At 72.0% G+C, this 49,198-nt stretch carries 39 protein-coding genes; 28 read left to right on the forward strand and 11 right to left on the reverse strand.

Annotation, left to right across the window (positions count from 1 at the left end; genetic code table 11):
- The 7 genes from OTB20_RS34445 to OTB20_RS34475 form a co-directional block, all read left to right on the forward strand.
- Positions 1 to 424 (forward strand): hypothetical protein (locus OTB20_RS34445; RefSeq protein ID WP_267823648.1); only part of this gene is annotated, 424 nt, incomplete at its 5' end.
- A gap of 20 nt (positions 425 to 444) precedes the next feature.
- Positions 445 to 1,698, forward strand: a complete 1,254-nt coding sequence (gene dxr / locus OTB20_RS34450; protein ID WP_267823650.1) for a 1-deoxy-D-xylulose-5-phosphate reductoisomerase — start codon at positions 445 to 447, stop codon at positions 1,696 to 1,698.
- Complete coding sequence (locus OTB20_RS34455; protein WP_267823652.1) at positions 1,695 to 2,996, forward strand: M50 family metallopeptidase; 1,302 nt, start codon at positions 1,695 to 1,697, stop codon at positions 2,994 to 2,996. Before dxr ends, OTB20_RS34455 begins: the two co-directional genes overlap by 4 nt.
- A gap of 197 nt (positions 2,997 to 3,193) precedes the next feature.
- Positions 3,194 to 4,351, forward strand: a complete 1,158-nt coding sequence (gene ispG, locus OTB20_RS34460; RefSeq protein ID WP_267758463.1) for a flavodoxin-dependent (E)-4-hydroxy-3-methylbut-2-enyl-diphosphate synthase — start codon at positions 3,194 to 3,196, stop codon at positions 4,349 to 4,351.
- A gap of 258 nt (positions 4,352 to 4,609) precedes the next feature.
- Entirely contained in the window at positions 4,610 to 5,455 is an 846-nt protein-coding gene (locus OTB20_RS34465) for a GNAT family N-acetyltransferase (protein WP_267823654.1), read from the forward strand.
- Between the two features lie 28 nt (positions 5,456 to 5,483).
- Positions 5,484 to 6,056, forward strand: coding sequence for a GNAT family N-acetyltransferase (locus OTB20_RS34470; protein ID WP_267823655.1), 573 nt, complete (start codon positions 5,484 to 5,486; stop codon positions 6,054 to 6,056).
- 42 nt (positions 6,057 to 6,098) lie between these two features.
- Positions 6,099 to 7,793 carry a proline--tRNA ligase gene (locus OTB20_RS34475; RefSeq protein ID WP_267823657.1) on the forward strand — a complete coding sequence of 565 codons (1,695 nt, stop codon included), beginning with the start codon at positions 6,099 to 6,101 and terminating at the stop codon, positions 7,791 to 7,793.
- Positions 7,794 to 8,016: 223 nt separating this feature from the next.
- Here OTB20_RS34475 and OTB20_RS34480 read toward each other — a convergent pair whose 3' ends face one another.
- The 4 genes from OTB20_RS34480 to OTB20_RS34495 are packed head-to-tail and all read right to left on the reverse strand — an operon-like array spanning position 8,017 to position 10,878.
- Complete coding sequence (locus OTB20_RS34480) at positions 8,017 to 8,868, reverse strand: slipin family protein (protein WP_267823659.1); 852 nt, start codon at positions 8,866 to 8,868, stop codon at positions 8,017 to 8,019.
- A 42-nt stretch (positions 8,869 to 8,910) separates the two neighbouring features.
- The gene (locus OTB20_RS34485; protein ID WP_267823661.1) at positions 8,911 to 9,813 is read right to left on the reverse strand and encodes an aminoglycoside phosphotransferase family protein; all 903 of its coding nucleotides are present in this window, start codon (positions 9,811 to 9,813) and stop codon (positions 8,911 to 8,913) included.
- Positions 9,814 to 9,865: 52 nt separating this feature from the next.
- Positions 9,866 to 10,321: a ferritin-like domain-containing protein gene (locus tag OTB20_RS34490; RefSeq protein ID WP_267823663.1), complete on the reverse strand. Its 456-nt coding sequence runs from the start codon at positions 10,319 to 10,321 to the stop codon at positions 9,866 to 9,868.
- Positions 10,318 to 10,878: a hypothetical protein gene (locus OTB20_RS34495; RefSeq protein WP_267823664.1), complete on the reverse strand. Its 561-nt coding sequence runs from the start codon at positions 10,876 to 10,878 to the stop codon at positions 10,318 to 10,320. The genes OTB20_RS34490 and OTB20_RS34495 overlap by 4 nt, the downstream gene beginning before the upstream one ends.
- 153 nt (positions 10,879 to 11,031) lie before the next feature.
- Between OTB20_RS34495 and rimP the strand changes: the two genes are divergently transcribed.
- The 9 genes from rimP to OTB20_RS34540 all read left to right on the forward strand — a co-directional run bounded on the left by rimP (position 11,032) and on the right by OTB20_RS34540 (position 23,149).
- A complete protein-coding gene (gene rimP, locus OTB20_RS34500) occupies positions 11,032 to 11,529 on the forward strand; it encodes a ribosome maturation factor RimP (RefSeq protein ID WP_267758454.1) in 498 nt (165 codons plus the stop codon).
- Positions 11,530 to 11,531: 2 nt separating this feature from the next.
- Positions 11,532 to 12,590: a transcription termination factor NusA gene (gene nusA, locus OTB20_RS34505; RefSeq protein ID WP_267823666.1), complete on the forward strand. Its 1,059-nt coding sequence runs from the start codon at positions 11,532 to 11,534 to the stop codon at positions 12,588 to 12,590.
- A gap of 189 nt (positions 12,591 to 12,779) precedes the next feature.
- The gene (locus OTB20_RS34510; protein WP_267823667.1) at positions 12,780 to 13,064 is read left to right on the forward strand and encodes a YlxR family protein; all 285 of its coding nucleotides are present in this window, start codon (positions 12,780 to 12,782) and stop codon (positions 13,062 to 13,064) included.
- 152 nt (positions 13,065 to 13,216) lie between these two features.
- Positions 13,217 to 16,369: a translation initiation factor IF-2 gene (gene infB / locus OTB20_RS34515; RefSeq protein ID WP_267823669.1), complete on the forward strand. Its 3,153-nt coding sequence runs from the start codon at positions 13,217 to 13,219 to the stop codon at positions 16,367 to 16,369.
- A gap of 163 nt (positions 16,370 to 16,532) precedes the next feature.
- Positions 16,533 to 16,826: a DUF503 domain-containing protein gene (locus tag OTB20_RS34520; RefSeq protein WP_267823671.1), complete on the forward strand. Its 294-nt coding sequence runs from the start codon at positions 16,533 to 16,535 to the stop codon at positions 16,824 to 16,826.
- Between the two features lie 27 nt (positions 16,827 to 16,853).
- On the forward strand, positions 16,854 to 17,309 hold the full coding sequence (gene rbfA / locus OTB20_RS34525; protein ID WP_267823672.1) for a 30S ribosome-binding factor RbfA: 456 nt from the start codon (positions 16,854 to 16,856) through the stop codon (positions 17,307 to 17,309).
- Entirely contained in the window at positions 17,306 to 18,214 is a 909-nt protein-coding gene (gene truB, locus OTB20_RS34530) for a tRNA pseudouridine(55) synthase TruB (RefSeq protein ID WP_267823674.1), read from the forward strand. The genes rbfA and truB overlap by 4 nt, the downstream gene beginning before the upstream one ends.
- A 298-nt stretch (positions 18,215 to 18,512) precedes the next feature.
- The gene (locus tag OTB20_RS34535) at positions 18,513 to 22,124 is read left to right on the forward strand and encodes a trypsin-like peptidase domain-containing protein (RefSeq protein WP_267823676.1); all 3,612 of its coding nucleotides are present in this window, start codon (positions 18,513 to 18,515) and stop codon (positions 22,122 to 22,124) included.
- A gap of 56 nt (positions 22,125 to 22,180) precedes the next feature.
- On the forward strand, positions 22,181 to 23,149 hold the full coding sequence (locus OTB20_RS34540) for a bifunctional riboflavin kinase/FAD synthetase (RefSeq protein WP_267823678.1): 969 nt from the start codon (positions 22,181 to 22,183) through the stop codon (positions 23,147 to 23,149).
- An 83-nt stretch (positions 23,150 to 23,232) separates the two neighbouring features.
- Here OTB20_RS34540 and OTB20_RS34545 read toward each other — a convergent pair whose 3' ends face one another.
- The 3 genes from OTB20_RS34545 to eccE all read right to left on the reverse strand — a co-directional run bounded on the left by OTB20_RS34545 (position 23,233) and on the right by eccE (position 28,803).
- A complete protein-coding gene (locus tag OTB20_RS34545; RefSeq protein WP_267823680.1) occupies positions 23,233 to 25,962 on the reverse strand; it encodes an SCO5717 family growth-regulating ATPase in 2,730 nt (909 codons plus the stop codon).
- An 814-nt stretch (positions 25,963 to 26,776) separates the two neighbouring features.
- Positions 26,777 to 27,523, reverse strand: a complete 747-nt coding sequence (locus OTB20_RS34550) for a hypothetical protein (RefSeq protein ID WP_267823682.1) — start codon at positions 27,521 to 27,523, stop codon at positions 26,777 to 26,779.
- Positions 27,520 to 28,803, reverse strand: a complete 1,284-nt coding sequence (gene eccE, locus OTB20_RS34555; protein WP_267823684.1) for a type VII secretion protein EccE — start codon at positions 28,801 to 28,803, stop codon at positions 27,520 to 27,522. The genes OTB20_RS34550 and eccE overlap by 4 nt, the downstream gene beginning before the upstream one ends.
- Positions 28,804 to 29,064: 261 nt before the next feature.
- Between eccE and eccB the strand changes: the two genes are divergently transcribed.
- The 4 genes from eccB to OTB20_RS34575 all read left to right on the forward strand — a co-directional run bounded on the left by eccB (position 29,065) and on the right by OTB20_RS34575 (position 32,846).
- Complete coding sequence (eccB, locus tag OTB20_RS34560) at positions 29,065 to 30,648, forward strand: type VII secretion protein EccB (RefSeq protein WP_267823686.1); 1,584 nt, start codon at positions 29,065 to 29,067, stop codon at positions 30,646 to 30,648.
- On the forward strand, positions 30,648 to 31,934 hold the full coding sequence (gene mycP / locus OTB20_RS34565) for a type VII secretion-associated serine protease mycosin (protein ID WP_267823688.1): 1,287 nt from the start codon (positions 30,648 to 30,650) through the stop codon (positions 31,932 to 31,934). The genes eccB and mycP overlap by 1 nt, the downstream gene beginning before the upstream one ends.
- Positions 31,935 to 32,149: 215 nt before the next feature.
- Entirely contained in the window at positions 32,150 to 32,491 is a 342-nt protein-coding gene (locus OTB20_RS34570) for a WXG100 family type VII secretion target (RefSeq protein WP_267758439.1), read from the forward strand.
- A gap of 46 nt (positions 32,492 to 32,537) precedes the next feature.
- Positions 32,538 to 32,846, forward strand: a complete 309-nt coding sequence (locus OTB20_RS34575) for a WXG100 family type VII secretion target (RefSeq protein WP_267758438.1) — start codon at positions 32,538 to 32,540, stop codon at positions 32,844 to 32,846.
- Between the two features lie 78 nt (positions 32,847 to 32,924).
- Here the strand turns inward: OTB20_RS34575 and OTB20_RS34580 are convergent, their stop codons facing one another.
- Complete coding sequence (locus tag OTB20_RS34580; protein WP_267758437.1) at positions 32,925 to 33,170, reverse strand: DUF397 domain-containing protein; 246 nt, start codon at positions 33,168 to 33,170, stop codon at positions 32,925 to 32,927.
- 110 nt (positions 33,171 to 33,280) lie between these two features.
- Complete coding sequence (gene eccCa, locus OTB20_RS34585; protein ID WP_267823690.1) at positions 33,281 to 37,264, reverse strand: type VII secretion protein EccCa; 3,984 nt, start codon at positions 37,262 to 37,264, stop codon at positions 33,281 to 33,283.
- A 226-nt stretch (positions 37,265 to 37,490) separates the two neighbouring features.
- On the opposite strand from eccCa, the gene eccD reads away from it, so the two are divergent.
- From eccD to OTB20_RS34615, 6 genes are all read left to right on the forward strand, one after another.
- Positions 37,491 to 38,996 (forward strand): type VII secretion integral membrane protein EccD, encoded by a 1,506-nt coding sequence (eccD, locus tag OTB20_RS34590; RefSeq protein WP_267823692.1) that lies wholly within the window; start codon positions 37,491 to 37,493, stop codon positions 38,994 to 38,996.
- Positions 38,997 to 39,168: 172 nt separating this feature from the next.
- Positions 39,169 to 39,456, forward strand: coding sequence for a 30S ribosomal protein S15 (gene rpsO, locus OTB20_RS34595; protein ID WP_267758433.1), 288 nt, complete (start codon positions 39,169 to 39,171; stop codon positions 39,454 to 39,456).
- A 284-nt stretch (positions 39,457 to 39,740) separates the two neighbouring features.
- A complete protein-coding gene (locus OTB20_RS34600) occupies positions 39,741 to 41,972 on the forward strand; it encodes a polyribonucleotide nucleotidyltransferase (RefSeq protein ID WP_267758468.1) in 2,232 nt (743 codons plus the stop codon).
- Positions 41,969 to 43,348 carry a M16 family metallopeptidase gene (locus OTB20_RS34605; protein ID WP_267823694.1) on the forward strand — a complete coding sequence of 460 codons (1,380 nt, stop codon included), beginning with the start codon at positions 41,969 to 41,971 and terminating at the stop codon, positions 43,346 to 43,348. The genes OTB20_RS34600 and OTB20_RS34605 overlap by 4 nt, the downstream gene beginning before the upstream one ends.
- Before the next feature lie 74 nt (positions 43,349 to 43,422).
- The gene (gene dapB / locus OTB20_RS34610; protein WP_267823696.1) at positions 43,423 to 44,175 is read left to right on the forward strand and encodes a 4-hydroxy-tetrahydrodipicolinate reductase; all 753 of its coding nucleotides are present in this window, start codon (positions 43,423 to 43,425) and stop codon (positions 44,173 to 44,175) included.
- A gap of 19 nt (positions 44,176 to 44,194) precedes the next feature.
- A complete protein-coding gene (locus tag OTB20_RS34615; RefSeq protein WP_267823697.1) occupies positions 44,195 to 44,668 on the forward strand; it encodes a tetratricopeptide repeat protein in 474 nt (157 codons plus the stop codon).
- Positions 44,669 to 44,722: 54 nt separating this feature from the next.
- Here the strand turns inward: OTB20_RS34615 and OTB20_RS34620 are convergent, their stop codons facing one another.
- On the reverse strand, positions 44,723 to 45,283 hold the full coding sequence (locus OTB20_RS34620; RefSeq protein WP_267823699.1) for a PH domain-containing protein: 561 nt from the start codon (positions 45,281 to 45,283) through the stop codon (positions 44,723 to 44,725).
- A 48-nt stretch (positions 45,284 to 45,331) separates the two neighbouring features.
- A complete protein-coding gene (locus OTB20_RS34625) occupies positions 45,332 to 45,571 on the reverse strand; it encodes a hypothetical protein (RefSeq protein WP_267758428.1) in 240 nt (79 codons plus the stop codon).
- Positions 45,572 to 46,030: 459 nt separating this feature from the next.
- Between OTB20_RS34625 and dapA the strand changes: the two genes are divergently transcribed.
- Positions 46,031 to 46,930: a 4-hydroxy-tetrahydrodipicolinate synthase gene (dapA, locus tag OTB20_RS34630; RefSeq protein WP_267758427.1), complete on the forward strand. Its 900-nt coding sequence runs from the start codon at positions 46,031 to 46,033 to the stop codon at positions 46,928 to 46,930.
- 116 nt (positions 46,931 to 47,046) lie between these two features.
- Positions 47,047 to 48,732 (forward strand): ribonuclease J, encoded by a 1,686-nt coding sequence (locus OTB20_RS34635; RefSeq protein WP_267758426.1) that lies wholly within the window; start codon positions 47,047 to 47,049, stop codon positions 48,730 to 48,732.
- The last annotated feature ends 466 nt before the right edge of the window (positions 48,733 to 49,198 follow it).

Raw genomic sequence — 49,198 nt, forward strand, 5'->3', positions numbered from 1 at the left:
CTCCGAGGCCGTGGACTCGCTCTCGGCCGGCGCAGGTGAACCCCCGGGCAGTGTCGACCGCGAGCTGGCCCTGGCCGGGCTCTCGCTCCCGCTGCCCGACCTCGCCGACGACGTCCGCGCGGTCCGCCGCGCCTTGGCCGAGGGGCTGCTCACCGGCACCGACGTGCTCCGTCACAAGGTCCCGGCCGCCTGGGCCCTGGACCCGGACCAGTGGCTGGGCCGTGTCGACCACCCCGACCGCAACGACCTCCACACCCCGGTACTGGCGGCCGCGGCCGAGGCGGACCGGCTGTTCGCGGCGGCCCTCGGCGCCGACGCGGAGGCCTGGTGGCGGGCCGCCCGGGCACTGCCCGATTTCACCGGCACGCTCCCGGAGCTGCTCGCCGTCGTGATTCAGGGGGACTCCGTGTCCAATCGGCCCTGAGTTGCGGCAACAATGGTTCCATGAGCGACCGCCCATCCCCCCTTGCCGATCCGCACCTCCTCTTCGACCCCGCGGCCGGCCGGCGGGACATCGTCATCCTCGGCTCCACCGGGTCCATCGGGACCCAGGCCATCGATCTGGCCCTGCGCAACCCGGACCGGTTCCGGGTCACGGCCCTGTCCGCCGCCGGCGGCCGGGTCGCACTGCTGGCCGAGCAGGCCCGGCTGCTCCGCGTGAACACGGTGGCCGTCGCGCGCGAAGACGTCGTACCGGCCCTCAAGGAGGCGCTGGACTCCGAGTACGGCGCCGGTGAGCCGCTGCCCGAGATCCTCGCCGGACCGGACGCCGCGACCGAGCTCGCCGCCTCCGAGTGCCACACCGTCCTCAACGGCATCACCGGTTCCATCGGCCTCGCGCCGACCCTCGCCGCGCTGCGGGCCGGCCGGACCCTGGCCCTCGCCAACAAGGAGTCGCTGATCGTCGGCGGCCCGCTGGTCAAGGCCCTGGCGAAGCCCGGCCAGATCATCCCGGTCGACTCCGAGCACGCGGCGCTGTTCCAGGCCCTGGCCGCCGGCACCCGCGCCGATGTGCGCAAGCTCGTGGTCACTGCCTCCGGCGGGCCCTTCCGCGGCCGCACCCGCGCCGAGCTCGCCTCGGTCACGGTGCAGGACGCGCTCGCGCACCCGACCTGGGCGATGGGCCCGGTGATCACCGTCAATTCGGCGACCCTGGTCAACAAGGGCCTGGAGGTCATCGAGGCGCACCTGCTCTACGACATCCCGTTCGAGCGGATCGAGGTCGTGGTCCATCCGCAGTCGTACGTGCACTCGATGGTGGAGTTCACGGACGGCTCCACGCTGGCCCAGGCCACCCCGCCGGACATGCGCGGCCCGATCGCGATCGGCCTCGGCTGGCCCGAGCGGGTCCCGGACGCGTCCACCGCCTTCGACTGGACCAAGGCGTCCACCTGGGAGTTCTTCCCGCTGGACACCGAAGCCTTCCCGGCAGTGGGCCTGGCCCGGCACGTGGGCGCCCTGGGCGGTACCGCGCCCGCCGTCTTCAATGCGGCGAACGAGGAGTGCGTGGAGGCGTTCCTGGCCGGTCGACTGCCGTTCACAGCAATCATGGATACGGTCTCTGCCGTGGTCGATGAGCACGGGACCCCCACCGGGGGAACCTCCCTCACGGTCGCGGACGTCCTTGAAGCGGAGACCTGGGCCAGGGCCCGGGCACAGGAGATGGCGGCACGGGCCGCAGTGGAGGCGCGCGCATGACCGTACTGCTGACCTTGACCGGTGTGCTCGTGTTCGTGGTCGGGCTGCTCTTCTCCATCGCCTGGCACGAGCTCGGCCACCTCTCGACGGCCAAGCTCTTCGGCATCCGCGTGCCCCAGTACATGGTCGGCTTCGGCCGGACCATCTGGTCGCGCAGGAAGGGCGACACCGAGTACGGGCTCAAGGCCATCCCGATGGGCGGCTACATCCGCATGATCGGGATGTTCCCGCCCGGCGAGGACGGCAAGATCACCGCCCGTTCCACGTCGCCGTTCCGCTCGATGATCGAGGACGCGCGCTCGGCGGCGTACGAGGAACTGCAGCCGGGTGACGAATCGCGGCTCTTCTACACGCGCAAGCCGTGGAAGCGCGTGATCGTGATGTTCGCCGGACCCTTCATGAACCTGGTCCTGGCCATGGCGATCTTCTTCGGTGTGTGGATGACCTTCGGGGTCCAGCAGACGACCACCCAGGTCCAGACGGTCTCCGAGTGCGTCCTCAAGCAGAGCGAGAACCGCGAGGTCTGCAAGGACGGCGACCCGGTGGCCCCGGGCAAGGCCGCGGGACTGCAGGTCGGCGACAAGATCGTGGCCTTCGGCGGCAAGCGGATCGAGGACTGGAGCACGCTCCAGACGAGCATCCGCAACACCATCGGACCAGCCGCCCTCACCGTGCTGCGCGACGGCCGGGAGGTCGAGCTCCACGCGAACCTCGTGGAGAACCGCGTCGGCAAGACCGACGGCCACGGCGGCTACGTCAAGGGCGAGTACGTGTCGGCCGGCTACCTCGGCGTCGGCCCCAAGTCCGTGATCGCCCCGCTCACCTTCACCCAGTCCGCGGACCGGGTCGGGGAGGTCGTGCAGAGCAGCGTGCAGGGGCTGGCCCAGCTTCCGGGCAAGATCCCGGCCCTGTGGAACTCGGTGTTCAACGGCGCCGAGCGGGAGGCCGACTCCCCGATGGGCATCGTCGGCGCGGCCCGGATCAACGGCGAGATCGCGGCCCTGGACATTCCCGGCGAGCAGCGGATGTCGATCATGCTGAACGTCCTGGGCATGTTCAACCTCTCCCTCTTCCTGTTCAACATGCTGCCCCTGCTGCCCCTGGACGGCGGGCACATCGCGGGCGCCCTGTGGGAGTCGGTGCGACGCGGCTTCGCCCGGGTCTTCCGGCGGGCCGACCCGGGTCCGTTCGACGTGGCGAAGCTGATGCCCGCCGCGTACGTGGTGGCCGGAGTTTTCCTCTGCTTCACCTTGCTGGTTCTGGCCGCGGACGTGGTCAACCCCATTAAAATCACCTGATTGAACGATCGACGGAGCGTCGTACGCGTCATCCGTACCGCATCCGAACCGGAGCCGGGCACTCCTCGTGCCCGGCTCCCTACGTTCGGGTGGCACACCCCCTGCGATGCGCGGGAGACGTGCCGGTTGGCGTAATCTCGGACGCTGGAGCCCGCCGATCTCGGCACCTATTTCCACACCTTGGGGTTGCACAGAAGATGACTGCCATCTCTCTCGGAATTCCGGCCGTGCCGACGAAGCTCGCCGACCGCAGGGTCAGCCGCAAGATCCAGGTCGGCTCGGTCGCCGTCGGTGGCGACTCACAAATCTCCGTGCAGTCGATGACCACCACCAGGACCTCCGACATCGGGGCCACGCTCCAGCAGATCGCGGAGCTGACCGCTTCCGGCTGCGACATCGTCCGCGTGGCCTGCCCGACGCAGGACGACGCCGACGCGCTCGCCGTGATCGCGAAGAAGTCGAACATCCCGGTCATCGCCGACATCCACTTCCAGCCGAAGTACGTGTTCGCCGCGATCGAAGCCGGCTGCGCCGCCGTCCGCGTGAACCCGGGCAACATCAAGCAGTTCGACGACCAGGTCAAGGAGATCGCGAGGGCCGCCAAGGACCACGGCACCCCGATCCGGATCGGCGTGAACGCGGGCTCGCTCGACGCGCGACTGCTGAAGAAGTACGGCAAGGCCACCCCCGAGGCGCTGGTCGAGTCCGCGCTGTGGGAGGCCTCCCTCTTCGAGGAGCACGGCTTCAGCGACATCAAGATCTCGGTCAAGCACAACGACCCGGTCGTCATGATCAACGCCTACCGCCAGCTGGCCGCCCAGTGCGAGTACCCGCTGCACCTCGGCGTCACCGAAGCGGGCCCGGCCTTCCAGGGCACCATCAAGTCCGCCGTCGCCTTCGGCGCGCTGCTCTCCGAGGGCATCGGCGACACCATCCGCGTCTCGCTGTCGGCCCCGCCGGTGGAGGAGATCAAGGTCGGCCGCCAGATCCTGGAGTCGCTGAACCTCAAGCAGCGCCGCCTGGAGATCGTCTCCTGCCCGTCCTGCGGGCGCGCGCAGGTGGACGTCTACAAGCTGGCCGAGGAGGTCACGGCGGGCCTGGAGGGCATGGAGGTCCCGCTGCGCGTCGCGGTCATGGGCTGCGTCGTCAACGGCCCCGGTGAGGCCCGTGAGGCCGACCTGGGCGTCGCCTCCGGCAACGGCAAGGGCCAGATCTTCGTCAAGGGCGAGGTCATCAAGACCGTCCCCGAGTCGAAGATCGTCGAGACCCTCATCGAAGAGGCGTTCAAGATCGCCGAGCAGATGGAGAAGGACGGCGTGATGTCGGGCGAGCCGACGGTGGCGATCGGCGTCTAGTGCTGTGGCCGCGAGGTGCCGTGCCGGGCGCCGCGACACGGTGAACCTTCCCGGCCACAGCCCTAGCCCCAGGACCGAGCGCTTGGCTCCACAAGCGGGACACCGACGGGCCCGGGGCCGCGATGCGGCCCCGGGCCCGTCGGCCTGTGCCCCTGCGGGCGGGGCCCCGTTCCAGGCGTCGCCGAGGGGGCTCGAGGGCATCTCGAAGCGGCTCCGGGTACAGTGCGGAGATCAGCAGACTTGCATGGTGAGGCCCCAGTGTTGACGCAGACCACCACCCGGGTCCTTGAGCCCAGTGATCTTGACGCCGCGCTCGACATCCTCGGCCGCGAGCCGGTCGAGAACGCCTTCATCACCTCGCGGGTCCAGATCGCCGGGCTCGACCCGTGGCGCCTGGGCGGCGAGATGTGGGGCTGGTACGCCGACGGCGAGCTCCGCTCGCTCTGCTACGCCGGCGCCAACCTGGTCCCCGCCTGCGCCGGCCCCGAGGCCGTACGGGCCTTCGCGGACCGCGCCCGGCGTACCGGCCGCCGCTGCTCCTCCATCGTCGGCCCCGCCGCGGCCACCCGCCTGCTCTGGCAGATCCTGGAGCCCAGCTGGGGCCCGGCCCGGGACGTCCGCTCCCACCAGCCGCTCATGATCATCGAGCAGCCGTCCACCACGGTGACCACCGACCCCGGGGTCCGCCGGATCCGCAAGGACGAGATCGACCTGATCATGCCCGCCTGCGTGGCCATGTTCACGGAGGAGGTCGGCATCTCCCCGATGACCGGCGACGGCGGCCTGCTCTACCAGGCCCGGGTCGCCGAGCTGGTCGCCGCCGGGCGTTCCTTCGCCCGGATCGAGGACGGCAAGGTCGTCTTCAAGGCCGAGATCGGCGCGGCGACCTCCCGCGCCTGCCAGATCCAGGGCGTCTGGGTGGCCCCCGAGTTCCGCGGCCGAGGACACTCCGAGTCCGGGATGGCCGCCGTCGTCGCCTACGCGCTCCGGGACGTGGCCCCTGTGGCCAGCCTGTACGTCAACGACTACAACACCGCCGCGCGCGCCTCCTACCACCGGGTCGGTTTCCGCGAGGTGGGCGCGTTCATGAGCGTCCTGTTCTGACCGCACGGTCCGCCAGTAAGGTCGCCGCATGCTGCCAACCCCCGCGGGAGAAGACCCCGACCGGCCCGCCGGACTGCACGTCGGCCACCTCGACCTCGCCGCCCGGGTCGACGAGGCCCTGCGCGTCCAGGCCATGGCCTTCGGGCTCAGCGAGGAGGAGATCGGCATCCGGCGCTACATCGTCCAGCGCCACATGACCTGCCGCGGCGCCCGCGCGCTGGGCGCGTTCACCGAGGACGGGGTGCTCGCCGGGTTCGTCTACGGCATGCCCAACGACCGCACGCACTGGTGGTCCGGAGTCGTCGAGCCCTACCTGCGGGCCGACGGCCTCGAGGGCTGGCTCGAGGGCTCCTTCGTGATCACCGAGCTCCACGTCCACCCCGGGTTCCAGGGCGGGGGCGTCGGCCGCGCCCTCATCACCCGGATCACCGACACCGCCGCCGAGGAGCGCTCGATCCTCTCCGCGATCGACACCGAAAGCCCCGCCCGCGGCCTCTACCGGTCCCTCGGGTACACCGACCTCGCCCGCCAGGTCCACTTCCCGAGCGCGAGCCTCCCGTACGCCGTCATGGGCGCCCCGCTGCCGCTGCGCAGGCCCTGAATCCGTTTTCGCGGCCCCGGGAGCCACCGGTAGCCTCCCTTCATGTCAACGCAACACGTGCAGCGCATGTCCCGCCTCATGGCCAAGACCCTCCGCGAGGACCCCGCCGACGCGGAGACCCTCAGCCACCGGCTGCTCGTGCGGGCCGGCTACGTCCGGCGCAGTTCCGCCGGGGTGTGGAGCTGGCTGCCGCTCGGCAAGCGCGTCCTGGACAACGTCTCGCGCATCGTCCGCGAGGAGATGGACGGGATCGGGGCGCAGGAAGTGCTGCTCCCGGCACTGCTGCCGAGGGAGCCGTACGAGGTCAGCGGGCGCTGGTCGGAGTACGGGGACCTGCTGTTCCGGCTCAAGGACCGCAAGGGCGCCGACTACCTGCTCGGCCCCACCCACGAGGAGATCTTCACCCTGGTGGTCAAGGACCAGTGCACGTCCTACAAGGACCTGCCGGTCATGCTGTACCAGATCCAGACCAAGTACCGGGACGAGGCCAGGCCCCGCTCGGGCGTCCTGCGCGGCCGCGAGTTCCAGATGAAGGACTCGTACTCCTTCGACGTGTCCGACGAGGGCCTCGCCGAGTCGTACGCCCTCCACCGCGCGGCCTACCAGCGCATCTTCGAGCGGCTCGGCCTCGACCACCGCATCGTGTCGGCGGTGTCGGGCGCGATGGGCGGCTCGGCGTCGGAGGAGTTCCTCGCGCCCGCCCGGGCCGGCGAGGACACCTTCGTCGACTGCCCGTCCTGCGACTACGCGGCGAACACCGAGGCGGTCACCTTCGCCCTGACGCCGGCCGAGGGGGAACACGGCGCGCTGGAGGAGGTCCCGACCCCCGACACCCCCACCATCGAGACCCTGGCGGCGCACCTGGGCGTCCCGGCGTCCGCGACGCTGAAGAACCTCCTGGTCAGGGTCGACGGCGAGATCACGGCCGTGGGCGTACCGGGTGACCGGGAGGTCGACCTCGGCAAGCTCGGGGAGCACCTGGCCCCGGCCGTCGTGGAGCTGGTGACGGCGGAGGACTTCGCCGGCCGGCCCGACCTCGTACGCGGCTACGTGGGCCCGCAGGGCCTGGAGAAGGTCCGCTACCTGGCCGACCCCCGCGTCGCGCCGGGCACCTCCTGGGTGACCGGGGCCAACAAGCCCGATACGCACGCCCGGAACGTGGTCTGCGGGCGGGACTTCGAGGTGGACCGCTACCTGGACGTCGTCGTCGTCCAGGAGGGCGACCCCTGCCCGTCCTGCGGCTCCGGGCTCCGCCTGGACCGGGCCATCGAGATCGGGCACATCTTCCAGCTCGGCCGGAAGTACGCGGACGCGTTCGGACTGGACGTCCTCGGCAAGGAGGGCAAGCCGGTCCGGGTCACCATGGGCTCCTACGGCATCGGCGTCTCCCGCGCGGTGGCCGCCCTGGCCGAGCAGACGGCCGACGAGCGGGGCCTGTGCTGGCCCGCCTCGGTGGCTCCGGCGGACGTGCACGTGGTGGCGGCGGGCAAGGCGGTGCCGCTCGCCCTCGCGGAGTCGGCGGCCCAGTCCCTGGCCGAGGCGGGCCTGCGGGTCATGCTGGACGACCGCCCGGGCCTTTCGCCCGGTGTGAAGCTCACGGACGCCGAACTCATGGGCGTCCCGTGGATCCTGGTCGCGGGCCGCCGCTCGGCGGACGGCGTGGTGGAACTCCAGAACCGCGCGACGGGCACCCGGGAAGAACTCCCCCTCCCGGAAGCCCTGACCCGCCTGACGTAGCCGCCCCCCGAACGCCGCAAGGCCTGGCCCCTAGGGGGGCCGGGCCTCTATCCAGCCTCGCCAGGGTGCCTCTCCCAGCGGTAGCTGGAGGAGTTTGAGGCGCGGGCGCGGGCGGGGGGTCTGGGGTGGAGCCCCAGGGTCTGTTCAGCCCGTCCGGCGTTTGAGGACCGCGGTCCGGGCAGCGCCCGGGGAACGGTGGAAGGGGCTCCGCCCGCGCGGCGGACTACCCGGGCGGCCCGTCCGGCTCCGCCGGGGGCGACGGCGGCGCCCCGGCCGGGGGCGACAGGGGCACGGGCCCAGGCACGGGCCCGGCCGCCGGCGTAGCCCGCTCCAGGAAGCGCAGCAACTCCACCGGAAACGGAAGAACCAGCGTGGAGTTCTTCTCCGCGGCAACGGCAACGACCGTCTGGAGCAGCCGCAGCTGAAGCGCCGCAGGCTGCTCCGACATGACCTCCGCCGCCTCGGCGAGCTTCCTCGAGGCCTGGAGCTCCGCATCCGCGTTGATGATCCGCGCCCGCCGCTCCCGGTCGGCCTCCGCCTGCCGGGCCATCGACCGTTTCATCGTCTCCGGGAGCGATACGTCCTTGATCTCCACCCGGTCGATCTGGACGCCCCACCCCACCGCCGGACTGTCGATCATCAGTTCCAGCCCCTGGTTGAGCTGCTCCCGGTTGGACAGCAGATCGTCCAGGTCGGACTTGCCGATGATCGACCGCAGCGAGGTCTGTGCCATCTGGGAGACGGCGAAGCGGTAGTCCTCGACCTCGATGATCGCGTTGGCCGCGTCCACCACCTTGAAGTACACGACCGCGTCCACCCGCACGGTGACGTTGTCCCGCGTGATCCCCTCCTGGGCGGGCACCGGCATCGTGACGATCTGCATGTTGACCTTGCGCAACCGGTCGAAGACCGGGACCACGAAGGTGAAACCGGGCCCGCGGATGCCGTCCCGCAGCCGGCCCAGGCGGAAGACCACGCCCCGCTCGTACTGCTTCACCACCCGGGCGGCGGCGCCCAGGTAGGCCACGATCCCGACGCCCGCGACGGCGCCGGCTGTCAGCAGTTCCTGGACCATGGCGGCCTCCTGCCGGGCGGCATCCCCCACAGGGGTTATGCCCTACAACCAGCCCGCGAACTCCAGCAGCAGCTCGGCGTCCTGCCGTCGACCGGCGGCCAGCGCCCGGTTGCCCGATTCGACCGCCCGGAACAGCGTCCAGCCCCGCAGCCGGTCCCGGTCCACTTCCAGTGCGTCGGCCAGCTTGTTCACCCGGCGCCGGGCGCCCGAGGCGCCCGCCGAGGAGGCCATCTGGTCCTCCAGCCGGTCCCGTACCAGTCGCGCCAGGTCGTACGCCCGCTCGCCGACCATCGGGTCGGGGCCCACCGCCAGCCACGGCGCCCGCTCGCCGGCGAGGACCTTGCCCTGCCGGAAGTTCCCGTGCAGCAGCAGATCCTCGGCCGGCGCCGCCGTCAGCTCCTCGCGGGCCGCGAGCGCCGCCGAAGCCAGCTCCGCCAGCTCCGGGGGAGCCTTGCGCAGGACCTCGGCCTGCGCGGCCGTCCGCTCGGTGACCGTCTCCCAGCCGTGCGCCGGCTCCGGGGCCACCCACAGCCTGCGCAGCGTCCCGCAGGCCTCCAGGAGCGCCTTGGCCTCCGGCAGCGACCGCAGCGAGACCTCGGGGTGCAGCCGCTCCAGCAGCAGCGCCCCGTCCTCCTCGTGATGGCGCGTGTCGAGGACCCGTACCGCCCCGAACCCGCCCCAGTGCGCCAGTGCGGCCAGTTCCCGGTCGGGCCGGAGCGCCGCCGGGGCCAGCTTCAGCGCGGCCGGGGTTCCGTCGGCGTACCGGACGAGGACGACCAGGCTGGTGCGGCCGCCGGGGGCCTGCACCCGCTGGGCCTGTACTCCACGCCGGGCCAGCGCGTCCTCGGCCAACCGGGGGAGCTGCCCCAGCCAGTCCGAGACGTGCGCCGATTCCGGCAGCTCGCCGAGCGCCCGTACGAGCCGCTGCGGCGGTTCGAAAGCCATGCGTGCGTGGTCCCTTTCAGCCGTACCCGGGCTCGTCGCGCATGATTGCGCGCTAGGTCCGCGGTGTGTCCGCGCGTTCCGTGAGCCCAGGGAAGGCTACGCCGACACCGCGCCAGCGTGCCGCGCGCACGGCCGCGGCGCTCAGCGCGTCAGCCGCCTCACGGCGCAACTGGCCCTCGGCGGCGCGCACCAGATCGGAGTACGCGCCCGCCACCCGGTCCTCGATCCCTGCGGCCAGCCGCTCGGCGTCGGCGGGCGTGCGCACGGTGAACGGCAGCGTGTAGGCGGCCTCCGAAGGGCGGGGGGAACCGCCCAGCCCGCGCACGGCGCGGGCGAGCGCGTCGCGGCGCGCGAGGTGCTCGCCGTGCGCCTCGCGGGCCTCCGCGGAGCGGCCGGCCGAGGCCCGGGCCCCGATCACGCCGTAGCCGTACGCGGCCGCGTGCTCGGCGGCGAGCGCGGCCTGCGCGGCCTCCAGGACCGGGCCGGCGGAAGAGGGCGAGGGGGTCACGAGGCGGCTCCCGGGGGCGAGGTCAGCAGGTACGCGTGCACGTGGCCGCAGGCCGCCACCGAGGCCAGCATCCGGGCCAGCTCCCCGGGGGCGCCGGCCAGGGAGATCGTCCGGGCCTCGGCCAGGCTCCGCTCGGCGTCCGCGAGGGCGGCCAGCGCTTCGGCGGGCGCGGCGGGCACCGGCTCGGCGGCGGGGGCCCCGGCGGTCACCGGGGCGGAGCCGGCCGGAGCCGGCCCGGCGGCCGCGGCGGATGGGGACGCGGACGGGGAGGGCGCGGGGGACCCCTCGCCGGCGAGGGCGGCGGTGTGCGCCGCGACCGAGGCGCGCAGCGGGGCGAGGCGCTGCGCCAGGGCCGGATGGGCGGCGGTCGTCGCGTCGTAACGTTCCAGCAGACGCCCGCTCTCACGAACGGCCGTCTCGCGCATCCGCCGTTCGAGTGGAACCTCAGGGTCCGCGACGGGCGGTCCCCCGTCGGAGCAACCGCTGAGCAGCGCGGCGCCGGCGATGCCCGCGGCACCGGCGAGCAGGCCTCTTCGCGACGGCAGGGTCGAGGGCACGGAGACGTCCTTGGGGTGATGGCGGGCAGGTGTGATCACGGTACCCGGGGCCCCGTCCACAGCGCGGACGGCAACACCCTCCGCGACCGGATACCCTTTGACCTGACGCACGACGGAAATCACAACAGCACACGCGGCCGAGGAGTCACCCGGATGAGCACCACCCAGAGCGACAGGCTGCGCGCATTGCTGGAGCCGCTCGTCGCCGCCAAGGGCCTGGACCTCGAGGAGATCGAGACGTCCAAGGCGGGCAAGCGCCGGATGCTGCGCATCATCGTGGACTCCGACGACGGCGTGGAGCTGGACGCGTGCGCCGAGCTGAGCCGTGAGGTCTCGGACCTGCTGGACGAGACCGACACGATGGGCGAGGACGAGTACGTCCTCGAAGTGAGCTCGCCGGGCGCGGACCGCCCGCTGACCGAGCACCGTCACTACATCCGGGCGATCGGCCGGCTCGTCAAGTTCCAGACGTCGGACGGCGGGGAAGTGATCGCCAGGATCCTCGACGTCGACGACGAGGGCGTGGACCTCGAAGTCCCGGGCGTGAAGGGCCGCAAGGCGACCGCCCGCCGCATCGCGTTCAACGACATCGCCAAGGCGCGTGTCGAGATCGAGTTCAACCGCAAGGACAAAATGGAAGAGGAGGCGTAATCGTGGACATCGACATGAGTGCCCTACGGGGTCTGGTCCGGGAGAAGGAGATTTCCTTCGACCTGCTCGTCGAGGCGATCGAGTCGGCCCTCCTCATCGCGTACCACCGCACCGAGGGAAGCTTCCGGCGCGCACGCGTCGTGCTCGACCGCTCCAACGGTCACGTGATCGTGTGGGCGACCGAGGACCCGAGGGACCTGGAAGAGGGCCAGGAGGCCAAGGAGTTCGACGACACCCCGTCGGACTTCGGCCGCATCGCCGCGACGACCGCCAAGCAGGTGATCCTCCAGCGTCTGCGCGACGCCGAGGACGACCTGACCTTCGGCGAGTTCCTGGGCCGCGAGGGTGATGTCATCACCGGCGTCGTGCAGCAGGGCAAGGACCCGAAGAACGCCCTCATCGACATCGGCAAGCTGGAAGCCATCCTGCCGGTGCAGGAGCAGGTGCCCGGCGAGGAGTACACGCACGGACTGCGCCTCAAGGCGTACGTCGTGCGGGTGGCGAAGGGTGTCCGCGGTCCGTCCGTGACCCTGTCGCGCACCCACCCGAACCTGGTGAAGAAGCTGTTCGCGCTGGAGGTCCCGGAGATCGCCGACGGCAGCGTCGAGATCTGCGCGATCGCCCGTGAGGCCGGTCACCGTTCCAAGATCGCCGTACGGTCCACCCGCTCCGGCCTCAACCCGAAGGGCGCCTGCATCGGCCCGATGGGCAGCCGTGTGCGCAACGTCATGGCCGAGCTGCACGGCGAGAAGATCGACATCGTCGACTGGTCGGACGACCCGGCGGAGATGGTCGCGAACGCCCTGTCACCCGCCCGGGTGAGCAAGGTCGAGGTCGTGGACTGGGACACCCGCTCCGCGCGGGTGACCGTCCCCGACTACCAGCTGTCGCTGGCCATCGGCAAGGAGGGCCAGAACGCCCGCCTCGCCGCCCGCCTCACGGGCTGGCGCATCGACATCCGTTCCGACACCGAGCAGCCCTCGGACGGGGACGACCGTGATCGCGGCGAGCGCCGGGACGACCGGCGGGACGACCGCCGCGACGACCAGCGCGGGGAATAAAACCGCTACCGCCCGGAGCTGTCCGGGCGGTACACAGGAAGCGGCAGGGACGACAAGAGCCCTGCCGGACGTGCACGGATGTCCGCCACCGAGGTTTCGGAGGCGGGACCCGGCACCGCAGACCACAACGACATCCGTTCGATTTTTCACCCGAAGGGGTGAGGTCGGTGCGGGGAGGTAGACTTAAGCGTGTCTGGCCGGACGCAAGCCCGCGCATGCCCCGAACGCACCTGTGTGGGGTGTCGGGAGCGAGCGGCCAAGAGCGATCTGCTGCGCATCGTGGCGGTCGGTGACAAATGTGTCTCCGATCCTCGCGGTACGCTGCCCGGCCGGGGTGCCTACGTGCACCCCGCCGTGGTCTGCCTCGACCAGGCGGTCCGCCGTAGAGCGTTCCCCCGGGCCTTCAGGTCCGCAGGACCGCTCGACACGGCGGATCTGCGAGCCGCGGCCGATCAGACCGAGGCGACACCGTAAGCAGTAGTACGGCACGGGTTTCACCGTGCGGTCAGGTACCTCGCGAGTTGGAAGTAGGTCGAGATTGCGATGAGCACCCCTCGATGAGTACGCGATGAGTACGAGCATGAAGTAGACACGGTCCGGCGTAACCCGGACCTAAAAGGAGCGAAGTGGCTAAGGTCCGGGTATACGAACTCGCTAAGGAGTTCGGAGTTGAGAGCAAGGTCGTCATGGCCAAGCTCCAGGAACTCGGTGAGTTCGTCCGTTCGGCGTCCTCGACGATCGAGGCGCCGGTCGTACGCAAGTTGACCGATGCTTTGCAGGGCCCCGGCGGCAACGCCGGCAAGCCCGCTGCGAAGCCGGGTGAGCCCCGCAAGGCCGCCCCCGCCAAGCCCGGGGTTCCCACCCCGGGTGCTGCACGTCCCGCTGCCCCGAAGCCCGGCGCCCCGGCCCCCAAGCCGGTCGTTGCCGAGGCCCCGGCCGTCAGCGCCCCCGCCCCGGTGACCCCGGCCGCCACCGGCGGCCCCCGTCCCGGCCCCAAGGCTCCGGCCGCCCCGAAGGCTGCTCCGGCGGCTCCCGTGGCGACCGAGTTCTCCGCGCCTCCGGCGGCTCCGGCCGCCGCGGCCCCGGCGCGGACCGACCGTCCCGCCGGTCCCGGCGCGACCCCCGGCCCGCGTCCGGCGCAGCAGCAGCGCCCCGCGGCCCAGGGTGGCCAGGCAGGCGCCCGTCCCGGCGCCCCGCGTCCGGCAGGTGCCGCTCCGGCGCGCGCCGAGCGTCCCGCCGGCCCCGGTGCTCAGGCACCGCGTCCGCAGGGCGCCCGTCCGGCCGGTCCCCGTCCGGGCAACAACCCGTTCACCTCTGGTGGCTCCACCGGCATGGCGCGCCCGCAGGCGCCCCGTCCGGCCGGCGCTCCCCGTCCCGGCGCCCCCGGCGCCGACCGCGGCCAGGGTGGCGCTCCGCGTCCACAGGGCGGCCCCGGCGGCGCTCCGCGTCCGCAGGGTGCCGGTGCCGGTCGTCCGACCCCGGGCGGCATGCCGCGTCCGCAGGGCGGCGCCCCGCGTCCCGGTGGTGCTCCCGGTGGTAACCGTCCGAACCCGGGCATGATGCCGCAGCGTCCCGCTGCCGGTGGTCCCGGTCCCCGTCCCGGCGGCGGCCCCGGTGGCCGTGGTCCCGGTGCGGGCGGTGCCCGTCCCGGCGGCGCCGGTGGCGCGGGTCGTCCCGCGGGCGGCGGCTTCGCCGGTCGTCCGGCCGGTCCGGGCTCGCGTCCCGGCGGCGGTGGCGGCTTCGGCGGTCCCCGTCCCGGTGGTGGCGGCTTCGGCGGCGGTCCGGCTGGTGCCGGTGGCGGCGGTCGTCCCGGCTTCGCAGGGCGTCCCGGTGGTCCCAATGCCCGTGGTGGCACGCAGGGTGCCTTCGGCCGTCCCGGCGGTCCGGCGCGTCGCGGTCGCAAGTCCAAGCGTCAGAGGCGCCAGGAGTACGAGGCCATGCAGGCCCCGTCCGTCGGCGGCGTGATGCTGCCCCGCGGCCACGGCGAGACCGTTCGCCTGTCGCGTGGTGCTTCGCTCACCGACTTCGCGGAGAAGATCAACGCCAACCCGGCGTCGCTCGTCGCCGTGATGATGAACCTCGGCGAGATGGTCACTGCCACGCAGTCCGTCTCCGACGAGACCCTCGAAATGCTGGCCGGCGAGATGAACTACACGGTTCAGATCGTCAGCCCGGAGGAAGAGGACCGCGAGCTCCTCGAGGGCTTCGACATCGAGTTCGGCGAGGACGAGGGCGGCGAGGAATTCCTCATGCCGCGTCCGCCGGTCGTGACCGTCATGGGTCACGTCGACCACGGTAAGACCCGACTGCTCGACGCCATCCGCAAGACGAACGTCATTGCGGGCGAGGCCGGTGGCATCACGCAGCAAATCGGTGCGTACCAGGTCGGTACCGAGGTCAACGGTGAAGCGCGCAAGATCACCTTCATCGACACCCCGGGCCACGAGGCGTTCACCGCCATGCGTGCCCGTGGTGCCAAGTCGACCGACATCGCGATCCTCGTGGTCGCGGCCAACGACGGCGTGATGCCGCAGACGATCGAGGCGCTCAACCACGCCAAGGCCGCCGGCGTTCCGATCGTCGTCGCGGTCAACAAGATCGACGTCGAGGGTGCAGACCCGGTCAAGGTGCGCGGTCAGCTCACCGAGTTCGGTCTGGTCGCCGAGGAGTACGGCGGCGACACGATGTTCGTCGACATCTCCGCCAAGCAGGGTCTGAACATCGACTCCCTGCTCGAGGCCGTCGTCCTCACCGCCGACGCCTCGCTCGACCTGCGTGCCAACCCGGAGCAGGACGCTCAGGGTATTGCGATCGAGTCCCACCTCGACCGCGGCCGCGGTGCCGTTGCCACCGTCCTCGTCCAGCGCGGTACCCTCCGCGTCGGCGACACGATGGTCGTGGGCGACGCCTACGGCCGAGTGCGCGCCATGCTCGACGGCCAGGGCAACAACGTCGAGGAAGCGGGTCCGTCGACCCCCGTCCTGGTCCTGGGTCTCACCAACGTCCCCGGCGCCGGCGACAACTTCCTCGTCGTCGACGAGGACCGCACGGCCCGTCAGATCGCCGAGAAGCGTGCTGCGCGAGAGCGCAACGCCAACTTCGCCAAGCGCGTCCGCCGGGTGTCCCTGGAAGACCTCGACTCGGTCCTCAAGGCCGGTCTCATCCAGGAACTCAACCTCATCATCAAGGGCGACGCGTCCGGTGCGGTCGAGGCTCTCGAGTCCTCGCTGCTCCAGCTCGACGTCGGCGAAGAGGTCGACATCCGCGTCCTGCACCGCGGTGTGGGTGCGGTCACCGAGTCCGACATCTCGCTGGCGATGGGCTCCGACGCCATCGTCATCGGTTACAACGTCCGTGCGGCCGGCCGTGCCGCGCAGATGGCGGACCGCGAGGGTGTCGACGTCCGCTACTACTCGGTGATCTACCAGGCCATCGAGGAGATCGAGGCGGCCCTGAAGGGTCTCCTCAAGCCGGAGTACGAAGAGGTCGAGCTCGGTACGGCGGAGGTCCGCGAGATCTTCCGCTCGTCCAAGCTGGGCAACATCGCGGGTGTTCTCATCCGCTCCGGCGAGGTCAAGCGCAACACCAAGGCGCGGCTCCTGCGCGATGGCAAGGTCATCGCCGAGAGCCTCACCATCTCCGGTCTGCGCCGCTTCAAGGACGACGTCACCGAGATCCGCGAGGGCTTCGAGGGTGGTATCAACCTCGGTTCCTTCAACGACATCAAGATCGACGACGTCATCGCGACGTACGAGATGCGCGAGAAGCCCCGCGCGTAAGCGCGAGGCGGTTCGCACCGTGTCGTAGGTAGCTGTAACACCGGGGCCGGTCGGCGGAATATCCGTCGATCGGCCCCGGCCGTTGCGTGTACGGTTCTGATGACCCTGCCGCGCGACGGCCGGCAGGCCACCGAACCCGCACCGGCGGGATATCCGGAACTGCATGTACGTGGGGACTCTGTCCTTCGATCTACTCCTCGGCGACGTTCACTCGCTGAAGGAGAAACGCTCCGTCCTCCGGCCCATCGTGGCCGAGCTCCAGCGCAAGTTCTCTGTGAGCGCGGCTGAAGTGGGCGACCAGGACCTGCACCGCAGGGCCCTCATCGGGGTCGCTCTGGTGAGTGGGGACACGGGGTTCCTCTCGGATGTACTGGACCGCTGCGAGCGGCTGGTCGCGGCACGTCCGGAAGTGGAGCTGCTGTCGGTACGACGGCGGCTCCACGGTGATGAAGACTGACCGCAAGACGAAGAAGGAGACGGACCAGTGGCCGACAATGCGCGGGCGAAGAAGCTGGCGGACCTCATCCGGGAGGTGGTGGCCGAGAAGCTGCAGCGCGGGGTCAAGGACCCCCGCCTCGGTACGCACGTGACCATCACGGACAGCAGGGTCACCGGCGACCTGCGGGAGGCCACGGTCTTCTACACGGTCTACGGGGACGACGAGGCCAGGGCCAATGCGGCAGCGGGCCTGGAGAGCGCGAAGGGCGTACTGCGCTCCGCGGTCGGCCAGGCGGCGCAGACCAAGTTCACGCCGACCCTGACTTTCGTGGCGGACGCCCTCCCGGAGACCGCCAAGGGCATCGAGGAGCTCCTCGACAAGGCGCGGGCCTCTGACGCCCAGGTGCGCGAGGTGTCCTCCGGCGCGAAGTACGCCGGCGACGCCGACCCGTACAAGAAGCCCGAAGAGGACGACGAAGACGGGGACGCAGTCGCCGAATGAGCACCGACGCAGGAAAGACTCCGGACGGCTTGGTCATCGTTGACAAGCCGTCCGGTTTCACTTCGCACGACGTGGTCGCCAAGATGCGCGGGATCGCCAAGACCCGTCGCGTGGGCCACGCCGGCACGCTCGACCCGATGGCGACGGGCGTGCTGGTCCTGGGCGTCGAGAAGGCCACCAAGCTCCTCGGCCACCTCGCGCTCACGGAGAAGGAGTACCTCGGCACCATCCGGCTGGGTCAGAACACCCTGACGGACGACGCCGAAGGCGAGCTCACCTCGTCGACCGACGCCACCGGGGTCACCCGGGAGGCCGTGGACGAGGGCATCGCCAAGCTGTCCGGCGCGATCATGCAGGTTCCGTCCAAGGTCAGCGCCATCAAGATCAAGGGCGTCCGCTCCTACAAGCGCGCCCGTGACGGCGAGGAATTCGAGATCCCGGCCCGGCCGGTGACCGTCTCCTCGTTCCAGCTGTACGACATGCGGGAGGCGGAGGCCGAGGACGGCACCAAGGTCGTCGACCTCGTCGTCTCCGTGGTCTGCTCCAGTGGTACGTACATCCGCGCGCTCGCTCGGGACCTGGGCGCCGACCTCGGCGTCGGCGGGCACCTCACGGCGCTGCGGCGCACGCGGGTGGGTCCGTACAAGATCGACCAGGCACGCACGCTCGACCAGCTCCAGGAGGAGCTGACCGTCATGCCGATCGGCGACGCGGCGGCTGCCGCCTTCCCGCGCTGGCAGCTGGACACCCGGCGGGCGGCGCTGCTGGCGAACGGCGTGCGGATCGAGATGCCGGAGGAGTACGAGCCCGGCAAGGCGGTCGCGGTCTACGGGCCGGACGGCCGGCTGCTCGGACTCGTGGAGAGCAAGGGCGGCAAGGCGAAGTCGCTCGCGGTCTTCGTCTGAGGCGGCCGGACTTCGGCTGGGACGGCCGGTCGCCCATCGGGGCGGCCGGCCTTCGTCGTACGCCCCCGGTCATCGATTGACGTGGAGCGATGAGCGCACATGGACTGCTGCTCACCGCTCCACGACCCCCCTCGGGTAGGTCTCTATCCACCCGGACCCCTTTATTCACCCGTCCGAGCAGGCGCTCGGAGTGAATGGAGGGAGCGTAAGGGGGCGCTTTCGCCACGCGTGCTTTTCCCGCTGATCTTCACCTGCCTACGGTCGTGGCTACGGGGCGCGTGCGGCGGGGAGTGGTGCGGTGACGGCGGAACTGATCAGGATCTGCGATCTCGCCGGGCGGCCGCGAGGGAGCGGCTTCGTCGCGGACGACCGCGGGACGGTGCTCACCAGCCACGAGGCCGTGGCCGGACTGGCCCGGGTGGTCCTGCACGGGCCGGCGCCGGGGGAGCGGACCTGGGTGGCGGGGGCCTCGGACGTGACCGCCCTGCCGGAGCTGGGGCTGGCGCTCGTACGCAGTGACGGGCTCGGGGCGCGGCCGCTGCCGGTCGCGCCGCGGGGGGTGGTCGATCCCGGGACGTACGTACGGCTGTCCGCGCGGGGCTGGCGCCAGGCGCGGGTGCTCGGCGCCGCCGAGGCCACGTACACGGCGACGACCGCGTGCCACCTGCTCCCGGCGGCGCTGGAGCTGGCCATCGGGACCGACGGGCGCGACGCGCTGCGCCTCGACGGCGAGGCGTGCGGTGGCCCCGTGCTGGACGCCGCAACCGGAGCGGTGCTCGCCGTACTGAGCGCCGCTCTGAAGGCGGAGCACCGCACCGGGGGACTCGCGGTGCCCCTCGCCGCGGCGAGCGCAGCCGATCCCGGCGGGCCGCTCGCCGAACTGCTGGAACGCAACGCCGCCACCGTGCCGGGCTACGGCGCCGACCTGAACCTCGCCGGAACCCTGCAGCTCACCGGGACCACACTGGGCCCGGCCTTCGCCGCGGGCGGACCCGAGCCGGTGGACCGCCCGGCCATCGCCGCCGCACTGGACGCCTTCACCGCCGGGAACCGCCCGGTCCTCGCCCTGGTCGGCCGCCCCGGCACCGGCCGCACCACGGCCCTCGCCGCCCTGGCGCTCCGCCGCACCCGCGGCCCCCGCCCGGCCCCGACCCTCTGGCTGCGCGGCGCCGACCTGCGGGCCGAGGACACCTCGCTGGCGGACGCGGTGACGCGGGCACTGACGGAAGCGGCGCGGATCCTGGAGGCACCGGCATACGGACCCGCGCCGGAGCCGGCGTCGGCGCTGGCCTCGCTCGCGGCTTCGGCCGGGCGGGCCCTCCTCGTCGTCCTCGACGGCCCCGAGGAGATGCCGCCGCGGCTCGCGCAGCGGGCCGGGCCGTGGACCGCCGCCACCGCGGCCTGGCTGGAGGCGACCGGGGCCCGGCTGGCCGTGGCCGCCCGTCCCGAACACTGGGAGTCGGCCGGCAGGCTCTACCCGCCGCGGATGCTCTGCACCCCGGCCCGGCCCGCCCGGCGGCTGCCGCCCGCGGTCCCGATCGGCGATCTCACCCCGCAGGAGGCGGCTCCGGCCGCAGCCCGGCTGGGGCTCCCGCCCGATGCCGCCGCGGGAGGCGACGCCCGGCACCCGCTCACGCTGCGGCTGCTCGCGGAGGTCCGCGCGGCCGGGGTCACCGCGGGCCGTCCGTCCCGTGACGAGGTGTTCGCCGCGTACCTGGACCTGCTGTGCCTGCGCGTGGCCGTCCGGGTGTCCGCCGCGCCCCCGCACCCCGGTGCACCCGAGGGGGCCGCGGATCCGCGCGGCGCCGGAGGGCAGGACACCGCCGGGGTGTACGGGCCCGGGGTGGGCAGGCTGGCCGCGCGTGTGGCCGGGCGGGTGCACGAGGCCGCGCGGCGGTGCCTGGGGCCGGGCCAGGGGCAGTTGGACCGGGCCTCCTTCGAGGAGCTCTTCCCCTGGCGGTCGGGCTGGGCTTCCGCGGCGCTCACCGAAGGGCTGCTGGTGCCCGCCGGCGAGGGCTACCGTTTCGCCCACGAGGAGCTCTCCGACTGGCTTCAGGCCGCTCACCTGGACCTCCCCGCCGCCCTGGACACCCTGGGCCGGGACGTTCCCCGGCACCGCATCGGGCCCGTGCTGGAGGCTCTGCGCCTACTGCCCCCCGGGGAACGGGGAGCGGTGCTGGAGCGGCTCGTGGCCGCCCTCGACGCCGCCGCCGACCCCGAGGCCCGCTGGTGGGCGGCCCGGCTCGTCGGCGAAACCCTCCTGCGCGCCCCCGACGCCACGCCGTACCTGCCGGTCCTGCACGCCCTGGCCGTCCACCTGACCAGGCCCGCGCCACAAGCAGGCGACCCGCCCGGGTCAGGGGCGGACGGCCCCGGCCCGGCGGCGGCCCCGGCAGCCCCTGCGGTCCCGACGCCGGCCGGCTCCGCGGCGTACGCGGGCACCCTGGGGATCCCGGGCCCGGGCACCACCACCGCGTGGGCGGTCCGGCCCGTCGAGGCCGGCGGGGCAGCGGGAGAGGAAGAAAGGGAGGAAGAAGAAGACGCCGAGGGAGAAGGCGCGCGGGCAGAGGCGGAGGGAGAGTTCGGGGGATGGTTCTGGACCCGGGTGCGGGTGGCCGAGGAGGAGCGGTTCGAGCTGCTGCGCCGGCTGGTGCCCCATGACCACCGCCATCTCGCCGCCGCCGCCCGACGGCTGGTCCGGGCGCCGCGGCTGGTGCAGCCGCTGCTCTGCGACTGGCTCCGCGACGAACGGCCGCTGCTCGGGCGGCCCGGGGCCACCGTCGCCACCGCCGCGCAGGCACTGCTGCACACCCACCGCAGCCTGGCCGTCGACGATCTCGCCGAGGCGCTCGTCACCGCCGCGCACCCCCGCGCCGACGAACTGCTCACCGTGCTCGCCGAGGACGAGCCCTCCGCGCTCTGCCGGGCCGTGGACCGCTGGGCCCACGACGAGCGGCCCGGCCGCCGGGTCGCGGCCGCCGCGTACGGGCCGCTCACCGCCCCGCACGTGCGCACCCCCGCCGACCGCGAGCTGCTGCGCTACGCCGCGCAGGCCCTCCTCGCCCGCCCCGCGGACTCCTCCCTGCACGGCAGCGCCCTCGGGATCCTGCTCCGCGACCCCCACGTACGGGCCCGCTACCTCCCCGAGGCCCTCGCCTGCTTCCGCGACCCCGCGCGCGGGCGGCGGCTGCCCGCCACCGCGCTGGTCGCCGCCCTGCCCGTGCTGCCCGACCCGGACACGGTGTTCGCCGCCCTGCGGGAGCGGGCCGACGGGGAGGTGGTGCGCGCACTGGCCGCGCTGACCACCCCGGGCCTGGCGCGGCGCGCGGCAGACCTCGTACGGGACCACCTCGCGCGGCACCCGCAGGACGCCGCGCACGCCGCCGAGTTCGTGGACCGGCGCCTCGAACAGGGGCTGGCCTCCGCTCCCGTGCTCCGCCCGCTCGTACTGGACCTGCTGGACTCCGGTCCGCCCTCGGTACGGGCAGCGCTGGCCGGGGTACTGGCCGCGCCGGGCACGGAGCCCTCGTACACGCTCCGGGGCGAGCTGGCCGGGGTGCTGCTCCGGGGCGAGCTCGACCCGGCGGTGCTCGACGCCTTCCTCGGCGCGCTGGCGGCGGGCGCGGCCACCGGGGCGCCGGACCGTACCCGGGAGCTGCTGCGGCGCACCGGCCGGCAGCTGCTGCGGGCACCGGGCGGGCCGGCGGTGTTCGAGCGGCGCACGGTCGAGCTGGCACGGGCCGAACCGGCCTTCGGCGCACTGGTGGCCGGCTGGCTGGAGCGGGCGCCGCAGGAGGCGGCGGCGCTGCTGGGGCCGAGTGCGCGCCGGACCGTCGAGACCCTCGGTCACAGCGTGTCCGCGTCGGACGACGCCGATGATGGGCACCGGCCACCGGCATGGCAGTCTTAGACCTGCAATCGGCAACCAGGACAGGGCCTACAGGGTTCGGGCGAGGAGCGGTCACAGTGCAGCGCTGGCGTGGCTTGGAGGACATCCCCCAGGACTGGGGGCGCGGCGTCGTCACCATCGGCTCCTACGACGGCGTCCACCGGGGTCATCAGCTGATCATCGGACGCGCCGTGGCCAAGGCGCGCGAGCTCGGCGTCCCCTCCGTCGTCGTCACCTTCAGCCCGCACCCGAGCGAGGTCGTCCGCCCCGGCAGCCACCCGCCGATCCTGGCCCCCTACGACCGGCGCGCCGAGCTGATGGCCGGGCTGGGCGTCGACGCGCTGCTGATCCTGCCGTTCACGGCGGAGTTCTCACAGTTGTCCCCGGCCGACTTCATCGTGAAGGTGCTCGTCGACAAGCTGCACGCGTGCGCGGTCATCGAGGGCCCGAACTTCCGCTTCGGCCACAAGGCCGCCGGCAACGTGGAGTTCCTGCGGCAGCTGGGCGCCACCTACGACTACGAGGTCGAGGTCGTGGACCTGGTGGAGCGCGGCGAGGCGGGCGGCGGCGTGCCGTTCTCCTCCACGCTCGCGCGCAAGCTGGTGTCGCAGGGCGACATGGACGGCGCGGCCGAGATCCTGGGACGCCCGCACCGGGTCGAGGGCGTCGTGGTGCGCGGTGCACAGCGCGGGCGCGAGCTCGGCTACCCGACGGCGAACGTGGAGACGCAGCCGCACACCGCGATCCCGGCCGACGGGGTGTACGCGGGCTGGCTGACGGCCGACGGCGAGCGGATGCCGGCGGCGATCTCGGTGGGGACGAACCTGCAGTTCGACGCCACCGAGCGGACCGTGGAGGCGTACGCGATCGACCGGGTCGGCCTGGACCTGTACGGCATGCACGTGACCGTCGACTTCCTCGCCTACGTGCGCGGGATGGCGAAGTTCGAGTCGCTGGACGGGCTGTTGGAGGCGATCGCGGACGACGTGAAGCGTGCGCGGGTGCTGACGGAGTCCTACGACGCGGAAGCCCGCCAGGGCTGCTGAACGCGGGAGGGCCCGTACCGGTCTGGTTTCCAGGTCGGTACGGGCCCTTCGTGCGTCTGCCGGCTGCGCGGCGCAGCGCGGTGTCAGCCGAGGCGCGGGTCGCGCGGGGGCCGGCCGGGCTGCGGGGGCTGCTGCTGCCAGGGCTGCCCGGGGGTGGGGTAGGGCTGCGGGGGCTGGTTGTACGGCTGGCCGGGCTGGCCCGGCTGGGGGTGCTGCTGCTGCGGCTGGCCCCAGTGGTTCTGCGGCGCCTGCTGCTGGACGCGGATGAAGTCCTCGGCGACCAGGGCGGAGAGGTTGAAGTACGCCTCGCGCGTTTTGGGCCGCAGCATGTCGAGGTCGACCTCGGCGCCGGCCGCGAGGTGGTCGTCGAACGGGACCACGACGACACCGCGGCAGCGGGTCTCGAAGTGCCGCACGATGTCCTCGACCTTGATCATCTTGGCGGTCTCGCGAACCCCGGAGATCACGGTGAGGGAGCGCGAGACGAGGTCGGCGTACCCGTGCGCGGAGAGCCAGTCGAGGGTGGTGCTGGCGCTGCTCGCCCCGTCCACGGACGGAGTCGAGATGATGATCAGCTGATCGGCCAGGTCCAGGACCCCGCGCATGGCGGAGTAGAGGAGGCCGGTGCCCGAGTCGGTGAGGATGATCGGGTACTGGCGGCCGAGCGTCTCGATGACCCGGCGGTAGTCCTCGTCGTTGAAGGCCGTCGAGACGGCGGGGTCCACGTCGTTGGCGATGATCTCCAGGCCGGAGGGGGCCTGGGAAGTGAACCGCCGGATGTCCATGTACGAGTTCAGGTACGGGATCGCCTGGACCAGGTCCCGGATCGTGGCCCCGGTCTCGCGGCGCACGCGGCGGCCGAGGGTGCCGGCGTCGGGGTTCGCGTCGATGGCCAGGATCTTGTCCTGGCGCTCGGTGGCGAGGGTGGCGCCGAGGGCGGTGGTGGTCGTGGTCTTGCCGACGCCGCCCTTGAGGCTGATGACGGCGATCCGGTAGCAGGACATGACCGGGGTACGGATCAGCTCCAGCTTGCGGCGCCGTTCCGCTTCGGCCGCCTTGCCGCCGAAGCGGAACAGGCCGCCGCCGGAGGCGTTGTTGCCGCTCTTCGCCTTCTGCTTGCCGCGGAGCAGGCGGTCGGAGGACAGCTCGACGGCCGCGGTGTACCCCAGGGGAGCGCCGCCGGAGGGCTGGGGAGCGCCGTAGCGGGGGTCGTGCCCGTGGGGACCCTGCGGCCCTTGAGGCCCCTGCGGCCCTTGGGGGCCTTGCTGCCACTGGCCGCCGCCGCGCGGGTCGCCGTACTGCTGCACGGGCGGGGAGGGCGGGGGGAATCCGTAACCGGGGTTCGGCTGCTGGGGCTGCTGCGGCTGCCCCGCGTGCTGGACCTCGTACCCGGAGTCCGGCTGCCGGCTCTGCCCCGCGTGCGGGAACCCGTAGCCGGGGTCCGGCTGCTGGGGCCGGTTCTGCGCGGGCGGGGGGATGTCGTAGCCGGCCTGGGGATCGGCCGGTGCGGGGAAGTCCGTTGGGCGCTGCGGCAGTTCGGCCCCGGCTGATCCCCCGAACGTGTTCGCCGTGCGCGGCGCCGGAATGACCGCCCCCTCGGGGGGAGCCGGCGTACGGACCGTGGCGGGCGGCGTGCCGTCGGCCTGCGCCGCGTTCGGGTACGGCGGGGTGCCGGCGTACGACGACGCCGATGCCTCCGGGTGCGCGGGCGGGGTGCCGTACTCCGTGCCGGTCGGCGCGGAGGTGTACGGGTCGCTCGGGGCGCCCCGCTCGACCGGGGGATCGATGGGCCGGGCAGCACCCGGATACGCCGCCGGGGCGGCCGGGTCAGTGCTCTGCGCACCGGCGGGCGCCGGGGCGTACGGCTCGCCCAAGGGGGCCGGCACGTCCGCGGGAGCGGCCGCGGCCTCGGTACCCGGACCGATCGGGGCCTGCGGGCCCGACGCGTACGGCGGGTCGGTGGGCGGGGCTGCCTGCGCGGAAACCGGGGGCGGCGCAGCGGCACTGTCGTCGCGGACCGGCGCCGGGGCCTGCGGCGCGGCGGTGCGTGCGGCGTCGGGGCCCGAGGAGGGCAGCGGCTGGGCGGCGCCCGGGCCGGAGGTACCCGCAGCCGGTGTGTGGGCCGCGGCGGGGGTGTCCGGCGCCGAGGGATAGGGCGGGGCGGCGGGGGCCGGAGCCGGTGAGTAGGAGGGGAGCGGGGCGTCCGGAGCCGGGGTGCGGGGCGGCGAGACGGTGTCCGCGGCAGCCGGGTACGACGGAACGGGCGCACCCGGGTACGCCGACGGGGCGGCATCCGGGGCCGGGGTGCGGTGCGGGGCGGCGCCGCCCGGGGCCGAGGGGGACTGGGCGGATGCGCCTGAGGCCGAGGCGTAGGACTGGGCGGATGCGTCCGGGGCCGGGGGGTAGGACCGGGCGGACGCCTCCGGGGCCGGGGAGTACGGCGGGACGGAGGGGCCCGCGGCCGGAACGTACGGGGCGGCCGGGGAGTCCGTGGTCAGCGCCGTGGGTGCGTCGGGGGTGCCCGGGTAGGGCAGGGCCGGGGCCGGCGCGTTCGACTCCGTGCGCGGAGCCGGCGGGGCGATGCGCATCGTCGGCGGGGTCTCCAGGTCCGACGGGGGCCGGTGGGGCTCGAAGCCGCTGCCCTCCGGCAGGCCCGGGATCGCGGCGGCCGCCGGTGCCGCGCCCTGCGTGTACCAGGCGGGCGGGGTGTAGTCGATGGTGAACTCGCCCGTCAGCTCGGGCTCCGCGTCGGACTGATCGTCCGTCGGGACGTCCCACGTCCCGCCGCGCCTCTCGTTCCGATCGCCGCTCACTGGTCCTCCTGGTCTGTCGAACATTGGTCCGGCGTCCCACCGCGCCACGCCGACGCCCAGCCTAATCGTGTCCCGCAGCCGGTCTCCGCCCCCGTCAGCCCGTACCCGGGGCGGACCACGGGGCAGGGGGCCGCGTCCATCCTGCCCATACGGCCGCGCCCCCGGCCAATCCCCGGCCCCCGGCCCGCCACCCCACAGGCCCGCCCGCCCCGCTCCGGGCCCGCCCGGCTCGCGCTACCGCTTCAGGACCGTGAGCACCGGCACGCGCGACCCCGATCCGCCGATCCGCCGATCCGCAGGCAGGCCCGGCCCGTTCCGGTGTGCCGGATCCCGTGCTGTCGTTGCCGGTCCGCTCGTTCCGGCCCGACGCTTCCCGGACTGCTGGTTCTCAGCGATCCGGATTCCCGGCCCGGGGGCGGCTGGTCTGCCTGTAAGAGCCTGTCCGTTCCCGGCCCGCGGGCAGGCCGGTTCCACGTCCGTACAAGCTCTACCCGTTCCCGGCCCGTCCATGACGCCCACCGGTGTCCCGGATCGCCTGACCCGGTCAGTCAGTCAGTCAGTCAGTCAGTCAGCCGGTCAGCCGGTCCACAGGCCCACCGGTCCGTCCGGGCTCCCGCCCGGTCCGCGGTCACCGGCCCGGCCGGTCCGCACATCCGGGCTCCGCCCGATCCGAGGCTCCGCCCCGCCCGACGACCCCGCGCACCGGGATCCCCCGACCACCGCCCCCGAGTGCCAACCACTCGCCCCAGGTTCCCCCGTGAGGCTGAACCTCACGGCGGGGCTGCCGGCGCCTGTCCGGGCCGCCGCCCCCGGTTCAGTCGATGCGCCGTGCCGGACCCAGCAGGCCTGTCTCCGCGTCCGTCGGCTGGGTCATCACGAACTGCCGGTCCCGCTCGGTGCACCACAGGGTGACCCCGTCGCCGAGCGTCGGCAGTGACTCCACCGCCGCCGCGGGCAGCCGCATCAGGCGGCCGATCTGCTCCGCCTCGTCGGGGGAGACCCGCTGGACGCCGACAAGGGAGGAGTTGCGCAGCAGCCGGGGGGCCGCCGGGCTCAGGTAGGGGAGCAGGGTCAGGACCGACTGCCAGGGTCCCGCGGCCACGCGGCCCCGGGGCGGGCGCATGCCGCAGTCGCGGATCACCAGGACCGGGCTGCCCGCCGACGCTCCCTGCGGCGGCACCCGGCCCACGTCGTGCAGGGTCACGCACTGCTGGCCACCGCCCGCGGCCTGCGCCAGGCCGGACCACACCTGGCCGCGCCCGGTCTCCACCGTCACCCGCGCCCCCGTGGCCGCCGACCGCAGCGCCAGGACCTGCGCTGTCCACAGGCCGCCGATCAGGGTGACCTCGTACGGCGTCGGCCGGTTGACGCCGAGGACCGCAGGGCGGCCCCCCGAGTCCACGCCGATGACGACCCCGTCGTCCCCGACCGGGAGCGCCAGCTCGTCCAGCTCCGCCGCCTGGAGCACGTGCCGCTCCCGGCGCGGGCCGACCAGCCCGAAGCCGCCTCGCGCCGAGCCCGAACCCGAACCTGCGCGCCTTCCCGTGCCCGTACCCCTCATCGCGTTCCTCCCAGCGGCAGCGAGGCCAGCAGCCCCGGCACCTGCTCGCGGTCCAGCCGCACCAGCCCGGCCTTGACCCCCCGCGCGGTCTGTTCCAGTCCGCGCCGCGCGGAGACCAGTTCCTCGTCGCTGCGCCCGGTGACCCGGACGTGCCCGGTCAGGGTGACCTCGTGCCGCGCGGCCGGGGTCATCGTCAGGCTGAAGTTCGTCGCCAGCGCCGGCAGCGAGGTCAACAGGGCGACGAACTGCGGCAGTCCCGCCCCGATCCCGCCGAGCTGGGGCCAGCGGCTGATCCAGTACGTGGTGTGCCGCCGGTCGTCGCAGCGCCAGATCCGCGAGGTCTCCTCGGTACGCCGTCCCGTGGCCGCCGATCTACCCGCCTGGGTGATCGCCATCGGGTTCGCGCACGAGGAGGTGGCCAGAGCGCCCGTCAGTTCCTGCTCCGTGAGCACGGTCGCGCGGAACCCGGCCCCCGTGAGCCTGCTCGCCAGCTGGTCCGCGACCCGCACCAGACACCGCTGCGCACCCGGCAGCCCGCCGCCGCGCGCGATGACCGCGTCGGGGCACAGTTCCGGATCCAGCTTGAGCGCGATCCAGGTGAGGCGCACCGCCGGGCTCCCGGTCAGGGCCTGGAGCGGGGCGTAGTTGCGCGTGGCCATCGACTGGGCCGGCAGGTGGGGGGCCGGAGCCGGCTGGGTGTGCTGCACCACCTGGGCGGACTCCAGCCGGATGCCGTCCACTTCGAGGACGTCCCGTACGAGGGCCAGCGGCAGCGGCCGCGCCGCCCGGTCGGGGCGCAGCGCGGTGGCGTCCATGTCGACCTGGACCACCGCGGTCAGGAAGGTGCCGTCGCCGACCATCCCGACGGGCCGCCGGTCACGGTGCCGCTCCCGTTCGCTGAACGTGAGCGTTCGCAACGCCGGATCGGCCTCGACGAGCGGGGCCAGCCCCGGTTCCGTGCCGGCCGGCACCGCCGTGGCGGCGGCCCGGCGCCGGCGTGCGCGCAGCGCCAGTGCGCCGCCGATCCACTCGGGCAGCGAGCGCCGGTGCCGGCGTACGACCGCGAGCAGGACGAGGACCAGGGCGAGCACACCGGCCGGGGCCAGCAGCAGCGGTTCCACGACCCAGGCCGCCAACAGCGCTGCCGCCGCGACCTGGAGGAGTACGAGTTGTTGCAATCGGAACGGTCCGAACCGTCCCGGGCCGGACTTCGGATGCGGCGTCACTCCGGCGCGTGCGGGTGCGGGCGCCCCGGTCCGCGGCCTCGCGGCAGTGGCCATCACTCGCGCACCTCACTTTTCCGGGGTTCGCACCCCTGAGCTCCGGGAGCGCGCGCGACAGCCGGCCCGCTCACCCCCGGAATCTCCCCAATCCGCCCCAACACCCCTGTTTCCCCCGGCCCGGAAGGCGTGGAGCGGCTGCCTCACCCTACCCGGCCCCCACCGACCCTCCGTCAAGAGGCATAGTAGGTGGCCGGTCGGACAATCGAGGCCCGGCGACCGAACCCACCGCCCGGGCCGTGCGGGGAGAATCAGGCGCCCATGGCCTCACGACGTGACGAGCTCAACGCGTACACCTTTGCGAAGCGACGCACGGTGGCCGCGTTCCTTCAGCCTTCGGCGAGCGGGTCCGAGGAGGGTGCTCCACGACCGCTGCGCGCGGTTCTGCCCGGTGTGGTGACCGCGGCGCTCGTCCTCGCGGCCTTCGGAGCCTGGGGGATGTTCAAGCCGACGGCGCCCAAGGGCTGGGACAAACCAGGCGACCACGTCATCGTCGGCAAGGATTCGACGACCCGCTACGTCGTCCTGACCACCAAGGTCGACGGCAAGGACCAGACCCGGCTGCACCCGGTGCTCAACCTGGCCTCCGCCCGGCTGCTGCTCGACCCCAACAAGGCCAAGGTCGTCCAGGTCCAGGACAAGGTGCTGGACGCGGGCAAGCTCCCGCGCGGTCCCATCATCGGCATCCCGTACGCCCCCGACCGGCTGCCCGCTCCGGCGGACGCGGGGAAGGCCAAGCGCTGGGCGGTGTGCCAGCAGCCCGGCGGCAACGGCCGGGGCGTACAGACGGCGACCTTCGTCCTCGCCGACCGCGAGGCGAAGCTGATGGACGACGGCCGCCGGCTCTCCGACTCCCAGGCCCTGTACGTCCAGAGCACCGGCCCGGGCAGGAGCCGGTACCTCGTCGACGCGGCGGGCGTGAAGTACAAGTTCCCCGAGGGCACCGCGGACACGCGCACGATGACCAACGCCCTCGTCGGAGGCAGCGCGGTCCCGCAGCCGGTCACCGAGGAGTGGCTGGCCACCCTCGGCTCCGGCGACGACCTGGCCTTCCCCCAGCTGCCGGGCGGGAAAGCCGGAACGGCCGCCGGGGTCAAGGGCCTGGCCAGCACCGACGACAAGGTCGGCATGGTGCTGAAGGCCGTGACCGGTTCGGGCGCGCAGCACTACCTGGTGGTGCCCGGAAAGGTCGTCCCCGTCTCCGACTTCGTCGCCTGGCTGATGATCTCCTCGCCCGGGACCGACCGCCTCGACATGCACGGCAAGCCCCACGAGGTGGACCTCCAGTCCCTCAACCCCGGCCGCGTCCCCTTCAAGGGCGACGCGAAATGGCCGCAGAAGAAGACCGGCCGGATCAACGAGGTCCGCGCGGCCGGTGCTGCCGCCGCGGACGCGCGCGACACCGTCTGCAGCGTCCTGCGCTCGGTCGACGCCCGGGGCAGCCAGACGCTGAGCACCTGGGCCGGCACCGGATTCCCCGTCGACATCACCGCCACCGGTACGAGCGCCTACGTCACTCCGGGCACCGGCCTGCTCTACACCCAGGCGCAGGGCCGCCAGACCACCGCGGGCGGCGCGCTCTTCCTGGTCACCGACACCGGCCTGCGCTACGCCGTCCAGGCCAATGGCGACAGCGACGCGGCCCAGCCCTCACCCGGACCGAGCGCGAGCTCCGGCCAGAGCGGTCCGGCCACCTCCGACGGCCGCCCCGCGCCGAGCCAGGCCCAGGCCCGGCTCGGATACGCCGACGTGGTCCCGGTGACGGTGCCCATCGCCTGGTCGGAATTCCTCTCCAAGGGCCCGCGCCTCGACAGCAACTCCGCCCGCCAGCCCCAGGGCTCGTGATGCGCCGCACACCGAAGCCGGCCCTCGCGGCCCTGCTGGCCGCCGCCGCCCTCACCCTGAGCGCCGCGCCGCAGCCCTCGTACGGGAACGGGCAGTACGGGAACCAGCACGTCTACCGGGCCTCGCGCGAGGCCCCGTACCCGCCGCTGCGCCTCGCGGGCGCCGGCGAGTGCACCTTCCCGATGAAGAAACAGATCGAGGACCGTCCCTGGGCGCTGCAGCGGCTGTTGCTCGATGAGCTCTGGGCGGATACCAGGGGTCGCTCCAAGGACGGGAAGAGCGTCCGGGTAGCGGTGATCGACACCGGCGTCGACCGGGTGAACCCGCAGCTCAGCGACGCCCTCGACATCGGGGCCGGCCGGGACTTCCTCGATGCCAAGGGCGACGGCACCGCGGACACCGTCGGGCACGGCACCAAGGTCGCCGGTCTGATCGCGGCCCGCCCGAAGCCCGGTACCGGCTTCGTCGGGCTCGCCCCCGAGGCCACGATCATCCCGATCCGGCAGAACGACGGGCAGGGCAACGGCAACGCCGAGACGCTGAGCGAGGCCATCACGCACGCGGTGTCCAAGGGCGCCCAGGTCATCAACATCTCGCAGGACACGGAGGTGGCGATGACCCAGGACTCGAAGCTCGGCCAGGCGGTCAAGAAGGCCGTGGAGGCCAACGTGGTCGTCATCGCCTCGGCGGGCAACGACGGACTGACCGGCCGCAAGCGCCCCACCTACCCGGCGGCCTTCCCCGGCGTCCTGGCCGTGGGCTCCTCGGACCGCAACAACGAGCGCGCCGCCTTCTCCCAGCCCGGATCCTTCGTCGGGATCGCGGCGCCCGGGGTCGACATGGTCTCCACCGTCCCCGGCTTCGGCCAGTGCGTGGACAACGGCACCAGCTTCTCCGCTCCCTACGTCGCCGGGGTCGCCGCCCTGCTGCGCGCCAAGCATCCGCAGTGGACCGCGCGGGAAGTGGTCTGGCAGCTACAGAACACCGCCGAGCGCTCCGTGAAGGGCCACGACGACTACGTGGGCTGGGGCGTGGTGGACCCGGTCCGCGCGCTCACCCAGTCCGCCGTCGCAGGGGAGCCCCCCAAGGCCCCCGTCCCGGACCCCGGACCGCCCCGGGCGGCGGCCCCCGAACCGGCCGAGATGCGCACGAGCGAGACGGCGCGCGAACGCGACGAGCGGCTCGGTGCGTACGCGCTGGGGATCTGCGGCGTGCTCATCGCCGTGATCGCCGGGACCGCCACCGTGGTCCGCGACGCCCGGATTCGAAGGCGCCGTTTGCAGTGAACAGTCACAGTTCGTCGACAGAACCCAAAGGGCTGTGTTGGGTAAGGCCGATCAACTGACTACAGTGTTCGGAGGCTTCACGACTGTGATCGGGGATGGTGCGTGAAGCGGAGGGGGATCCAGGGGCGCGTGGCTGAAAACCGCCCCCGCGAAGTACCGCTCCGCCGCGCGATCCGCCGTTTCTGTCTGGCGAATTGAGAGATGAGGAGCTTCGGATGACCAACAATTTCGGACTCGCTGATGACCCGGTAAAGCAGGCACTGAACAAGATTTCGGAGACCGCCGACAGCGTCACGCGGCAGTCCCGGGAGCTGGCGGACATCCTCGCCACAGTCAGTGCGGGCTGGACCGGTGTGGGTGCGTCGGGGTTCACCTCCGCGCAGACGGTCGTCAACGAGGACCACGACGAGATCCGTCGGCTGCTCGGCGTCCTGCACAACGCGGTCGGGCAGACCAAGAACCTGAGCAACGCGCAGGACGACGACGTGGTCTCGGCGTTCCAGTCGGTCAAGGCCGCCAGCGGCGGTGGCAACACCTCCGCCCTGAACGGGATCTGACCCGCTTCCCCACCCACCTGCCCAGCCCCGTGCGAAGGAGAAGAGCATGACCGCGAACGACGGGCACACCAAGGTCCAGTACGAGAGCGTCCAGGTCATGGCGGACCGCATCCGGATCGTCTCGGACAACATCAAGAAGGACCTCGACGAGATGGGCGCGGCCCTGACGGTCGTCACCGACACCTGGGACGGCGAGGCGCACGCCCAGTACGTGGAGCTGCAGCGCAAGTACAACGGCAAGGCCGACCACATGCGCGCCCAGCTGCGCCAGGTCGCCGACCTCATCGAGCGCGGCAAGAACGACTACCGCGCCACCGACGTGAAGGCCTCGCGGCTGTTCACCGAGGCCTACTAGGCCCGCGCGGCACCACGGAGTACGAGGAAGGGGCGCGCCCGCACAGGGCGCGCCCCTTCCTCCGTCCGGGGACGGGCCTCAGCGCGGACCCCGGTCGAGGTCGAACTCCCCGTCCCTGGCCCCGAGTACGAACGCTTCCCACTCGGCCGCGGTGTACCGCAGCACCGTGTCCCGGTCCAGCGAGGACCGCATCGCCACCGCTCCCTCGGGCAGCCGGGCGATCTCGACCCGCTCCTCGTCGGGAGAGGTCCCGGGCGGGCCCTCCCACTCGATGCCGCTGATGTCGAGCGCGTACAGCTCGTCCTTCTCCTGCTGGGTGCCCATGCGCGGCCTCTCCTTCGGTGGTGCGATCCCTGCCGATTATCGACGCTGACCAGCCGTGGGCGGGGGCTTTCCGCAAGCCTCCGCCCCCGCGCACCGGCCGGCCTCCCGTCCTACATCCCCGGCATCCGGCCGATCTGGACCAGTGAGGTCCCGCGCTTGCGCGAGACGAAGGAGGCCCGGCCCGGAGGCATGGGGCGCGGCCGCACGTTGCCGACCAGATCGCCCTCGGACGGATCGCCGGACAGCACCACGCCCTGCGCGCCCAGCTCCTTGATCCGCTGCATGAACGGCTCGTACAGCGCGCGCGAGGCACCCGCCGAGCTGCGCGCGATGACGAACCGGACGCCCGTGTCCCGGGCGAACGGCAGGAACTCCACGAGCTGCGCCAGCGGATTGCCCTGACTCGTGGCCACCAGGTCGAAATCGTCGATGATGATGAACACGTCCGGGCCCGTCCACCAGCTGCGGTCCCGCAACTGCTGCGGAGTGACGTCCTGCGGCGGCTGCCGGCGGGCGAACACCCCGGCCAGCGCCTCCATGTGCATCTGGAGGGAGCTCGCCATCGGCGCGTACTCCAGCAGGTGCTCCTCCGGCAGCGCGCCGAGCAGGCCGCGCCGGTAGTCGCCGACCACGAGCCGCGCCCGGTCCGGGCCGTAGCGCTCCGCGATCCGCTGCGCGATGAGCCGCAGCAGATTCGTCTTGCCCGACTCGCTCTCGCCGAACACGAGGAGGAAGGGGTCGGTCTCGAAGTCGACGAACACCGGCTCCAGTTCGGTCTCGTCGATGCCGATCGCGATTCCGCGCTCCGGGTACTCCCCGCCCTTCGGCAGCTGGTCCGCGTGCAGCAGTCGCGGCAGCAGCCGCACGCCGGGGGCCGCCTGGCCCGGCCAGTTCTGCTTCACGGCGTCCACGAAGGCCGCCGTGGCCTCCGACAGGTCCTCCGTCGCGTGCGAGCCGTCGACCCGCGGCAGTGCGCCCAGGAAGTGCAGCTTCTCCGCGACCTGGCCGCGGCCCGGCATCCCCGGCGGGACGTTCGCCGCGACCTTGCGGTCGAACTCGGAGTCCATGACATCACCGAGACGCAGCTCCAGCCGGCTGAGGATCTGGTCCTTCAGTGCGGCCCGGACCTCCATGTACCGGGCGACCGTGACCACCACGTGGATGCCGTATCCCAGTCCGCGGGACGCGATGTCCGTGACGATCTGCTCCAGGGCCTCGTACTCGTTCCGGAAGCCGCCCCAGCCGTCGATGACCAGGAAGACGTCGCCCCAGGCCTCGCCGGGCAGCTCGCCCGCCGCCCGGCGGCGCCGGTAGGTGCCGATCGAGTCGATGCCGTTCGAGCGGAAGAACTCCTCGCGCCGGCGCAGCACCCCGGCCACCTCGGCGACCGTGCGCCGCACCCGCTCCGGGTCCAGCCGGGACGCGATCCCGCCCACGTGCGGCAGTTCGGACAGAGAGGACAGACCGCCGCCGCCGAAGTCCAGCCCGTAGAACTGCACCTCGCGCGGGGTGTGCGTCAGCGCGAACGAGGCGATCAGCGTCCGCATCAGCGTGGACTTGCCCGACTGCGGACCGCCGACCACCATCATGTGGCCCGCCGCGCCGGAGAAGTCCCGGTACAGCACCTCGCGCCGCTGCTCGAACGGCTTGTCGATGAGTCCGAGCGGCACGACCAGCCCGCCCGGCCGCGTGTACCCCTCCGCGTGCAGCCCGCGCTCCGCCGAGGGCGCCAGCGCCGGCAGCAGCTGGTCCAGCGGCGGAGCCTGGTCGAGCGGCGGCAGCCACACCTGGTGCGCCGGCACCCCCTGCCCCTCCAGCCGTCCCACGATCACGTCCAGCACCGTGTCCGCCAGCGCGTCGTCCCCCTGGGCGGTCCGCTCGGCCTCCGCCGCCCGCGCCGACAGGTACGCCGGGTCCGGAGCCGCGTACACCACCGGCACCGGAGTCGCCGTGAACAGCACGGGCCGCCGCTCCACCGGGAACAGCCCGACCGACAGGTCCGGCCCGCCCGAACGGTAGGTGCCCGAGACGTACGCGGCCTTGAAGCGCGTCATCTCCTCCGTACCGAACTTCAGGTAGCCCGAACCGGGCACCGACGGCAGGTGGTAGGCGTCCGGCACACCGATCGCGGTCCGCGACTCCGCCGCCGAGAACGTCCGCAGACCGATCCGGTACGACAGGTAGGTGTCCAGCCCGCGGAGCTTGCCCTCCTCCAGCCGCTGCGAGGCCAGCAGCAGGTGCACGCCCAGCGACCGGCCGATGCGGCCGATCTGGATGAACATGTCGATGAAGTCCGGCTTGGCGGTCAGCAGCTCGGAGAACTCGTCGATGACCAGCACCAGCGAGGCCAGCGGCTCCAGCGGCGCACCCGCCGCGCGGGCCTTCTCGTAGTCGTGGATGTTCGCGTAGTTGCCCGCCGACCGCAGCAGCTCCTGACGGCGCTGCAGCTCGCCCCGGATGGAGTCGCCCATGCGGTCCACGAGCGTGAGGTCGTCCGCGAGGTTGGTGATGACCGCCGCGACGTGCGGCATCTGCCCCATCCCCGTGAAGGTCGCACCGCCCTTGAAGTCGGCGAGTACGAAGTTCAGCGTCTCCGAGGTGTGCGTGACGGCCAGCCCCAGCACGAGCGTGCGCAGCAGCTCCGACTTTCCCGAACCGGTCGCGCCCACGCACAGCCCGTGCGGGCCCATGCCCTCCTGCGCGGCCTCCTTCAGGTCCAGCATCACCGGGGAGCCGTCCTCGCCCACCCCGATCGGCACGCGCAGCCGCTCGCCGGCCGAGCGCGGACGCCAGGTCCGGGCCACGTCCACGGCGCCCGCGTCGCCCAGGTTCAGCAGGTCGGTGAAGTCCAGGTTCGCCAGCAGCGGCTCGTCCTCGTCCCCGCCGCCCGTCCGCAACGGCGCGAGCTGCCGGGCCAGCGCCTCGGCCGCCGGCAGCGACAGGGTGTCCGGCAGACCCTCGTAGGCGATGCCCGCACCCGACTCCAGCCGCAGCCGGCCCGGCCGCACCACGACCGACAGCCCGCCGCGCGCCTCGTCCAGCTCGCCCGCCACCACCTCGACGACGGTGACCCCCTGCAGACCCTCGGCCGCCGCGAACACGGAGTCCGGCGGCACCAGACCCCCGCGGGAACCCGAGTCCAGCACGAGGACCACGTGCGGCTGGTCCAGCACCGGGGAACCCTCCCGGCTGAACCGGGGCCGCCCCTCCAGCCGGGAGCTCAGCAGCGCCTCCACCTCACCGATGTCGTCGCCGAACAGCCGCTTCGTACCGGCCCCGTCGATCTGACCCGGAAGCTGGGTGTGCGGCAGCCACTTCACCCAGTCCCACTCCGCCACCGCGCCCGGCGCGGCCACCACCGCCACCATCAGGTCCTCGGGGGAGTGCAGCGTCGTCAGCTGCGCCACCAGCGCCCGCGCGGTGCCGCGCGCCGACTCCGCCTCCCCGGACACCGTCACGTGGTAGAACGCCCGCAACGACACCGCCATCGGCAGCCCGTCCAGCGAGGAGTGCACCTTCAGGAACCGCTGCATGGCACCCGCGGTCAGCGGCTCCAGCTCGTCCACCGGCGCCGTCTCCGGAGCCACCAGCGGGGTCGCCAGGCGCTGCGCGCCCAGCCCCAGCCGGGCCTGCCCGAAGTCCGCGTCGCCGACCCGCCGCTCCCACAGCCGCGAACCCTCGGCCACCACCGACCACAACTGCTCCGGAGCCGGGTGCAGATACAACTGCGCGTCACGCTGGGCCCGCGCGGTCCTCCGTACCTGACGGCGGGTTTGAGCCAGGTACTTGAGGTAGTCCCGCCGGATATCGGCCATTTGCCCTTGCGTGCCGCGCCGGTGCCGCACCAACTGGGCCACCAGCATGCCCACCGTCGACACCATCATCAGCACGCCCATGATGCGCATGAACGGCGCGGCACCCGGCATGAAGAAGAAGACGGCCGACGAGCCCATCCCGAGCATCGGGAGGAGCTGCATCAGCACACCCTCCTGCTGCCCCCGCGGGAGCTCCGGCGGGGCCTCCAGCCGCAGTTCGTCCGAAGGCACTTCGGACGGCAGTGACCGGGGCGGACGTTTGACGACGATCTGGCTCACCGGAGCATCAATCCCTCGAAAACAGACGGGACGTCGCAACGGGCGCCCTCAAGTCCCGGGCGCGAAGGGGGTCTCCTCCGCAGAGAGGTGATCCTACTTGCCGACAGTCACCCACACGCCCGGTAGGGTGGCGCGCGGCATGCGCATCCGCGAATCGGCTGCGCACCGGCGGGCGGACCACCACCCCCGGCGCACGCCGACGCACACACCCACCGGGGGGCATCAGGTGAACACCGCCGAGGCGACCGGCTTCCGCAGGGTCACCGTCGTGGCTCCCGACAGCCGCATAGACGTCGCCCTCCCCGAGGACATCGCCGTCGCCGACATCTACCCCGAGCTGCTGCGCCTCACCGGCCAGACCCAGCCCGTCGGCGCCCCGACAGGCTTCCACCTGGTCCTGCGCTCCGGCACCGTCCTCGACGGCGCCCGCACCCTCGCCGCCCAGCAGGTGCTGGACGGCGAAGTACTGAGCCTGCGCCCCTTCGCCGAGTCCCTGCCGCCCGCGGTCTTCGACGACGTCTCCGACGCCGTCGCCTCCGCCGTGGTGCAGGGCCGCCACCGCTGGAGCGACGACATGCTGCGCGGCGCGGGCCTGACCGGCGCCGCCGTCCTCTTCGTCCTCCTCGGCTTCGTCCTCTGGTACGCCGACCCCGTCCTGCACGACATGCACGGCCTGCCCGGCATCATCGCCGGCTCCGTCGGCGTGCTCCTGACCGCCGCCGCCGGGGTTCGCGCCCGGGTCTACCGCGACCGCGGCTCCGCCGTCGCCCTCGGCCTCGCCGCCGTACCGCACCTGCTGCTGGCCGGATCCGGCATCATCGCCCCCGCCGCCGGCCAGGGCCCCGGCCGGCTCCAGTTCCTCCTCGGCTGCGTCTGCGTGCTCGTCGCCTCCGTCGCCCTCGTCGCCCTCACCCCCGACGGTGACGCCCCCTTCGTCGCGACCACCTTCCTCGGCGCCACCGGCACCCTGGCCACCTTCGCCGCGATCGCCGCCGACACCGGCGCGACCTCCGCCGCCGCCGTCTGCGCCCCGGCCGCCATCGGCCTCGTCGCCTTCCTCCCCGGCCTCTCCGCCCGCTTCGCCCGGCTCCCCATCGGCTACGCCTCCCCGCAGAGCGCCGTAGCCGAGTACGAGACCCCGGACCGCTACGAGAGCGAGCCCTACGGTGAGCGCTCCGCCGCCGACGCGCACGACTCCGGGGCCCCGCTCGACGCCGAGGCCATCGCCGCCCAGGCCCGCCGCGGCCACGAGATGCTCCTCGGACTGGTCGGCGGCTGCGCCGCGGTCGCCGTCGGCTCCGCCGCCGTCCTCGGCTTCTCCGACAACACCTGGGCCCGGCTCCTGGCCCTGGCCACCGGGCTCGCCATGCTGCTGCGCGCCCGGCTCTTCCGCTACACCTCCCAGGTCGCCTGCACCCTCGTGGCCGGCTTCGCCGCCCTCGGCCTGCTCGTCCTCGGCCTCGCCATGAACCCGCCGGCCGACCTGCTCCGCGAGCTCGCCCTGTACGGGGACCACAGCGGTCTGGAGCTCCGTACGCTCTGGCTTTCCGCGGCCGTGGCCGCCGGTGCGGCCCTCCTCACGGGAATTGCGCTGGTCATTCCCCGCAAGGGTCTGTCACCCTTCTGGGGGCGCCTGCTGGATCTCACCGAGGCCGCGGTGCTGCTCAGCCTGGTCCCGCTGACCCTGGCCGTGCTCGACGTCTACGCCCGGGCCCGCGCTCTCACCAGCTGAGACTGGGCAGAGCGGCAGCCTGGTACGCTGTGTGACGGCCGCTTGTGTACGCGCCCCCGGATTCCTCCGGAGGCTGCGCTCAGCGGACCCCGCCTCCCGAGTTACGGAAGCTCCCCAGAGAATTCGACCTGGGGCACTCGGTGGCAACGAAGACCTATTACGAGGAGTACGCGTGCCGCTCGACGCCGCAGTAAAGAAGCAGCTCATCGCAGAGTTTGGTGCCAAGGAGGGCGACACCGGCTCCCCCGAGGTCCAGGTCGCCATGCTGTCCCGCCGCATCTCGGACCTGACCGAGCACCTGAAGCTCCACAAGCACGACCACCACTCCCGTCGTGGTCTGCTGATCCTGGTCGGCCAGCGCCGCCGCCTTCTGCAGTACCTGGCCAAGAAGGACATCCAGCGCTTCCGTACGCTGGTCGAGCGCCTCGGCATCCGCCGCGGTGCGGCCGGCGCCAAGTAAAGACGCTGTGAAGGGAGCGGTTCCCACATTGAGGGGGCCGCTCCCTTTGCTGTACGTGCGCGACGTACCGGACGCTTTGTAGTCTGGAGACCGCGCGCACAACTGAAGAGGGGGAGCGCCCTCCCTATGCCGCCGGTCCTCGGTAGTGGCAACCGGAAAGCCCGCACGCGGCTTCGCCCGGCTGCTTCGATCGAAGACCGGCCCGCACGCCAAGAGCGCTCCTCCGCAACCGTCCACCACCACACGGGTGGCGGACGGAGACGACGAAAATGGAGAGAACGCTAGTGGAGAACGAGACCCACTACGCCGAGGCCGTCATTGACAACGGTTCCTTCGGTACCCGCACCATCCGCTTCGAGACGGGCCGTCTGGCCCGCCAGGCCGCCGGCTCCGCCGTTGCCTACCTGGACGACGACACGATGGTGCTTTCCGCCACCACCGCGTCGAAGAAGCCCAAGGACCAGCTCGACTTCTTCCCCCTGACGGTGGACGTCGAGGAGCGGCAGTACGCGGCCGGCAAGATCCCCGGCTCCTTCTTCCGCCGCGAGGGTCGCCCCTCCGAGGACGCGATCCTCACCTGTCGCCTGATCGACCGCCCGCTGCGCCCGTCCTTCAAGAAGGGCCTGCGCAACGAGATCCAGGTCGTCGCGACGATCATGGCGCTCAACCCCGACCACCTGTACGACGTCGTGGCGATCAACGCCGCCTCCGCGTCCACCCAGCTGGCCGGCCTGCCCTTCTCCGGCCCGATCGGCGGCGTCCGCGTCGCGCTGATCCGCGGCCAGTGGGTTGCCTTCCCGACGCACACCGAGCTCGAGGACGCCGTCTTCGACATGGTCGTCGCGGGCCGCGTGCTCGAGGACGGCGACGTCGCGATCATGATGGTCGAGGCCGAGGCCACCGAGAAGACCATCGCCCTCGTCAAGGGCGGCGCCGAGGCGCCGACCGAGGAGGTCGTGGCCGCCGGCCTCGACGCCTCGAAGCCCTTCATCAAGGCCCTCTGCAAGGCCCAGGCCGACCTGGCCGCCAAGGCCGCCAAGCCCGAGGGCGAGTTCCCGGTCTTCCTGGACTACCAGGACGACGTGTACGAGGCCCTCTCGGCCGCCGTCAAGGGCGAGCTCGCCAAGGCGCTGACCATCGCGGGCAAGCAGGACCGCGAGGCCGAGCTGGACCGCGTCAAGGAGATCGCCGCCGCGAAGCTCCTCCCGGCCTTCGAAGGCCGCGAGAAGGAGATCTCCGCCGCGTACCGCAGCCTGACCAAGGCCCTGGTCCGCGAGCGCGTCATCAAGGACAAGATCCGCATCGACGGTCGCGGGATCACGGACATCCGTACCCTCGCCGCCGAGGTCGAGGCCATCCCGCGCGTGCACGGCTCGGCGCTGTTCGAGCGTGGCGAGACCCAGATCCTGGGCGTCACCACCCTCAACATGCTCCGCATGGAGCAGCAGCTGGACACCCTCTCCCCGGTGACCCGCAAGCGCTACATGCACAACTACAACTTCCCGCCGTACTCGGTCGGCGAGACCGGCCGCGTCGGTTCGCCGAAGCGCCGCGAGATCGGCCACGGCGCGCTCGCCGAGCGCGCGATCGTGCCGGTCCTCCCGACGCGCGAGGAGTTCCCCTACGCGATCCGTCAGGTGTCCGAGGCCCTCAGCTCCAACGGCTCGACGTCCATGGGCTCGGTCTGCGCCTCCACCATGTCGCTGCTGAACGCCGGTGTGCCCCTCAAGGCCCCCGTCGCCGGTATCGCCATGGGCCTGATCTCGCAGGAGATCGACGGCAAGACCCACTACGTCGCCCTCACCGACATCCTCGGTGCGGAAGACGCCTTCGGCGACATGGACTTCAAGGTCGCCGGCACCAAGGAGTTCGTCACCGCGCTCCAGCTGGACACCAAGCTCGACGGCATCCCGGCCTCCGTTCTGGCCGCCGCCCTCAAGCAGGCCCGCGACGCCCGCCTCCACATCCTCGACGTGATGATGGAAGCGATCGACACGCCGGACGCCATGTCCCCGTTCGCCCCGCGGATCATCACGGTCAAGATCCCGGTGGACAAGATCGGCGAGGTCATCGGGCCCAAGGGTAAGATGATCAACCAGATCCAGGAAGACACCGGCGCCGAGATCACGATCGAGGACGACGGCACCATCTACATCGGTGCCTCCGACGGCCCGGCCGCCGAGGCCGCCCGCGCCACGATCAACCAGATCGCCAACCCGACCATGCCGGAGGTCGGCGAGCGTTACCTGGGTACGGTCGTCAAGACCACCACCTTCGGTGCCTTCGTCTCCCTCATGCCGGGCAAGGACGGTCTGCTGCACATCTCGCAGATCCGCAAGCTCGCCGGTGGCAAGCGCGTGGAGAACGTCGAGGACGTGCTCGCGGTCGGTACCAAGGTCCAGGTCGAGATCGCGGAGATCGACTCCCGCGGCAAGCTCTCCCTGATCCCCGTGGTCGACGGCGAGACCGCCGACGCCGACTCGGATGACGCAGACAAGGACGACTCCGACAAGTGACGTCGCGTAGTTCGCGTGTGACGGCCCGCCCCTCTTCGGAGGGGCGGGCCGTCGCCCGTACCCAAACATTGCTCAAGGGCGCCAACGGCATCGGCACCGTGCGGCGTACGGTCCTCCCCGGCGGACTGCGCGTTGTCACCGAGACCCTGCCGTCCGTCCGCTCCGCCACCTTCGGGATCTGGGCGCACGTCGGCTCCCGGGACGAGACGCCGTCACTGAACGGCGCCACGCACTATCTCGAGCACCTCCTCTTCAAGGGCACCGAGAAGCGCAGTGCCCTCGACATCTCCTCCGCGATCGACGCGGTCGGCGGCGAGATGAACGCCTTCACGGCGAAGGAGTACACCTGCTACTACGCGCGGGTGCTCGACACCGACCTGCCCCTGGCCATCGACGTCGTGTGCGACATGCTCACCGGCTCGCTGATCCTCGAATCCGATGTCGACGCCGAGCGCGGAGTCATCCTCGAAGAGATCGCGATGACCGAGGACGATCCGGGCGACATGGTCCACGACCTGTTCGCCCAGACCATGTACGGGGACACCCCGCTCGGGCGCCCCGTCCTCGGCACCGTGGACACGATCAACGCGCTCACCGCCGACCGGATCCGCCGCTTCTACAAGAAGCACTACGACCCCACCCACCTGGTCGTGGCGGCCGCCGGAAACGTCGACCACAACAAGGTCGTACGCCAGGTCCGCGCGGCCTTCGAGAAGGCCGGCGCCCTGACCCGCACCGACGCCGAACCGGTGGGACCGCGCTCCGGCACCAAGCGGATCCGCACCTCCGGCCGGGTCGAGCTGGTCAACCGTAAGACCGAGCAGGCCCACGTGGTCCTCGGCATGCCGGCCCTGGCCCGCACCGACGAGCGCCGCTGGGCACTGGGCGTACTGAACACCGCGCTCGGAGGTGGCATGTCCTCCCGCCTCTTCCAGGAGGTCAGGGAGAAGCGCGGCCTCGCGTACAGCGTGTACTCGTACACCTCGGGCTTCGCCGACACCGGCCTCTTCGGCGTCTACGCCGGCTGCCGCCCGAGCCAGGTCCACGACGTACTGCGGATCTGCCGGGACGAGCTGGACAAGGTCGCCGCCGACGGCCTCACCGACGAGGAGATCCGGCGGGCCGTCGGCCAGCTGTCCGGCTCCACCGTCCTCGGCCTGGAGGACACCGGCGCGATCATGAACCGGATCGGCAAGAGCGAGCTGTGCTGGGGCGACCAGATGTCGGTCGACGACCTGCTGGCCCGGATCGGGGCCGTCACCCCGGACGAGGTGCGCTCGGTCGCCCAGGACGTACTGGCCCAGCGGCCGTCGCTCGCGGTGATCGGCCCGCTGAAGGAGAAGCAGGCAGCCCGTCTCGACGAGGTCGTCGCCTGACCCGGCGCATCTCAGGAGCACGTTGCCTGGGCCCCGGGACAGGGCCCAGGTCCGCACGGACTTTAAGGAATGACATGAGCAAGCTGCGCGTGGCGGTTCTCGGCGCCCACGGCCGTATCGGCTCCGAGGCGGTCAAGGCCGTCGAGGCCGCCCCGGACATGGAACTGGTGGCCGCCCTCGGCCGCGGAGACAAGCTGGAGACGCTGACCGACGCCGGCGCCCAGGTCGCGGTCGAGCTGACCACCCCCGCCTCGGTGATGGAGAACCTGGAGTTCCTCATCGGCCACGGCATCCACGGAGTGGTCGGCACCACCGGCTGGACCGAGGACCGCCTCGCCCGGCTGAACACCTGGCTCGCCGCGTCCCCGGGCACCGGTGTGCTCATCGCGCCGAACTTCTCCATCGGCGCCGTCCTCACCATGAAGTTCGCCGTCCAGGCCGCGCGGTACTTCGAGTCCGTCGAGGTCGTCGAACTGCACCACCCCAACAAGGTCGACGCCCCCTCCGGCACGGCCACCCGTACGGCGCAGCTCATCGCGGCCGCCCGCGCCGAGGCCGGCCTCGGCGCGCAGCCCGACGCGACCGCCACCGCGCTCGACGGAGCGCGCGGCGCGGACGTCGACGGCGTCCCGGTGCACGCGATCCGCCTGCGTGGCCTGCTGGCCCACCAGGAGGTGCTCCTCGGCGGTGAGGGCGAGACCCTGACCATCCGTCACGACTCCCTGCACCACAGCAGCTTCATGCCGGGCATCCTGCTCGGCGCGCGCCGCGTGACGCAGGCCCCGGGCCTCACCTTCGGCCTGGAAAACTTCCTCGAACTCGGCTGACGAGCAGGCGGCTTCACCCATGCGCGCGAAGATCATCTACTTCATCACGGCCGCGGTCCTGGTCGTGTACTTCGTCCTGGCCGGCAGCAGGGGCCTGATGCTGATCCGGCACGGGACCTGGCTCACGGTCACGTTCGGGGTGGCCGTGCTGATCCTGCCGGTCATCGGCGTCTGGTTCCTCTGGAAGAACACCCAGTTCGTCACCCGTGCCAACCAGCTCGGAGTCGAGCTGGAGGCCGAGGGCGGACTGCCCGTGGACGAGTTGGAGCGGGACAAGTACGGCCGGATCCTGCGGGACTCGGCCGACGAGGTCTTCGCGCGCCGCAGGGCCGAGACGGAGGACGCGCCGGGGGACTGGCGCAGCTGGTTCCGCCTCGCCGTCGCCTACCACGACGCACGCGACACCCCGCGGGCCCGCAAGGCCATGCAGCGGGCCATCTCCCTGCACCCCTCTTTGCGCCTAAACCGGCGCCGCTCTCGCGGACGTGGCTGATCGCCGTTGTGGTTGCTCAATTGATGGTCGCGGTGGCCGGGCCGTGACGGGAGCTCAGCCCACCGGTACGGCCCGGTACTCGTCGGCCCAGGCCCCGACGGAGTCGGCGGCCCGGTCGAAGGCCTCGGTCCGCGACAGGAAGTCGGCGCTGTGGTCGGTGAGCAGCACCGGCAGCGCGGAGCCGCCGCGCGCGGCCACCGTCAGGGCCTGGCCCTGTACGGTCCTCGGCAGCCCGAGCCAGCGCACGGGCTGCTGCACGGTGCGGACCGCACCGACCTGGCTCCAGGGGATCGAGCGGGTGGTGAAGAACCCCACCACGCGCAGCCCCTTGGGGCTCACCCAGACGCCCGTACGCAGCATCCGCAGGGCCGAGCCGACCACGGCGAGCGAGGCGAGCATGCCGCCCAGGGCGCCGGTCCAGGTGCCGGCCGCCACGATGATCACCGTGGCGAACAGCATGAACGCGCCGAGCAGGAGCGCCACCGCGGCGATGGCCACCCGCCAGGGCCCCGGGCGGTAGGGGCGACGCCAGCGGTCCGGGTCTTCGTAGGGGAGCGTCTCCCCGTTGTCGTGCGCGTCGAATGCGCCGTCGGCCGTCAGGAAGGGCAGGGGCACGGCAGGACCTCACTCACATGCACGTTCGGTTGGGCTGTGCACGTGAGGCTACCGTCCCTCGGAGGCCTCCGACTGCTGCGACTTCGCCGGTGCGTGGCTCGGCTGCAGTGAAGAGATGCCGAAGAGCAGCGACCCGACGAGCCCCGCCACGACGGTCAGTCCGACCAGACTACGGGCGGCCATCTGGGTCTTGCTCAGACTCTCGCGCGGCGGCGGAGTGACGTTGCTGCGGAATCGGTCGGCCTCGGCGACGAAGGCGAACGGGACTGGTTCGCGCCGGCGGAACATGGGGGCGACTCTCCTCACGGTCGGGGCCCTGGGGGCGGTGGAGGCGGGATGGGCGGACGTTCTACTAGGTAAGACGTACAAAGGACCCGATCGGTGCCGGTTTTCAGGACATTGCCCAAATTTTTTGGCGCTGCGTCAGATCGGCAGGTCAGGGCCCGGGGGAGCTCGGGCTGCCCGTTCGGCCCTGCCGGCCGGCCCCTCCTCCCCGGCGGAGCGACGCCGGAGGCGCCCTTCCGGCGGCCGTCCGTGTTGCCCCGTAAGGCCTGATCAACCGGTTCCGCACGGATGTACGGATCGAGTCCGAAGTGTCCGTATTGCCACGTTTCGTAAAGTTCATCTAGGCTGATCAAACGGACCCGGCACTGCTTGAACCCCCGAGCAGGCAGTGCCGGGCTCCAACACCCTCATCACGTCCCCCGAGGGGACACCGCGAGCATGGCAGCGAGTAGCGTGTTACCCATGGCTCCGATCTCGACTCCGCAGACCCCCTTCGGGCGGGTCCTCACCGCCATGATCACGCCGTTTACGGCTGATGGCGCACTTGACCTCGACGGCGCGCAGCAGCTCGCCGTCCACCTGGTGGACGCAGGCAACGACGGCCTGATCATCAACGGCACCACCGGTGAGTCGCCGACCACCACTGACGCGGAGAAAAACGACCTCGTACGAGCCGTACTCGAAGCTGTCGGAGACCGGGCCCACGTGGTCGCCGGCATCGGCACCAATGACACCCGTCACACCCTGGAGCTCGCCCGCCAGGCCGAGCGCACCGGCGCCCACGGCCTGCTCGCGGTCACCCCGTACTACAGCAAGCCGCCACAGGAGGGCCTCTTCCGGCACTTCACGGCGATCGCCGACGCCACCGAGCTCCCGGTGATGCTCTACGACATCCCCGGCCGCAGCGGTGTCCCGATCAATACGGAAACCCTCGTCCGGCTGGCCGAGCACCCCCGTATCGTTGCCAACAAGGACGCCAAGGGCGACCTCGGACGCGCAAGCTGGGCCATCGCACAGAGCGGCCTGGCCTGGTACTCCGGTGACGACATGCTGAACCTGCCGCTCCTGTCGGTCGGCGCGATCGGCTTCGTCTCCGTGGTCGGTCACGTGGTCACCCCCGAGCTCCGCGAGATGCTTGCGGCCCACCTGGGCGGAGACGTCCAAAAGGCCACCGAGATCCACCAGAAGCTGCTCCCCGTCTTCACCGGCATGTTCCGCACCCAGGGTGTGATCACCACCAAGGGCGCACTGAACCTGCAGGGCCTGCCCGCGGGCCCGCTGCGGCTCCCGCTCGTCGAGCTGACCGCCGAAGAGACGGCGCAGCTCAAGATCGATCTTGCCGCCGGCGGGGTACAGCTCTGACACCAGACTTCACAACTGAATAAGCAGAACCACACAAGACCACAGCAAGTGCACGAATGACATGCGCGCCACGGGCCTCGACGGGTACGTGGGCGCGCGTGGTGAAGGAGAACCTTTTGAGCCATCCGCATCCTGAACTCGGTCCGCCGCCGAAGCTCCCCAAGGGCGGCCTTCGGGTCACCCCCCTGGGCGGGCTCGGTGAGATCGGCCGCAACATGACCGTCTTCGAGTTCGACGGTCGCCTGCTCATCGTCGACTGCGGCGTCCTCTTCCCCGAGGAGGAGCAGCCCGGCATCGACCTGATCCTGCCGGACTTCTCGTCCATCCGGGATCGCCTCGACGACATCGAGGGCATCGTCCTCACGCACGGCCACGAGGACCACATCGGCGCCGTCCCCTACCTCCTCCGGGAGAAGCCGGACATCCCGCTGATCGGTTCCAAGCTGACGCTGGCCCTCATCGAGGCGAAGCTCCAGGAGCACCGCATCCGCCCCTACACCCTCGAGGTGAAGGAAGGCGAGCGCGAGAACCTGGGCCCCTTCGACTGCGAGTTCATCGCCGTCAACCACTCCATCCCGGATGCCCTGGCCGTGGCCATCCGCACCGGCGCCGGCATGGTCGTCTGCACCGGCGACTTCAAGATGGACCAGCTGCCGCTGGACAACCGCCTCACCGACCTGCACGCCTTCGCGCGCCTGAGCGAAGAGGGCATCGACCTTCTCCTCTCGGACTCGACGAACGCCGAGGTCCCGGGCTTCGTCCCGCCCGAGCGCGAGATCTCGGGCGTCCTGCGCACGGTGTTCGCCAACGCCAACAACCGGATCATCGTGGCCAGCTTCGCCAGCCACGTGCACCGCATCCAGCAGATCCTCGACGCCGCCCACGAGTACGGCCGCAGGGTCGCCTTCGTCGGCCGTTCGATGGTCCGCAACATGGGCATCGCCCGTGACCTGGGCTACCTGAAGGTGCCGGCCGGCCTGGTCGTGGACGTCAAGACCCTCGACGACCTGCCGGCCCACGAGGTCGTCCTGGTCTGCACGGGTTCGCAGGGCGAGCCGATGGCGGCCCTGTCCCGCATGGCCAACCGCGATCACCAGATCCGGATCGTCCCGGGCGACACGGTCATCCTGGCCTCGTCCCTCATCCCGGGCAACGAGAACGCGGTCTACCGCGTGATCAACGGTCTGACCCGCTGGGGCGCCAACGTCGTGCACAAGGGCAACGCCAAGGTGCACGTCTCCGGCCACGCCTCCGCCGGCGAGCTGCTGTACTTCTACAACATCTGCAAGCCGCGGAACCTGATGCCGGTCCACGGCGAATGGCGCCACCTGCGCGCCAACGCCGAGCTCGGCGCCCTGACGGGCGTACCGAAGGACCGGATCGTCATCGCCGAGGACGGCGTCGTCGTCGACCTCATCGACGGCAAGGCCCGCATCTCCGGCAAGGTCCAGGCCGGGTACGTGTACGTGGACGGCCTCTCGGTCGGCGACGTCACGGAGGTCCACCTCAAGGACCGCAAGATCCTGGGTGACGAGGGCATCATCTCGGTCTACGTCGTGGTGGACAGCACCACGGGCAAGATCGTCAGCGGCCCGAACATCCAGGCCCGCGGCTCCGGCATCGACGACTCGGCGTTCACGGCCGTCCTGCCGAAGATCGAGGAAGCCATCGCCCGCGCCGCCGCGGACGGTGTGGCGGAGCCGCACCAGATCCAGCAGCTCATCCGCCGCACGATGGGCAAGTGGGTCTCGGACGGCTACCGCCGCCGCCCGATGATCCTCCCGGTCGTCGTCGAGGTCTGAGCCTCGCCGTAGCGACCCGACTGGAGCGGGGCAACCGGATTTGCATCCGGGGGCCCCGCTCCAGTACGTTTACCTCTCCACCTCGCACGGCACCCCGGCACACACGTGTGCCCGGACAGCTCGTTGCGAGCGGGTGGGATTCCAGAGCAGGGAAACCTGATAAAGTCTGGCTCGCCCGAAAGGGAATGGCTCTCCAATGGCCATCCAATTCAATTCCAAGCCAGGAACGGCATGGAAATGATCTGGTAGAGTTGGAATCGCCGGAAAGGGAAACGCGAAAGCGAAGAACTGGAAAGCGAAACCCGCTGACTGGGAATCAGGCCCGAAAGAGTCTGATAAAGTCGGAGACACAAGAACGAAGGAAGCGCCCGGAGGAAAGCCCGAGAGGGTGAGTACAAAGGAAGCGTCCGTTCCTTGAGAACTCAACAGCGTGCCAAAAATCAACGCCAAAAGTTGATACCCCGTC

Source organism: Streptomyces sp. H27-H1, from assembly GCF_026627445.1.
Classification (GTDB): Bacteria; Actinomycetota; Actinomycetes; order Streptomycetales; family Streptomycetaceae; genus Streptomyces.

What these genes read in the sequence shown, in the direction of transcription:
- OTB20_RS34475 (WP_267823657.1), top strand. Translation starts at nt 6,099, where the DNA reads ATGTCAACGCAACACGTGCAGCGCATGTCCCGCCTCATGGCCAAGACC.
- OTB20_RS34520 (WP_267823671.1), top strand. Translation starts at nt 16,533, where the DNA reads ATGTACGTGGGGACTCTGTCCTTCGATCTACTCCTCGGCGACGTTCAC.
- dxr (WP_267823650.1), top strand. Translation starts at nt 445, where the DNA reads ATGAGCGACCGCCCATCCCCCCTTGCCGATCCGCACCTCCTCTTCGAC.
- OTB20_RS34550 (WP_267823682.1), bottom strand. Translation starts at nt 27,523, where the DNA reads ATGAGGGGTACGGGCACGGGAAGGCGCGCAGGTTCGGGTTCGGGCTCG.
- OTB20_RS34625 (WP_267758428.1), bottom strand. Translation starts at nt 45,571, where the DNA reads ATGTTCCGCCGGCGCGAACCAGTCCCGTTCGCCTTCGTCGCCGAGGCC.
- OTB20_RS34455 (WP_267823652.1), top strand. Translation starts at nt 1,695, where the DNA reads ATGACCGTACTGCTGACCTTGACCGGTGTGCTCGTGTTCGTGGTCGGG.
- rimP (WP_267758454.1), top strand. Translation starts at nt 11,032, where the DNA reads ATGAGCACCACCCAGAGCGACAGGCTGCGCGCATTGCTGGAGCCGCTC.
- OTB20_RS34570 (WP_267758439.1), top strand. Translation starts at nt 32,150, where the DNA reads ATGACCAACAATTTCGGACTCGCTGATGACCCGGTAAAGCAGGCACTG.
- OTB20_RS34580 (WP_267758437.1), bottom strand. Translation starts at nt 33,170, where the DNA reads ATGGGCACCCAGCAGGAGAAGGACGAGCTGTACGCGCTCGACATCAGC.
- OTB20_RS34470 (WP_267823655.1), top strand. Translation starts at nt 5,484, where the DNA reads ATGCTGCCAACCCCCGCGGGAGAAGACCCCGACCGGCCCGCCGGACTG.
- mycP (WP_267823688.1), top strand. Translation starts at nt 30,648, where the DNA reads ATGCGCCGCACACCGAAGCCGGCCCTCGCGGCCCTGCTGGCCGCCGCC.
- OTB20_RS34485 (WP_267823661.1), bottom strand. Translation starts at nt 9,813, where the DNA reads ATGGCTTTCGAACCGCCGCAGCGGCTCGTACGGGCGCTCGGCGAGCTG.
- dapB (WP_267823696.1), top strand. Translation starts at nt 43,423, where the DNA reads ATGAGCAAGCTGCGCGTGGCGGTTCTCGGCGCCCACGGCCGTATCGGC.
- ispG (WP_267758463.1), top strand. Translation starts at nt 3,194, where the DNA reads ATGACTGCCATCTCTCTCGGAATTCCGGCCGTGCCGACGAAGCTCGCC.
- OTB20_RS34615 (WP_267823697.1), top strand. Translation starts at nt 44,195, where the DNA reads ATGCGCGCGAAGATCATCTACTTCATCACGGCCGCGGTCCTGGTCGTG.
- truB (WP_267823674.1), top strand. Translation starts at nt 17,306, where the DNA reads ATGAGCACCGACGCAGGAAAGACTCCGGACGGCTTGGTCATCGTTGAC.
- OTB20_RS34480 (WP_267823659.1), bottom strand. Translation starts at nt 8,868, where the DNA reads ATGGTCCAGGAACTGCTGACAGCCGGCGCCGTCGCGGGCGTCGGGATC.
- dapA (WP_267758427.1), top strand. Translation starts at nt 46,031, where the DNA reads ATGGCTCCGATCTCGACTCCGCAGACCCCCTTCGGGCGGGTCCTCACC.
- eccB (WP_267823686.1), top strand. Translation starts at nt 29,065, where the DNA reads ATGGCCTCACGACGTGACGAGCTCAACGCGTACACCTTTGCGAAGCGA.
- eccE (WP_267823684.1), bottom strand. Translation starts at nt 28,803, where the DNA reads ATGGCCACTGCCGCGAGGCCGCGGACCGGGGCGCCCGCACCCGCACGC.
- OTB20_RS34575 (WP_267758438.1), top strand. Translation starts at nt 32,538, where the DNA reads ATGACCGCGAACGACGGGCACACCAAGGTCCAGTACGAGAGCGTCCAG.